This is a genomic window from Pseudarthrobacter sp. R1, assembly GCF_024494415.1.
In the GTDB taxonomy this organism is placed as follows: domain Bacteria; phylum Actinomycetota; class Actinomycetes; order Actinomycetales; family Micrococcaceae; genus Arthrobacter.
In genome coordinates, this window is record NZ_JAMKFI010000008.1 from 931,791 (window position 1) to 988,179 (window position 56,389).

The following is a 56,389-nucleotide window of genomic DNA, read 5'->3' on the forward strand; positions in this document are numbered from 1 at the left end:
GCCGATCTGAAGGACAGCGCACTGGCCCATCTGCCTTCAGGTGCTTTCGCGGCGAACTCAGCATGGCTGGTCGCCGCGGTCATGGCCTACAACCTCACCCGCACCGCCGGGATCCTCGCCGCCGGACCCCTCGGCAAGGCCAGGACCGGCACGATCCGCCGAAAACTCATCCACATCCCCGCCAGGATCGCTACCAGCGCCCGGCGCGTCCGTCTCCACCTACCCGTGTCCGGGCCCTGGCAAACACCATGGCAAAGCTTGTTCAACCACATCTATCCGCCGCCTCAAACCGCCTGAACACCCACTCCACCCAGCCCCACGGCTCAACCAGGACCAACAGTGGAACAACGAAAGGCAGCGAGGCCCGGCACCCCACCATGCCCTCAGCCCGAAAGACCCCCGAAACCGACTTCAGATCAGCCGCCCAAGCAGATCGGTGGATCAAGGCTAAGTCACACCGGGCCGATTTGTGCGGGCCGGAAGTCTCGGGTAAAGTAATTTCTCGTGCTGAGGCGCACGGAGCGGGGCAGAGGCCCTGAAAACCGGCCCGAAAGTATCATTGGGATATGGTGTAATTGGCAACACTACGGTTTCTGGTACCGTCATTCTAGGTTCGAGTCCTGGTATCCCAGCTCTGCTCAGAGGCCCGTTCCGGGCCAAGAGCAGAAGGTTTCAGCCGGTTCGCCGATTTGAAACCACAGCGAGGTGTGTGAAACAATCACTGAGCTGACCAGCGGAAACGCTGAAAGAAGTACGGTAAAGTACAGGGCCCCATCGTATAGCGGCCTAGTACGCCGCCCTCTCACGGCGGTAACGCGGGTTCGAATCCCGCTGGGGTCACCAACGAATTGGTCCCGGGCAAACGCCCGGGGCCATTTTTCGTTTCCGCAACAAGTCGTGCAACGCGCCACCACTTTCCGGAGCTGATCGTGGAACGCCCCATCACCTCCCGCAGCAAACCGGGGAACGCGCCATCACTTTCCGCGACAACTCGTGGAACGCCACATCACCTTCCGGAACAAATCCTGGACCGCGCCATCACCTTCCGGGGCAGATCGTGGAACGCGCCATGGCTTTCGGTCCCGGGAGGAACCCTCCGGAGCTCGGCCCGCGACGGCACCGCTGTCGAACCCCACCAGAAACTGATGGGGCGATCCGCCAAAAGGTGCGGGAGGTGGTGGGGCGTTTCGGGGAAGGGTGCGTAAGGTGGTGGGGCGTTCCGGGAGGGGTGCGGGAGGTGGTGGGGCGTTCCGGGAGGGGTGCGGGAGGTGATGGGGCGTTGGGCAGGAAACGGCACCCCATACCCGCCGCCAACTGGCATGATGTTGCTGTGACCTCCCGGAACGAGCAAGACGAACCGCACGATGAGCAGCGCCCGCCTTCCAGCAGTGCCGGTGCCCTTGCAGGCGTAGCGCTCTTGGAAGAGGTGCGCGGTGATCTTGCCGCTGCCGCACTGCCACTGGCGCTGCCGGACGTGGAGCATGCACGGCGTGACGCCGCCGGCGCCGTCGCCCAACTCGACGACTACATCCTCCCTCGGTACCGCAGCCTCGATGCCCCGCTCCTGGCCGTCGTCGGAGGTTCCACCGGCGCGGGCAAGTCCACACTCGTCAACGCCCTTGTTGGCCACCCCGTCACCCGTTCGGGCGCCATCCGTCCCACCACCCGCCAGCCCATCCTCCTGCACCACCCGTCGGAGGCGGCCTGGTTTGAAGGCCAGCGCGTCCTGCCAAGCCTGAGCAGAATCCGCGGATACGTCGCCAGCAGCCCGGTGCCGGCCAGCCGCGCAGGTGCCGTTCCGGACGCGGGCGCCATGTCTTCCCTGGTGCTTGTGGCCGTCCCCGCTGTCCCCGCGGGAATCGCAGTGCTGGATGCTCCCGACGTCGACTCCATCTCAGACGACAACCGCAAGCTGGCGGCGCAGCTCCTTGCTGCCGCCGATTTGTGGATCTTCGTCACAACGGCCAACCGCTACGCCGACGCCGTTCCATGGAAACTGCTCCTGGACGCAGCTTCGCGGGACATCATGGTGGCTGTGGTGCTGGACCGCGTACCGCCGGGGGCGGAAAGGGAAGTCAGCGAGGACCTCCGCAGCCTCCTGGACCGCGAGGGCCTGGACGCCGCGCAGCTGTTCATGATCCCGGAGACCCCTTTGGATCCGCTGGGCATGCTCCCGGCCGGCACCGTCCTCCCGTTAAGGACGTGGCTTGGGGAGCTGGCCGCCGATGCCGCCGGCCGTTCGGAGATTGCCCGCCGTACGCTCAACGGGACCGTCCGGGCACTGGCCGGCCGTGTTGCAGCGGTGGCACATGCGGCCCGGGAGCAGGAGGCCGCCGCGGGCAACCTCGAAGCTGCCGCGGTCTCGGCCTACCATGATGCTGCCGGCCGGATTCTCGACGCTACCAGGGACGGGGCACTGCTGCGGGGTGAAGTGCTCGCACGCTGGCAGGACTTCGTGGGCACCGGCGAGTTCTTCCGGGCCCTGGAACAGAACGTGGGCCGGTTCCGCGACCGGTTGGGGGCCTTCTTCCGGGGTGAGCCGCCGCCCGCGGTGCGCGTTGAGGCAGCCATCGAGACGGGGCTGCAGGCTGTGATCATCGACGAAGCCGCAAATGCGGCTGAGGACACCGATCAGCGGTGGCGCACCGACCCCGCAGGGCGCCAACTGCTGGGGACGGACGACCTTTCCGGGACCACGCCGGGCTTTGAGGACCGGGCCGCCGCCGAAATCAGGGCCTGGCAGGAAGCCCTGATGGAACTCATCAGCACCGAGGGCCAGGGAAAGCGGACCCAGGCCCGCTGGCTGTCCTTCGGGATCAACGGACTGGGGGCCGCCCTGATGATCGTGGTGTTCTCGATGACCGCCGGTCTGACAGGACTCGAGGTTGGTGTGGCAGGTGGAACGGCCGTCGTGGGCCAGCGGCTTCTCGAAGCGGTCTTTGGCGAGGACGCAGTGCGGCGCATGGCCGAAAAAGCGCGGGAGGACCTGCACGCCCGCTGCCAGCGGCTGTTGGAGGAAGAGCGGCAGAAGTTCCTTACCCGGATTCCGGAGCGTGATGAACGCGCCCCGCAGACTCTTGCCGCCCACGCGGACGCCTTGGTCCGCCTGGCGGATGCCGCATGAGCCGCCACAGCGACACCCGCGAGGAGTCCCGGCTTGACCGCCGGCTTGCGGCCCTCAACGACGCCCGCGAGCTTGGCGAAGGCGTCCTGCCCGATGCGTCGCTCCAGGAAGTATTCACCGTCCTGGAGCGGGCCAGTTCACGCCGGTCGCTTTCGGCCGACCACACAGTGGTGGGCTTCTTCGGTGCCACCGGAAGCGGCAAATCCTCCCTGTTCAATGCGGTCAGCGGAGCTGAAATCGCGACGGCGGCTGCGCGCCGGCCTACGACGTCGGAAGCTTTGGCGGGGGTGTGGGGAGTGGAGGGCAGCGAGCCGCTGCTTGACTGGCTTGAGGTTCGCAACCGGCACCACGCGGCGGCTGTGGAAGGCTTCGCTGACGAGGAAACCGGCCTGATCCTGCTGGACCTGCCCGACTTCGATTCCACCCGCGCGTCCAACCGCGAAGTGGTCCAGCGGATGGTGGGCCTCGTGGACGTCCTGGTGTGGGTTCTTGACCCCCAAAAGTATGCAGACGCGGCCGTACATAATGATTACCTGTCGCGCCTGGCGTCCCACGGCGCCGTGACGCTGGTGGTCCTTAACCAGGTGGACCGGCTCCCCGAGCACGATGTTCAGCCCGTCCTGGAATCGCTGCGGTCCATCCTGGCCCGCGACGGACTGGGCAAGGTCCAGGTGCTGGCGGCCTCCGCCCTGACGGGTACTGGTGTGGACAAGGTCCGGGCCGCTATCCGGAGCGTTGCCGTAAAGCGTAAAGCCCAGTCGCAGCGGCTCGCTGCCGACATTACCCGGGCCACCGCGGAACTGGGTGCAGTTTCCGGTGGGGGAGAGGCGGCCGGGGTCCGCGCGGCGGCAAAGACACGCCTGGCCGACGAACTGGCGGTGGCAGCCAACGTACCCACCGTGGTCCGGGCGGTTGGCCAGTCCTACCGGCTTGAGTCAGTCAAGCGCACCGGCTGGCCGGTCACCAGATGGCTGTCCAGGTTCCGGCCCGATCCGCTGCGCCGGCTTAATCTGCGCAGCGCTGCCCCGTCGGAGCTGAACCGGACCTCGCTGCCGCCGGCAGGGGCGCCGGAACGCGCGCGGACGGACGCAGCGGTCCGGGACTTCGCTGACGCCGCCAGTGCGGGTGCCCCCGGCCCGTGGCGGGCGGCGATCCGCGGCGCCGCACGGGAGGGCCGGGAGCAGTTGCCGGACGCCCTTGACCAGGCCATCGCCGGAACAGACCTGGCCGCCAACCGCAGGTCCTGGTGGTGGGGAGTATTCAACGTGGTGCAATGGCTGGCCCTGCTCACGGTGTTGGGAGGACTCGGCTGGCTCGGCGTCCTGGCCGCCCTCGGGTATTTCCAGATGCCCGTTCCCGAGGTGCCGAGGGTTGAAGGCTGGCCTGTGCCGACGCTGATGATCGCAGCCGGGGTGGTGTTGGGGCTCTTCCTGGCCATTACCGGACGTTTTATTGCCGCTGCCGCCGCGAATGCCAGGGCCGCCAGGGCGCGGAGGCGGCTTGATGCCGCAGTTTCTTCCGTGGCCCAGGAGTTGGTGGTGGAGCCGGTGGAGGTGGAAGTCAGCAGGCTCACCGCTTTTAATGCCGCGCTGAAGACGGCCGGGGCAGGATAGAGCTGATGAACCAGCGGCGGCAACCAGCACAGCAGTAAGCCTGCGCTGGGCTGCAGCAGCTAAATGCCGGCGGCCGCGAGTTCGGCAGCAGCGTCCCGGACCTTAATCAGGGTCCGCAGGTTGCGTGTTGTGGTGGTGGCCTTGAACCTGGGTTTGGCCGAAATTTTGCTGAAGGGGCTGTCCAGCGTTCCGCCAACCGGTGCCAGCCATGCCAAGGCCTCCGGCCCCAACCTTGTCTGCTCCGCGCCCTCCAGGGCCGCCCCCGCTGCATTGAGTTCGTCAAGCATTGCCGGGTCGGAGGAAAGCGTGATGTAGGTGTGGGTGCTTTTGTCATCGTCCGGGTAGGGGCAGGCTGCCACCAGTTCGGACACCCGGGCTGCGTCGAGCACCACCACCCAGGCGTCATAGCCAAAAGAATCGCGGAGGCATTTTTCGCACTCCTGCTTCACCGCTGACGCATCCAGCCGGCTGGCCAGCACAACATTTCCGCTGGCAAGCAGGGTCCGGGCCTCGGAAAAGCCCGCGGCCTTCAGCGCCTCCCGGAGGTGGGCCATTTTGATATTGATGCCGCCCACGTTGATGCCCCGGAGAAACACTGCATAGCTGCCCATGGCGAGAATCCTAGCGCCAGCAGTCGGCCCGGGCTGTCAGGTCTGTTCTTAAGTCAGTCGTTGTTCTTGCGCAGGGCCTCGGTGAGGATGCGGCCTGCGTTGCAGACCACTTCTGCATGCAACCGGCCGGGCTGGCGGGTGAGGCGCTCGATTGGGCCGGAAATTGACACGGCCGCTATGACCCGGCCGGAAGGTCCCCGCACCGGTGCGGAAACTGAAGCGACCCCCGGCTCGCGTTCGCCAAGGCTCTGGCCCCAGCCCCGCCGTCGTACGCCTGCCAGGACAGTAGGCGTGAAGCGGGCCGACTGCAGTCCTTCCAGCAGGCGGTCGTGGTCCTCCCAGGCGAGAAGCACCTGGGCCGCGGATCCTGCCTTCATGGACAGCTGCGTGCCTACCGGGATGGTGTCGCGCAAGCCGATGGGGCGCTCGGCGGAGGCCACGCACACGCGCCAGTCGCCCTGGCGGCGGAAAATTTGGGCACTTTCGCCCGTGGCGTCGCGCAGCTGCATCAGCACCGGGCCGGCAGAAGCGATCAGACGGTCCTCGCCGGCAGCCGAAGCCAGCTCAACCAGACGGCTTCCCAGCACAAAACGGCCCTGGATGTCGCGGCTCACCAGTCGGTGGTGCACCAGTGCAAGGGCGAGGCGATGGACAGTGGGCCGGGCCAGGCCGGTAGCCGCTACGAGCTGCGCCAGAGTGGTGGGGCCGGCCTCCAGTGCATCAAGCACCTGGGCCGCTTTATCAATGACACCGACTCCACTAGAATTGTCCATGTAATGATATTGCCGTCTCATTATCTGAGATGCAAATCTTTCGGCTGGCGCAGTGCAAGGCGTACTGGTTCAGTGGAATACATCAGCCAAACAGCAGTGAAGGGAGATGGCCATGGCAAAGACATTGGCCGAGAAAGTCTGGGACGCACACGTGGTGCGCAAAGGCGATGGCGACGGAGCCAATGCCCAGCCCGACCTTCTCTTCATCGACCTCCACCTTGTCCACGAGGTCACGTCCCCGCAAGCCTTCGAGGGCCTGCGGTTGGCCGGAAGGAAACTGCGCCGGCCGGACCTGACCATCGCCACGGAGGACCACAACACTCCCACGCTGGACATCGACAAGCCTATCGCCGACCTGACCAGCCGGACGCAGATCCAGACGCTGCGGAACAACTGTGCTGAATTTGGGGTCCGCCTGCATTCCCTCGGTGACGCTGAACAAGGCATCGTCCACGTGGTGGGACCGCAGCTGGGTCTCACGCAGCCCGGCATGACGGTGGTCTGCGGTGACTCGCACACCTCCACGCATGGCGCTTTCGGCGCGCTGGCCATGGGCATTGGAACTTCCGAGGTGGAGCATGTCATGGCCACCCAGACGCTGTCCCTGAAGCCGTTCAAAACGATGGCCATCAACGTCGAAGGGACACTGCGTCCCGGTGTCACGGCCAAGGACATCATCCTCGCCGTCATCGCCAAGATCGGCACCGGCGGCGGCCAGGGTTACGTCCTGGAATACCGCGGGTCCGCAATCCGTGCCCTGTCTATGGACGCCCGCATGACCATCTGCAACATGTCCATCGAAGCCGGTGCCCGTGCCGGCATGGTGGCGCCGGACGAGACCACCTACGAGTTCATGTTGGGCCGTCCCCACGCCCCCCAGGGCGCTGACTGGGACGCCGCCGTCGAGTACTGGAACACCCTGCGTACCGACGACGACGCGACCTTTGACGCCCAGGTGGACCTGGACGCCGACACGCTGGAGCCGTTCGTCACCTGGGGCACCAACCCCGGCCAGGGCGTCTCGCTGTCCGAGTCTGTACCGTCGCCCGAGGACTTCGGCGACGAAAACGCCAAGGCCGCAGCCGAACGTGCCCTGCAGTACATGGGACTGGAAGCCGGCACGCCCATGAAGGACATCCGGGTGGATACCGTGTTCCTCGGCTCCTGCACCAACTCCCGCATGGAGGACCTGCGGGCCGCTGCGGACATTATCCGCGGGCGCCAAAAGGACCCGAACATCCGGATGCTGGTGGTGCCCGGTTCGGCGCGGGTCCGCTTGGAAGCCGAGGCTGAGGGCCTGGACAAGGTCTTCAAGGACTTCGGCGCGGAATGGCGCTTCGCCGGCTGCTCCATGTGCCTGGGCATGAACCCGGACCAGCTGGACGTGGGGGAGCGCTGCGCCTCCACCTCCAACCGCAACTTCGAAGGGCGCCAGGGCAAGGGCGGCCGCACGCACCTGGTCTCGCCGGTGGTTGCCGCAGCCACTGCCATCCGCGGCACGCTCAGCTCGCCGTCGGACCTGGATCCCGATCCGGTGGTTGAGCCTGTCCAGAACCCCATCCGCACCGACGCAGCCTAGGACACGCCATGGAAAAGTTCACCACCCACACCGGAATCGGCGTCCCGCTGCGCCAGAGCAACGTGGACACGGACCAGATCATCCCCGCTGTCTACCTCAAGCGCATCACCCGCACGGGGTTCGAGGACGCGCTGTTCTCGGCGTGGCGCAAGGACCCGTCCTTCATCCTGAACCAGGCGCCTTTCAACGCCGGATCGGTCTTGGTGGCCGGCCCGGACTTCGGCACCGGCTCCTCCCGTGAGCATGCGGTGTGGGCATTGAAGGACTACGGTTTCAAGACTGTGCTCTCCTCCCGGTTTGCTGACATCTTCCGGGGCAACTCGGGCAAGCAGGGTCTGCTCGCGGCCGAGGTGGCCCAGGACGACATCGAACTGATCTGGAAGGAACTGGAGAACGCTCCCGGGACCGAGGTCACCGTGGACCTCGTCTCCAAAACGGTGGTGTGCGGCAACATCGTGGCACCCTTCGACATCGACGATTACACCCGGTGGCGCCTGCTCGAAGGACTGGACGATATCGGGCTGACCCTGCAGCATGAGGCGGACATCACTGCCTACGAAGCCACCCGGCCCGCCTTCAAGCCCAAAACCCTGCCGGCGCGCCTTTCCTGAGCCGGCTGAAGCAGAGTTGCCTGTTCTAGAAAATGGCCGACGGCGGCGCGCCACGCCCTGCCGCCGTCGCCTGCGTATTTCGGTTCGGTAACGCGACCTCCTATGCTTGGTTGGAGCCTTTGCAAGGATTTGGGGGCTAGTCATCGTTAGGAAACCGGTATATGAGTAGTGTTCTGACCATCCGCGGCGGAGTCCCGCTGACAGGCCGCGTCACCGTCCGGGGAGCGAAGAACCTCGTTCCCAAGGCCATGGTGGCTGCCTTGCTGGGCAACGAACCGTCGGTGTTGCGGAACGTGCCGGAGATCAAGGACGTGGAGGTAGTCACCTCCCTCCTGCAGCTGCACGGAGTGACTGTAGTGAAGGACCCCGTCAACGGGGACCTGACGCTGGACCCCAAGGCGGCCAAGACTGCGCCGAGCACCGCCATCGACGCGCATGCCGGCGACTCCAGGATTCCCATCCTGCTGTGCGGCCCCCTGATCCACGCCATCGGCGAGGCGTTCATCCCGGACCTTGGCGGCTGCAAGATCGGTGACCGTCCCATCGACTACCACCTGGACGTGCTGCGCCAGTTCGGTGCCGTGGTGGAAAAGCGTCCCGGCGGCATCCACATCTCCGCTCCCAAGGGACTGCATGGCGCAAAGATCTCCCTTCCCTACCCGTCTGTCGGTGCCACCGAGCAGGTGCTGCTGAGCGCCACCCGCGCCGAGGGCATCACGGAACTTTCCGGGGCAGCAACGGAGCCGGAGATCATCGACCTCATTGCTGTGCTGCAGAAAATGGGCGCGATCATCAGCGTCCAGACCGACCGCACCATCCGAATCGAAGGCGTCCGCGACCTCGGCGGCTACAACCACCGGGCGCTCTCGGACCGCAACGAGTCGGCGTCGTGGGCTTCTGCTGCACTGGTGACCAAGGGTGACATCTTTGTCGAAGGCGCCTCCCAGCGCGACATGATGACGTTCCTGAACACCTACCGCAAGGTGGGCGGCGGCATGGACATCGGCGAGGACGGCATCCGCTTCTACCACAAGGGCGGAAAGCTCAACCCCCTGGTCCTGGAAACAGACGTGCACCCCGGCTTCATGACCGACTGGCAGCAGCCGCTGGTGGTGGCGCTGACGCAGGCCGAAGGCGTCTCGATCGTCCACGAAACGGTCTACGAGAACCGCTTCGGCTTCACTGATGCCCTCATCCGGATGGGCGCCAGCATCCAGGTGCATCGTGAATGCCTCGGCAGCGTGCCCTGCAGGTTCGGCCAGCGCAACTTCCTGCATTCGGCCGTTATTTCAGGGCCGACCCAGCTCAAGGGAACCGACATCGACGTGCCGGACCTCCGCGGCGGCTTCAGCCACCTGATCGCGGCCCTGGCCGCCACCGGAACCTCACGCGTGACCGGAATCGACATCATCAACCGGGGTTACGAGCGCTTCACCGAAAAGCTCGCGGGACTTGGTGCCGACTTCGACATCACCACGACGAAGTAGCGGTACCGACGTGAAGGAATCGGCCAAGAGCCGCGCGACCCTTGCGGTGGTCGCAGGAATAGTACGTCCCCTGTTCAACCTCATGATGGATAAGAAGTGGGAGGGCACCGAAAAGCTGCCTGCCGGCGGTTTTATCGCGGCCCCCAACCACTGCACCGAGATCGACCCCCTGATCATCGGCCACCTCCTCTATAACCACAAGCGCGCGCCGCACTTCCTGGCGAAATCCGGACTTTTCAAGGTTCCGGTCCTGGGCTGGGTCCTGCACGCAACCAAGCAGATTCCCGTGGAGCGTTCGACGGCGGGCGCCAACCGGTCCCTCCAGCTCGCGCAGGAGATCGTGGCCGAGGGCGGAGCCATCATCATCTACCCCGAAGGCACCCTAACCAGGGATCCGGACCTGTGGCCCATGAAGGGCCACACCGGTGCTGCGCGGCTTGCGCTTGAGGGCGGCATTCCGGTGGTACCGATTGCCCACTGGGGAGCCCACGAAGTTTTCCCGCGCTACGGCAAACGGTTCCACGTGTTCCCGCGCAAGAAGTCGAGGGTGGTTGTGGGCGAGCCGGTCGATTTGAGCGCCTTCACCGGCCGTCCCCTGGACAAGGCCACGCTGACCGGGGCCACCGACGCCATTATGGATGCGATCACGCAACTCCTGGCAGAGATCCGGGGCGAACAGCCTCCGGCGGAGCGCTGGGATCCGGCGAAGCAGCAGCAGGCGAAACACGGCCGCTTCATGGAGCGCGGGCAGCAGCGGACCGGGGAACGGATGCCCGGTGACCTCTGAGGGCAACCAGCTCGGTTCGGCCCGTTCGGTAGCGGTGCTTGGGGCGGGTTCGTGGGGGACGACGTTCGCCAAGATCCTGGCCGATGCCGCCACGGCGTCAGGCGAGCCGCGTGCCATCCGCCTCTGGGGCCGGCGGAGCGAAGTGGTGGAAGAAATCAACACCTACCACCGTAACTCGCAGTACCTGAAGGACATTGCCCTTCCGGACAGCATCACGGCCTCCACGGATGTACGCGAAGTATTCGAGGGCGCCGATCTGGTGGTCCTGGCCGTGCCGGCCCAATCCTTGCGCCCGCAGTTGCGCGGCTGGAAGGACATGATCGCCCCCGACGCCACGGTGGTTTCCCTGATGAAGGGCCTTGAACTGGGTACCGACGCCCGAATGAGCGAAGTCATCAGTGAGGAACTTGGCCTGCCCACCGAGCGCATTGCCATCGTTTCAGGCCCAAACCTTGCCATGGAGATTGCCCGCGAAGAGCCGACGGCCTCCGTGGTTGCCTGTACCGACCCGGCTACTGCAGGCTGGATCGCACGCAGCTGCACCGCACCCTATTTCCGGCCTTACACCACCTCGGACATCGTCGGGGTGGAAATCGGCGGCATCGTCAAGAATGTCATCGCACTTGCAGTCGGCATCTGCGAGGGCAGGCAAATGGGCGACAACACCAAAGCTTCCGTGATTACCCGTGGCCTCGCCGAGACGTCCCGCCTTGCCCTCGCATTGGGTGGGGATGCGAAAACCATGGCCGGGCTGGCCGGCCTGGGTGATCTGGTGGCAACCTGCTCCTCACCGCTGTCGAGGAACCATACTGCAGGGCGCCTGCTGGGCCAGGGCCTCACGCTGGAGGAAGTGGGCCAGAAAATGACCCAGACCGCCGAAGGCATCAAGTCCGGCCAGGCCGTCCACGAACTGGCGGCAAAGCTGGGCGTCGACATGCCCATCACGGCAGCCGTCGTCGCCGTGCTGGCAGGCAAGCTGTCCGTTGACCAACTGGGGCCCGTCCTGCTGGCCCGGGAACTGAAACCTGAAGGCGATTACTGACCATGTCCCAAGACAAACTGACCGCATCAGAGCCGGCCGGCGGGGCAAAACCCCGGGTTGCGGTACTTTTCGGCGGCCGTTCCAGCGAGCATGCCGTCAGCTGCGTGACCGCCGCCGGCGTTCTCGGTGCCATCAACAAGGAAAAGTACGAGGTCATCCCCATCGGGATCGCCAAGTCGGGACAATGGGTGCTGGCCCCCGGCGATACGGCGCAGTGGTCCCTGGCAGCCTCCTCGCTGCCGGAAGTGGTTCCGTCGACGCAGACCGTGACATTGGCCCAGATTGGCGGCGAACACCAGCTGATCGTGGCCGCACCGAACGAGGTCCCGCAGGAACTCGGCGCCGTGGACGTGGTGTTTCCGCTGCTTCACGGCCCCTTCGGCGAGGACGGCACCATCCAGGGGCTGCTGGAACTCTCCGACACCCGGTATGTCGGAGCCGGCGTCCTGGCCTCGGCAGTGGGCATGGACAAACACTTCATGAAAGTGGTTTTTGAAGCCGCAGGCCTGCAGGTTGGCCCCTACATCGCCGTGACTGACAGGCAATGGCGCAAGGATGCGGAATCCGTCCGGAAGCAGGTGGACCTGCTTGGCTTCCCCGTTTTCGTCAAGCCTGCGCGGGCTGGTTCATCGATGGGGATCTCCAAAGTCGATTCACTCGAGGAGCTGGATGCCGCCATCGAGGAAGCGCGCCGGCACGACCTCAAACTGGTGATTGAGGCCGGAATCACCGGCCGGGAAATCGAGTGCGCCGTGCTGGAAGGCAGGGGCACTGACGCTCCCCGCACATCCATGCCGGGCGAGATCTCCGTGGCCGGCGGTACCCACGAGTTCTACGACTTCAACGCGAAGTATGTCGAGGACGATGCCGCATCACTGAGCTGTCCGGCGGACCTGCCGGAGGAGGCAATCGCCAGGGTGCGGGAACTCTCCGCGGCCGCCTTCGACGCGGTAGGCGCAGAGGGCCTGAGCCGGGTGGACTTCTTCTACACACCCGACGGCCAGCTGATCATCAACGAGATCAACACCATGCCCGGATTCACCCCGAAAAGCATGTACCCGCAGATGTGGGCCGCGTCAGGACTGGACTACGCCGAGCTGATTGACGAACTCATCTACCTGGCCTTGAACCGGAAGACGGGCCTGCGCTAGGAGTCGCTCGCTTGGTGGTTGAGCTAGTCGAACCCTACTGGCTTTTCGGCAGGTTCTGCAGCTCTTCCTGGCCCACACAGTTCCTGAGAGGCGGGATCTCACCGGCGGCAGGGGCAAGATCGGCCAGGACAGTCGCAGAGCTGATCTTGTCCGGATCCATCAGTATTTCAGTGGCGGGCTCGCGGCCGTAGGTGGTCAGCGTCCAGACGGGGTCGCCTTCCTTGATCACCCAGTCGATCCCGTTGACGGTCACGCAGCGGTCCGTGGTGGGTCCGGGCACGTTCACGCCGCAGCGAAGGACCACCAGGGAGGGATCACCCCAGACCGCAGTGGCCTGGCTGTTGGTCTTGCGGAGCGCCGAGTCGCCGATGGCTTCGGGCAAGGCCACCATCATGGGAGCACAGGCGGGGTTGGCGGCGTCCCGGGCTGCGGGCACGTCCACGGCGGGGGAGCATGCGGCCAAGGCGAGGGAAGCAACTATCCCGGTCAACGCCATCCTGGCAGCGCGGGCGGGCAGGGAAAGCTGTGGACGGTGCATACTTCAAGACTATCGTCGCGGCCCCGCTGGTCCGGACACGGTACTGGCGGCAAGGGCGGCGGGGCCGCAATGTCGGAGGCCCGCTGTAGCGTAGTGGCGTGCCTGAAAAGCGTTTGACCGTCCAAGAGCAGCCGCCCGCCGTCGCCGCCCTCTCCGAAGCTGAGCTGCTGGCGCGGATATTTCCACGCCTTTCCATGGGTGGGGACCATGCCGCAGCCACCCTGCTCGGTCCCGGTGATGACGCCGCCGTTGTGGCGGCGCCTGACGGGAAGACCGTCATCAGCATTGACACGCAGGTCCAGGACCAGGATTTCCGGCTGGAATGGCCCAACGGCTACCGGACCACCGGTTTCGATGTCGGCTGGAAAGCCGCGGCGCAGAACCTCAGCGACATCAACGCGATGGGTGGCACAGCAACGTCCCTCGTGGTGAGCCTCACGCTTCCCCCGGAGACACCAGTCAGCTGGGTGGAGGACCTGGCGGACGGCTTGACAGCGGGAATCACGGAACTGGGGGCTGCCAGGTGTTCGGTGGCCGGAGGAGATCTGGGCCGCGGCCGGGAGATTTCCGTGACAGTGGCCGTCCTGGGGACCCAAGACGGCCACCACGCCGTCCTCCGGTCGGGCGCCCGGAGGGGGGATGTCCTGGCGCTTGCAGGAACCGCCGGGCACGCCGCCGCCGGCCTGGCAATCCTCGAATCCGCCGTCAACGTTGATGCCCTTCGCCCTGAACAGCGCGTCTTCCTGGACCTCCAGTGCCGGCCACGGCCCCCTCTGGCCGCCGGGCCCGCCGCCCGGGCCGCCGGCGCCACTGCCATGCTGGACATTTCCGATGGCCTGCTCCGGGACGGCTTGCGGCTCGCTGCTGCCAGCAGTGTGGGCATTGATTTGGATCCGACGCCGTTACGGGCACTGGCGGAGGTGCTGCGGCCCGCCTCGGAGCTGCTGGGAACGGATCCCATGGCGTGGGTGCTGGGCGGCGGGGAGGACCACGGGCTGCTGGCCACATTCCCTTCGGATGTTCAGCTGCCTCCCGGATTCACTGCGATAGGCTCAATACAAGCATTGGGAAGCAACGAAAGCCCGAGCGTCAAAATAGCGGGCCGGTCCGCAGACACCGGGGGATGGGATCACTTTGCACACTAAGGTTGCCGCCAACGCGCAAGCGATGAAGAGGTGGTTGGGCAAGGCTGAGACCGTCCTTGGCAACCACAGCGACCGCCTCAACGCCATCAATATCTTCCCGGTGGCGGACGGCGACACAGGCACTAACCTGTACCTGACTGTCCGGGCAGCCGCCCAGTCTGCATCGGCAGCCGGGGACCAGCCTGCGCAGCTGGACGTTGGCGCTGTGCTGGCCAGCGCCGGCCAGGCGGCGATGGAGGAAGCGAGGGGAAATTCCGGGACCCTGTTCTCCGTATTCCTTTGCGCGGCGGCTGAACCACTGGCAGGGCACACGCGCCTGACCTCCACACTGCTGGCTGCGGCCCTGAACCGCGCCCAAATCCGCGCGTGGTCGGCCCTGAGTGATCCCGTCCCGGGAACGATGCTTTCCGTGATGGAGGCTGCTGCACGGGCCGCAGCAGCCGTTGATGCCGGCCAAAACCATGACGACAGCAACCACGCCCTGGGGCTGGCCCTGGATGCCGCCGTCGAAGCCGCCCTGGCCGCCGTCATCCGCACCGAGGACCAGCTGGACGCCCTGACGTCCGCACGCGTGGTGGATGCAGGCGGAGTGGGGATGCTCCTGATCCTGGACTGCCTCCGGTCCGCCGTCCTGGGGGAGGAACTCCAAAGCGAGCTCCTCGACGGGCTGCACGGCTATGACGTGTCCGATCCCCACATCCACACCGCCATGCCGGATGACGACGGCGTCGAAGTCATGTGCACCATCAACCTCTCACCGCTGAATGCCGCCACCCTTAGGCAGCAGCTCGACGAGATTGGCGAGTCCGTCATCATGAGCCAGGTGGGGGGCAACCCTGACAATGACGGAAACTACCGCTGGCGGGTCCACGTCCACGTTCCGGCCCCCGAGGCGGCTGTTGCCCTCATCCGTTCCCTCGGCGAACCCGCCCAGATCAGTATCAGCGAACTCGCCCTGCCGCGGGAACCGCACCCGGACGCAGTGAACTCCAGTGGGCATGAACGCTGAGATGGACCTTGCGCTGGAACGCAGGATAGGAAAACGTTCCGCGGCGGTCATCGAAAAACACCTCGGCATCACCACAGTGGAAGGCCTGCTGCATTACTTTCCGCGCCGCTACATGTCCAGGGGCGAGCTGACGCCCATCAGCGAGCTTCCCCTCGATGAGGAAGTCACCCTCATTGCCAGGGTGCTGTCCAGCAGCACACGGAACATGCAGGCACGGCGCGGGACCATCACCGACGTCATAGTTTCCGACGACGACGGGCAGCAGGGGCTTCGGCTGGTAGGCGGGCGGGACTACCGGGGCAAAGTGCCCGGAAGCCTCAAAATCAGCTTCTTCAACGGCTACAAAGCGAAAGCCGAACTCCTGCAGGGACGGCGGGCACTGTTCTCCGGAAAAGTTACCAGCTTCAAGGGAGCACTCGGCCTTACCAACCCCGACTTCCAGCTCCTGGACGAAGACCCGTTCAGCGAGGGCAGCCAGGACCCCGAAAAACTCGCAGCCATGCCCATCCCGGTGTACCCGGCAACGGCCAAACTCCCCAGCTGGAAAATCCAGAAGACCATCGGGACCCTGTTGGAAACCCTGGACCTGGACGCCTTGCCGGATCCCGTCCCGCCGGCCATCGCCGCCCGTGAAGGATTCCTGCCGCTTGCCCACGCGTACCGGCTCATCCACGCTCCTGACTCCGCTGACGACTGGCGCCGGGCGCGGGACCGGTTCCGGTACCACGAGGCCCTGGTGCTGCAGTCCGCGCTGGCCAGACGCCGGGCGCAGCTGGCCTCCGAGGAAGCCACGGCACGCCGGCCCGTCGCCGAAGGTCTCCTTACCGCGTTCGACGCGAACCTCCCGTTCACCCTCACAGCCGGGCAGGCCGCCGTCGGGAAGACCTTCGCAGCGGAACTGGCCCGTGACACTCCCATGAACCGCCTGCTGCAGGGCGAAGTAGGGTCCGGCAAGACCATCGTGGCGCTGCGTGCCATGCTGCAGGTGGTGGACGCCGGGGGACAGGCGGCATTGCTGGCACCCACCGAAGTCCTCGCGGCGCAGCACTTCGAGTCGATCCGCCGCGCACTGGGGCCGCTCTCCAGGGACGGTCTGCTGGGTGGGCTCGGCGACGCCTCCGTCCAGGTCACGCTGCTGACCGGCTCCATGCCTGCCGCGGCACGAAAACAGGCCCTGCTCGACGCCGCCTCCGGAACAGCCGGGATCATCATTGGCACCCATGCCCTCCTCAGCGGAAACGTCACGTTCTACGATCTTGGCCTGATCGTGGTGGATGAGCAGCACCGCTTCGGCGTGGAGCAACGTGATGCGCTCCGGGCCAAAGCAAGGAAGCCGCCCCACCTGCTGGTCATGACCGCCACCCCCATCCCGCGGACCGTTGCCATGACCGTGTTCGGCGACCTCGAGACGTCGATCCTCGACGAGCTCCCCGAGGGCCGGGCCCCCATCACCACCCACCTGGTGGGACTTGCGGAGAATCCTGCCTGGGCCGGCCGGATCTGGGCCCGCTCCCGCGAGGAGATCGATGCCGGACACCAGGTCTACGTCGTCTGCCCGAAGATCGGGACCGATGACGACGGCGATTTCAGCCCCGGGGAAGCCGACCTGGCCGACGGCACCGACGGGGAAGGCGGACGGGAACTGGCATCAGTGAACGCCGTCGTCGAACAGCTTCTGGATGAGCCCGCCCTGTCCGGGGTTCCGTTGGCACCGCTGCACGGACGCCAGCCGCCCGAAGCGAAGACCGCCGCCATGACCGGCTTTACGGCAAACAGCGTTAAACTGCTGGTCTCCACCACCGTGATTGAAGTGGGCGTGGACGTTCCCAACGCCACCCTTATGGTCATTCTCGACGCCGACCGGTTCGGCATCTCCCAGCTGCACCAGCTGCGTGGCAGGGTGGGCCGGGGCGGCCTGCCCGGGACTTGCCTGCTGGTCACCGCCCTGGAACCTGAACACCCCAGCCGGCGCAGGCTGGACGCCGTTGCCGCCACCACGGATGGTTTCGAACTTTCCCAGGAGGACCTCAAGCTGCGCCGCGAGGGTGACATCCTGGGCGCTTCCCAGTCCGGCGGACGCTCCACCTTGAAACTTCTGCGGGTGCTTGAGCATGAAGCCATCATCAGCCGCGCCCGCGATGATGCCCAGCAGATTGTGGCGCAGGACCCGTCGCTGGGGGCACACCCGGATCTGGCCGAGGCAATCGAGAAGTACTTGAACCCCGAAAAGGAGGCGTTCCTTGAACGCGGTTAACACGGTTGTATCTGATATCCACGGGGGCCGAAGCGGGGGCGCCCAATGAGCCGCATCATCGCCGGGGCCGCCGGCGGTACGCCCCTGCAGACTGTTCCGGGTTCCCTGACAAGGCCCACCACGGACCGTGTCAAGGAGGCGTTGTTCTCGCGGCTGGACGCCTTTGACGTCATCAGCGGCGCCCGGGTGCTGGACCTGTACGCCGGCTCAGGTTCGCTGGGGGTCGAGAGCTGCAGCAGGGGCGCGCAGACGGTGGACCTGGTGGAATCCGATGCCAAGGCCAGTGCCGTCTGCCAGCGCAACGCAGACCTCATCAACGGGGTTCTGGGCCGAAAAGCCGTGACGGTCCACCGCTCCAAGGTGGAGCCTTTCCTGGAACGCGCCGCCGCCACGGCAACCTGGGACCTCGTGTTCCTGGACCCTCCCTATCCGCTGGAGGAGGTGGCGCTGTCCGCGGCGCTCGAAAAGCTCGCTCCCCACCTTTCGCCGGCGGCCGTGGTGGTGGTGGAACGGTCATCCCGCTCCCCGGAGCCGGGCTGGCCCGGCGGCCTGGCACGGTTCGCGGAGAAAAAATACGGCGAAACCCGGCTGTGGTACGCAGAGCCTTTTGTGCCGGACGCCATTGACCCGGACGTGGTTGACCAGGACCTGGCTGGTCAGGATGTGGTTGACCAGGACTAGGTTTATCCGGACTGGGTTTAATCAGGACTGGGGCGCGAGCCTGTCCAGGTCCACGCCGGCCAGGACTTTGGCGGGATGTGGGCCGCGGGATACTAATGCTTCGGACCAACCTTCCGGCCAGGGCGTCTGCGTGCCGGCCAGGACGATGTTACCCGGGTAGCGGCCCTCGAACATGCCTGCTTCGGCAAACGCCGCTACATCACCCATCGCCCGCCGCATTGCCGCGACCTGGCTGCGGACCAGAGTGAGCCCCGGTTCGTCGCCCACGTTGACGATCAGCAGCCCGCGCGGGGTGAGCCGTTCCCGCACCTCACTGTAAAACTCGGTGCAGGCAAGGTGTTCCGGGGCTTCGGGGCCGGAGAAGATGTCGAGGATCACGACGTCGAACAGGAGTCCGGGTTCGAGTTCCGCGAGTGCCCCGCGGGCGTCCCCGATGATGGTGTGCAGGTCAGTCCCCTCCGGGAGGGGCAACTGGCGCAGGACGAAGTCCAGCAGTTCCCGTTCCAGTTCCACCGCATACTGCATCGACCCCGGCCTGGTCGCCTGGATGTAGCGGGCCAGTGTCAGTGCCCCGGCCCCCAGATGCAGTGCTGTCACAGGCTTTCGGGGTGGTGCGGCCAGATCCACCAAGTGGCCGATCCGCCGCAGGTACTCGTAAAAAATCTCGTCCGGCTGTGCCAGGTTCACGTGGGATTGCTCCGCCCCGCCGATGCTGAGCACGTAGCTGCCGTCGGTGAAGGCGTCCGGTTCGATGGTTGCGTGCTGTCCGGTGGTCCGGAGAAACCGTTCCGCCCGCCTGCCGTTCCCGGCCGGCATCACAGCCGACCGCTGAGGGTGGCCAGCCGGGCAGCCGCTTCCTCCAGGACTTCGGTCTTTTTGCAGAACGCAAACCGAAGGAGGCTGCGCGTCCTCTCGGCACCTTCAGGGTGGCAGAAAACGGGGACCGGGATCGCGGCTACGCCCACCAGGCTGGGGAGCCTGCGGGCCAGGTCCACCGAGTCATGGATGCCCAGCGGCGCGGTGTCCACGTTGACGAAGTATGTTCCCTGCGGTGTGAAAACATCGAAACCGGCTGCCTGAAGGCCTTCGCTGAGGATGTCGCGCTTGTGCTTCAGCGTGGCCGCGATGTTGGTGTAGAAGGCGTCCGGCAGGCCGAGCCCGCTGGCAATGGCTGACTGGAACGGCGTGCCCGAACTATAGGTGAGGAACTGCTTAACCGTGCGTACAGCGGACACGAGCTCCTCGGGGCCTGTGAGCCAGCCAATCTTCCAGCCGGTCAGGGAGAACGTCTTGCCGGCCGAGGAAAGGGTGATGGTCCGGTCAGCGGCTCCCGGCAGGGATGCAACCGGGACGTGGCGGTCGCCGAACGTGAGATGTTCGTACACCTCGTCAGTGATGATCAGGCAGTCGTGCTTCCGGGCCAGGTCCACGATGCGCTGCAGCACCGGGCGCGGAAAGACGGCGCCGGTGGGGTTGTGCGGGTTGTTCAGCAGGACGATCCGCGTCCGCTCGCTGAAGGCGGCCTCCAGCGCAGCCAGGTCCGGCATGAAGTCCGGTGCCAGCAGGGGGGCCGTTACATGCGTTGCGCCGGACAGGCCGATGACGGCGCCGTAGGAATCGTAGAAGGGCTCAAAGGTCAGTACCTCATCACCCGGTCCTGCAAAAGCCAGCAGGGAGGCGGCAATTCCCTCGGTGGCGCCGGTTGTAACGATCACCTCGGTCTGCGGATCGGGGGAAAGGCCGTAGAACCTTTCCTGGTGGGCGGCCACTGCTTCCCGGAGTTCCGGGACGCCCCTCCCCGGCGCGTACTGGTTATGCCCGGAGGCGATGGCTGCGCGGGCCGCTTCACGTATCTCCAGCGGCCCGTCCTCATCCGGGAAGCCCTGGCCCAGGTTGATCGCGCCGGTCTGCACCGCCAGGGTTGTCATTTCCTCGAAGATCGTGACTCCCAGCCCGCCGTCACGCCCCAGGAGGTTGGCTCCGAGCGCGGTCCGCTGCCAGGGGGCGGGCGCCAAAGGGGTGGAAACTTCCCGTTGTGGATGCATCCAGTCATGGTATCCCGGCCTTTTCATGGGGTAGGTTCGGAGCATGAGACGAGCTGTCTGCCCCGGATCCTTTGACCCCATCCACAACGGCCATCTCGAGGTTATTGCCCGGGCTGCGGGCCTCTTTGACGAGGTCATCGTTGCGGTCTCCACCAACCCGGCCAAGAAGTACATGTTCACGTTGGGAGAGCGCCTGGACATGGCGCGGGAAACCCTTGCGTTACTGAAGGGCATTGTGGTGGAACCCGTTGGGGAAGGCCTCCTCGCCGAATATTGCAGGCAACGCGGCGTCTCAGCGATCGTCAAGGGCCTTCGGTCCTCCTCGGATTTCGACTACGAGCTCCCCATGGCCACGATGAACCGCCAGCTCAGCGGAGTGGAAACGGTGTTCCTGCCCGCCGAGGCCCACTACATACACCTGTCCTCCACCCTGATCAAAGAGGTGGCCAGCCTGGGCGGCAGCGTTTCGGACTACGTTCCCAGGTCAGTGCACCGGAGGATGCTTGCGGGCGAGTCGGCGCCTGAACAGCAGCCGAGAGGGTAGGCTAGTCCGGTACTTCGGCGCCGCCGGCTACCTGGTTTGAGTCCCTGCGGCTCTTCAGGCTAAGATGGTACGTCGGTCATATGTTCAACAGGAGTTCTCATTAAACGAGATGCTGGTTCGCCCCTGGCGTTCGACGTCAAGGACCTCGGACGCAGTCCGGGAAGCATGCGGACACTGACGGAACATGTACCCGCACCAAGTGATCTTGGTGTGGCGCTTATTGGTGTTCAGGAAGGCTCGGATATCGAGCTGGATCTGAGGCTTGAGGCCGTACACGAAGGAATTCTGGTATCAGGAACCGCGATTGCCGAAGTAACCGGTGAATGCGGGCGATGCCTGGATCCCCTTGCGTATGACCTTGAGGTCAATGTGCAAGAACTTTTCTTCTATGAAGGCGTGGAGCTTTCGGACGAAGAAGAAGATGAAGAGCAACGTCGAGTCGAGCACGATGTAATCGATCTTGAACCGGTGTTGCGGGACGCGGTTGTCACCAATCTGCCGTTCCAGCCGGTGTGCCGGGAAGACTGCCAGGGCCTTTGCTCCGAATGCGGAGTTCGCCTGGAAGACGAGCCGGGGCACCACCACGAGGTCTTGGATCCTCGCTGGGCTGCCCTAGCTGATATGGCTAAGCCTGACCGGCAAAATTGATTTGTACGTGTTTGTCTAGAGAGAAATGAGTTAGCCGTGGCTGTTCCCAAGCGGAAAATGTCTCGCTCGAATACCCGCGCCCGCCGCTCGCAGTGGAAGGCGACCGCCCCCCACCTGGTGAAGACCGTGGAGAACGGCCAGGTTACTTACAGCCTGCCGCACCAGGCAAAGGTTGTCACCGACTCGGCCGGCACCGCGCTGTTCCTTGAGTACAAGGGCCGCAAGGTCGCGGACGTCTAATCGGCCCCTCCGGCTGACATGATGTCTTCAACTGAAGAGCTTTTGAAGCGTCTCGGTGTCTCTATTGACGCCGGGACGCTTCGTCTTGCGCTCACACACCGTTCCTACGCCTACGAAAACGGCGGCATCCCCACCAATGAGCGGCTCGAATTCCTGGGGGACTCCATCCTTGGATTCTCCGTGACGGACGCCCTGTATCGGGACAACCCGGACCTGCCCGAAGGCGACCTGGCGAAACGACGCTCAGCAGTGGTCAGCACCCGTGCCCTCGCAGGCATCGGACGCAGCCTCGGCATTGGCGACTACATCTACCTCGGGCAGGGCGAAAAGCTCACCGAAGGCAAAAACAAGGCCTCAATCCTGGCGGACACCATGGAGGCGCTGATCGGTGCCACCTACGTGTCCAACGACATCGAGACCGCCCGCCAGCTCGTGATGCGGCTGATCGGGCCCCTGCTCATGGATGCCGGCGCTCTGGGTGCGGGAACCGACTGGAAGACCAGCATCCAGGAACTCGCGGCCAGCCGCCAGCTCGGAAGCATCCATTATGCGGTGGAAGGGTCCGGCCCGGACCACGCGCGGATTTTCGCGGCTACCCTGCACATCGGCGGCACGGCCTACGGCAAGGGCACCGGCCACTCCAAAAAGGAAGCGGAGCAGGAAGCTGCCGCCGACGCCTGGCGTGCCCTCACCGGCAACGCCGGCTCCGCGCCGGCGGGCAAGTCCACCGGTTCCGTAGCCGCCAAGTAGCGTCGTGCCCGAACTTCCCGAAGTTGAGGTGGTCCGCCGCGGCCTGGTGAGCTGGGTCCGCGGCAGGACCATCGAGCGCGTTGACGTCCTGGACCAGCGCTCGATCCGGCGCCACGCACTGGGGACCGAAGACTTCATCGGCAACCTCGAAGGCGCAACCGTCGCGGACGTCGTGCGGCGGGGCAAGTTCCTCTGGATGCCGCTGCTCGATACGTCCGCCGGTCCTAACGGGCCACTTCCGGACGGGCCTGCCAGCACCCAAAAGGTGGCGCTGATGGCGCATCTGGGCATGAGCGGGCAGCTGCTGATGCAGGATGGCAGCGTGGCGGATGAGAAACACCTCAAAGTACGGATCCGGCTGGGTCCGCGCGACGGCATGCCCGAACAGTTGCGGTTCGTGGACCAGCGGATCTTCGGTGGCCTGTTCGTTACCGCTTTGGTTCCAACGGACGACGGCGGCCCGGGCGGCCTCGCTGAATCGCCCCTTCCGCTGATCGCAGAAGAAGCGGCGCACATCGCACGGGACCCCCTGGACCCGGCTTTTTCCTTTGACCTTTTCTATCGCCGCCTCCGCAAACGCAAAACCGGCTTGAAACGTGCCCTGCTCGATCAGGGTTTGGTGTCCGGCATCGGAAACATCTACGCCGACGAGGCGCTGTGGCGCGCCCGCCTCCACTTCGCCCGGCCCACCGACACCCTGCGCCGCACTGAAGCGGAAAGGCTAGTGGGCAGCGCGCGCGAAGTCATGCTGGATGCGCTGGCCGCGGGCGGAACCAGCTTCGACTCCCTGTACGTGAACGTCAACGGCGCCTCGGGATACTTCGACCGGTCCCTCAACGCCTACGGGCGGGAGGGGCAGCCGTGCAAGCGGTGTGCCGCTGCGGGAATCCACGCAACCATCCGCCGGGAGCAGTTCATGAACCGCTCCTCACACACCTGTCCCGTGTGCCAGCCCCGTCCCCGCAACGGCCGCTGGTAGTACAAACGCCGGCTGATCCCGGTGCCCCCGCGGCAGGGGTACGGGCCCGTCAATCCGGAGCATTTCGCCGGTAAGCAGTAGATTTGGTGCAGGGAAGCATCCGTCCCAGCCATCCAGGAGACCCAAAAGCCTTGCACCTCAAAAGCCTGACCGTCCGGGGATTCAAGTCGTTTGCGTCGGCCACCACCTTCAATTTCGAACCCGGCGTCACCGCCGTCGTAGGCCCCAACGGCTCCGGCAAGTCCAATGTGGTGGACGCCTTGGCCTGGGTGATGGGGGAGCAGGGGGCCAAAACCCTGCGCGGCGGCAAGATGGAAGACGTCATCTTCGCCGGAACGTCCGGCCGGCCCCCGCTGGGGCGTGCACACGTGTCGCTGACGATTGACAACACTGACGGTGCCCTGCCCATCGAGTACAGCGAAGTGACCATTTCCCGGACGCTCTTCCGGGCCGGCGGTTCCGAGTATGCCATCAACGGCGCGGGCTGCCGGCTGCTCGACATCCAGGAACTGCTGTCCGACTCAGGCCTGGGCCGTGAGATGCACGTCATTGTGGGCCAGGGCCAGCTGGACCGGGTCCTCCACGCCACCCCCGAGGACCGCCGGGGCTTCATTGAGGAAGCCGCAGGAATCCTCAAGCACCGGCGCCGCAAGGAGCGGACGGTCCGCAAGCTCGAGGCCATGCAGGCAAACCTGCAGCGGCTCACCGACCTGACCGGCGAAATCAGGCGCCAGCTGACCCCGCTGGGCAAACAGGCCGAGGTGGCCCGGCGTGCCCAGCGCGTCCAGTTCGACGTCCGCGATGCCCGGGCGCGGCTCCTTGCTGACGACCTCGTCCAGCTGCAGGAAGCACTGGAGCAGGACGTCGCGGACGAAGCTGCGCTCAAATCCCGGCGGGCCGCCGTCGGGCAGGAGCTGGAAGCCGGGCGCCGGCAGCAGGCTGCCCTGGAGCAGTTGGCTGCGGAAGCAACGCCAAAGCTGAACGCGGCAAGGGACACCTGGTACCGGCTGACTGCCTCGCGTGAGCGGCTCCGTTCCCTCGGAACGTTGGCGCAGGAACGCACCCGCCTGCTCGGGTCCACGGAGCCCCCGGCAGCTGGCCGCGATCCTGAACAGCTTGAGCGGCAGGCCGCGCGCGTGCGCGGGGAACTTGCCGAGCTCGAACGCCACATCCTGGATAGGCGCAGTGGACTTGAGGCCGCCAGCGCAGCCAAAGCGGAGGCAGAGGCCGCCGCCCTGGCCGAGGACAAGCGGCTCACGGCGGTGCTGCGGGCAGCCGCGGACCGGCGTGAAGGACTGGCCAGGCTCGCCGGCCAGGTTGCTGCGGCGAGGTCACGGGTGGAATCCGCACAGGCCGAGCTGGGCAGGCTCCGGGAATCCCAGGCGGCCGGGGCGGAACGGCGTGCCCGCGCCCAGTCCGAGTTCACCGCGCTGGAAAACCAGGTGGCAGGCGTGGAAGAAGGAGAGGAATCCCTTGACGCCGATTATGAGGCCGCCAGCGAAGCACTCGATGCAGTTCTTCAGGACATCTCCGGCTTCAAGGCGGCTGTCAGTGAGGGAATCCGCAAGCGTGATGCGCTGGTGGCGCGCCGGGACGCCCTTGAACTGGGGCTCAACAGGAAAGACGGGGCAGGGCACGTCCTTGACGCCGGCCTGGCAGGGGTCCTCGGAACCCTCGCTGGGGAACTGGCGGTGGAACCGGGTTACGAAACGGCGATAGCCGCTGCCCTGGGGGAAGCCTCGGATGCGGTCCTCGTACGGGACCACGAGGCTGCAGCCGGTATGGTTCAACTGCTCAAGGACGACGACGCCGGGCGGGCGTCGTTCCTGCTCCACGCTGCGGGTGCCGCCGAGGTGGCGGTGGCGGGTGAAGCCGCACCCCTGCCGGAAGGGGCCCGCTGGGCAGGGGAACTTGTGCAGGACGCCGGACCCGCAGCCCCGGCAGTGAGGCACCTGCTGGCCGGAACCGCCGTCGTCCCCGACGTCCAGGCGGCCGCCGCGCTGGTGTCCGCGCGTCCCGGTATCACGGCGGTGACCATGGGCGGGGACGTCTTTACCGCGGTTTCAGCCACGGGCGGCTCGGCGAAGGCGCCGTCCCTCCTTGAAGTCCAGGCCGCCGTGGACGACGCCGAAAGCCGGCTTTCGTCCGTCACTGCCGGGCTGGAGCGGAACAGGTTCGCCCTGGCCGCGGCAGAGGCGCGGCGGGCTGAGGCGCAGGAACGTGCCGACGCTGCCCTCGAGCGGCTGCACGAATCAGATGCCAGGCTGGCGGCCGTTGCGGAACGCCTCGGCCACCTCAACTCCGTACTTCGCAGCGCAGTGGGCGAAAGCGACCGGCTGGCGGCGTCCCTGGCTCAAGCCGAAGCGAACGTCGTGGCCGGGCAGGAAGCGCTCGCCGCCGTGACGGCGCGGCTTGCCGCTGCCCAGGAGGCGCCCCTGGAACAGGAGCCCTCCACCGAACACCGGGATGCCCTTGCCCAGGCTGCCTCCACAGCCCGGGCCGCCGAGGTGGAGGCCCGGCTTTCACTGCGCAGCGCCGAGGAGCAGTTAACCGCAACCCGGAACCGGGTGGATTCGCTGGAACGTGCCGCTGCCACTGAGCGCCGCGCCCGGGAGGAAGCAGCCGAACGCGCCCGCCGCCGCCGGGCCCAGGCGAAGCGGGCTGCCGCCGTAGCCGCCGCTGTTGAACTGGCCCTGCGGTACATGGATGTGTCCGTGGACCTGGCAAGGCACGAACGCGACCTTGCTGAAGAGAACCGGGAACAGCGGGACAAGGAACTGCTGCACATCCGGACAGCGAATGACCTTTTCGCGCGGGAACTTGCCGAGCTCACGGATAACGTCCACCGCGATGAACTCGCCCGCACCCAGCAACGGGCCCGCATCGAAGCCCTGGAAAGCCGCTCGATCGATGAGCTCGGCATCACCCCCGATGCCTTGGTGTCGGACTACGGGCCTGAGGTGCCCGTCCCGGTCCCTGCCGAAGAAAGCGGCGACAAATGGGCGGCGCTGCGCGCTCCGGTGGATGCCGCCGGAGCCGAAATCATCGAGGGCAAGCCCTATATCCGCGAGGAGCAGGAGAAGCGGCTCCGGAAAGCAGAACGCGACCTCGCCAGCCTGGGCAGGGTCAACCCCCTGGCGCTGGAGGAATTCGCCGCGCTTGAGGAGCGCCACCAGTTCCTCAGCACGCAGCTGGAGGACCTGAAGGCCAGCCGGAAGGACCTGCTGGACATCATCAAGGAGGTCGATGACCGCGTCCAGCGGGTTTTCACGGAAGCCTTCGAGGACACCCAGGCACAGTTCGTCAGAGTCTTCGCCCGGTTGTTTCCAGGTGGGGAAGGACGGCTGGTACTCACCGACCCGGGGGATATGCTCACCACCGGCATCGAAGTGGAAGCCCGCCCTGCGGGGAAGAAAATCAAGCGGCTTTCGCTCCTGTCCGGCGGTGAACGCTCCCTGACGGCAGTGGCCCTGCTGGTTGCGATCTTCAAGGCGCGTCCGTCGCCGTTCTACGTGATGGACGAGGTGGAAGCTGCCCTGGACGACACAAACCTGGGCCGCCTCATCACCATCTTCGAGGAACTCCGGGAGTCCAGCCAGCTCATCGTCATCACCCACCAGAAGCGGACCATGGAAGTAGCCGATGCTCTCTACGGCGTCACCATGAGGGGCGACGGCGTCTCCACAGTCATCAGCCAGCGCCTGGGCGCCGAGGTGTAGGCGGGCTGTGGCGGTCCGTGGGCAGCCCCGCGCGGGCCCGTGACGACCGCTCCGTTGTGAGAAGCTAGGGGAGTGAATGACATCCTCCCCATAATTTTGTCCATTGTTGCTGCCTTGGCGGTTATTGGCGGGCTGATTCCGGTCCTGCTCAAGACGCGGAAGAACATCACCCAGTACCCGGGCACCCGGGACGCCAACGACCCCGTCCTGCCACGGAGCGGGAGCACGGCCGTCGAGGACAGTCCGGCCGCGGCGACGGACCGCAAGGCCCCCGACGGCGTGGACCTGGAGGGGCTGGACACCACCACCGTCCCGGACGATGCAGCGGGCCTGGAAGCCATCCAGGTCGAGACCCCGCTGCCCGTGGCCGGCCGCCTCATGCGCCTTCGCGAACGGCTGGTCCGCTCCAACAACATCATGGGCAAGGGCCTGCTGGCACTGCTGTCCAGCGACAAGATCGATGAGAACGTTTGGGACGAAGTCGAGGAAACCCTCCTTCTGGCCGACCTTGGCACCGAACCCACCATGCAGCTTGTGGACGCCCTGCGTGAGCGCGTCAAGGTGTTGGGCACCCGGACCCCCGAGCAGGTCAAGGTGCTGCTCCGGGAGGAGCTCATCAAGATTGTGGACCCCACCATGGACCGCACCCTGAACGTGCAGCGCCACGCTGACAAGCCGGCCGTCATGATGGTGGTGGGCGTGAACGGCGTGGGCAAGACCACTACCGTGGGCAAGCTTGCCCGCGTGCTGGTGGCCGAGGACAAGGACGTCCTCCTCGGCGCCGCGGACACGTTCCGTGCTGCGGCCGCGGAGCAACTGGCCACGTGGGGCCAGCGCGTAGGCGTCCCCACCGTGAAGTCGGACATCGAGGGCGCCGATCCGGCCTCCGTTGCCTACGAAGCAGTGAAGGCCGGCATTGACCAGGAAGTCGACGTGGTGATGATTGACACGGCCGGCCGCCTTCAGAACAAGGTGGGCCTGATGGACGAGCTGGGGAAGGTCAAGCGCGTGGTGGAGAAGCTTGCGGAGGTGGACGAGGTCCTCCTGGTGCTGGATGCAACCACGGGCCAGAACGGCCTGAACCAGGCGCGCGTGTTCTCCGAAGTCGTCAACATCACGGGCATCGTCCTGACGAAGCTGGACGGCACGGCCAAGGGCGGCATCGTCGTCGCCATCCAAAAGACCCTTGGCGTACCGGTCAAGCTCATTGGACTGGGCGAAGGTGCTGACGACCTCGCCCCGTTCGAGGCTGAAGCGTTTGTGGACGCGCTGCTGAACTAGCGGCCGTCCGCACTGCCCGCGCTTTTGGCGGCCCGAAGGGTTTCACGGGTGGCAATCCAGCTGCAGGCGGCAACCAGCATGATGCCGCCCGTGACGCCGAAAGCCCAGCCATAGCCCAGGCGGTCCGCCAGCACGCCGGCCAGCACGGGCCCGGCGATCGCGCCGACGTCGGACGTCATCTGGTACACCGCCAGGACCTTGCCGCCGGACCGACCGTTGCCGATCACATCGGCGACGGCGGCCTGCTGGGCGGGTCCGAACAGCCCGGAGCCGACGCCGGCCAGCGCCGAGGCCGCCAGGAACCACACCAGGTCACCGGCGACGCCGATCCCGGCCGTTGCAGCGCCAGCCACCAGGAGGCCCGCGATCATCATGGGCTTGCGCCCCATGCTGTCCGCCAGGCGGCCGGAGAAGGTCAGCGCCACGGCGTTGCCGGCGGCGAACACCGCCAGAGCCAGCCCTGCCGCCTCTGGCCCGGCGCCGAAGGCGGCAGCGGCAAACAGGGGAACGGTAGCCATGCGTACGCCGAAGGTGGCCCACCCGTTGGCGAAGCTGGAGATCAGGGCAGCCCTGTACGGTCCTGTCGCCAGGGCCTCGCCGAGCTTCATCTCCGGCGACCGCTGTTGTGCCTCCGCAGAACCGCGGCGCTCGTGGCTCAGCTGTGTCTGGACCACCAGGGCGGCGGCTACCAGGGCTGCGGCATAGGCCAGGAACGGTATCCGGAGGCCGAAGCCGGCCAGCAGCCCGCCCACAATCGGGCCGCAAACATTGCCGATAAGGAACGCCGTCGCGTACGCGCCGGACACCCTGCCCCGGCTCTCCGGAGGCGCGAGCCGGATCACCAGGGCCATGGACGCCACGGTGAACATCACGGAACCCGCGCCGCCGAGACCGCGGAAGAGCAGCAACTGCCAGTAGTCCTGGGCGAACGCGCAGGCCGCGGTGGAGACGGCCACAATCAGCAGCCCCGCCACATAAACGGGCCGTTCACCCAAGCGGCCGATCAGGCTGCCGCCCGCAGGGGCAAACACGAGCCGCATAAAAGCGAAGATGGCAACAATCACGGACGCCTCGGTGTTTCCCACCCCGAACGTGGTCGCAAATTGCGGCAATACCGGCGCAACAAGCCCGAATCCCAACGCAATTAGGAACGCTGCCGCCAGCATCACCTTAATGTCGCGGGGAAGCCGGTCCCGTTGCGGCCGCAGGCGGGCCAGGATCCTTGAAGTGGCGCCGCTTCCGCGGGGTGCTGCCGTCATGGTGCACAAATCCTTGCAGTCTGGAGGGCCGGGTGCCGGCGGAAACGGTGAAACACAACCGTAACAAGCGCGATATGCACCATTTACTTCCTAGAGATTGTTGTAACAGGCCGGCAATCTAAATCCTCCGTGGGCGAAACACGGCGCGGACAAACTCGTTACAGGACGCAAAAGGCGTTGGCAGGCGGAAGACTCCGCAATACTCGACCAGAGAGGACGTGCACCATGGAACTTACCGCAGGTCACGTATGGATCATGGTGTCGGCAGCCCTCGTGCTGCTGATGACGCCGGGTCTGGCATTTTTCTACGGCGGCATGACGCGTGCCAAGGCCGCACTGAACATGATGATGATGAGCTTCATCTCCATCGGCATGGTGGGCGTGGTCTGGGTCCTCTGGGGCGCCTCCATGAGCTCCGGTGAAGGGTTCCTGCAGATCGTCGGCAACCCGTTCGCCAGCTTCGGCCTCGAGGGCATCGACACTCCTGACGGGCTGATCAAGGTGGGCTACGCTGCCACCTTCGCCATCATCACCGTCGCGCTGATCAGCGGCGCCATCGCGGACCGGGCGAAGTTCGGCGCCTGGAGCGTCTTTGTCCCCGTCTGGGTCACACTGGTGTACTGCCCCCTGGCCTACATGGTCTGGGGCGGCGGCCTCTTCGGCCCCGAAGGTGCTGTGGGCCAGGCGCTCGGCCCGGCCATCGACTTCGCCGGCGGCACGGTGGTCCACATCAACGCAGGCGTGGCCGCACTGGTACTCGTCCTCATCATCGGCAACCGCAAGGGCTTCGGCAAGGATCCCAACCACCGCCCGCACAACATCCCGTTCGTGATGCTTGGCGCAGCCATCCTGTGGTTCGGCTGGTTCGGCTTCAACGGCGGCGCCGCCACCACTGCTGAGCAGGGCGGCCTCATCTGGGTCAACACGCTCGCCGCTCCTGCTGCCGCCATGCTCGGCTGGCTTGTCACCGAACGCATCCGCGACGGCCACCCCACCTCCCTCGGGGCAGCGTCCGGCGTGGTTGCCGGCCTGGTAGCCATCACCCCCGCCTGCGCCAACGTCAGCCCCGTCGGTGCCCTCGGCCTCGGCGTTGTGGCCGGTGTGGCCTCAGCCCTCGCTGTTGGACTGAAGTTCCGCTGGGGCTTCGATGACTCACTCGACGTCGTGGGCGTCCACCTCGTCTCCGGCATCATCGGCACCGTGGCCCTGGGCTTCATCGCACTTCCCGCCGACGGCGTGGGCGGCGGCCTTTTCTACGGCGGCGGCATGACCCAGATGTGGGCCCAGCTCGCAGCTGCCGGCATCGCCATCGCCTACTCGGCGATCCTGACGGCCATCATTGCCCTGGCCATCCACAAGACCATGGGCTTCCGGGTTTCGCAGGAACAGGAAACGGTGGGTGTGGACCTCAGCCTGCACGCCGAAACCGCCTACGAGTTCGGTGTTGGCGGACACGGCGGAAGCTTCCAGCCGCTGCACGACATGATTACGGGCAAGACCCAGCCGGAGGCCTCCGGGGCCACGGCGGATGCCCGGAAGACCGATTCAGCAACAGGCAAGGAAAGCGTGGGGGCATGAAACTGATTACCGCAATCGTCAGGCCGGAAAAGCTCGAAGCCATCCGGGAAGGACTGGAAGCCTACGGCGTACAGGGCCTGACGGTCAGCGCGGCAAGCGGCTACGGCCGGCAGCGCGGCTACACGGAGGTGTACCGCGGAGCCGAGTACAACGTGGACCTCCTGCCCAAGATCCGGGTGGAAGTCCTGGCAACCGATGAGCAGGCCGACGACATCCTGGACGTCATCATCGCCAGCTCCAATACCGGCCGGGCCGGGGACGGCAAAGTCTGGACCATGGATGTCTTCGAGGCAGTTCGGGTCCGGACCGGGGAACGGGGAGTCGCCGCCATCTAGGCGGTCGGCAACCAGGAAAACAGTCCAAAAGAGCGGGCAGGAAACCGGAAGGTTTCCTGCCCGCTCTTCTGTTGCGCCCGTTTTATATTTCCTGCACCTTGCCCGCGTCCGCTGGGACGCCTCGCGGTTTACTCAGCCCGCACGCTCCTGGACAGTTCCGCCGGCCCCGAGGATCCGGCGTCGTACTCCTCCAGCGGGACCGTGTCCTGTTGCCAGGCCTTCAGGACCGGCTCCACAATCCGCCAGCAGTCTTCGGCCGTATCGCCCCGGACGGAGAGCAGCGGATCGCCGGTGAGAACGCCCTCCAGCACTTCACCGTAAGGCAGGAGTTCGGATGCGCTCAGTTCAGCTTCAAGGGTGACCCGGCTGAGGCTGAGGATCTCGCCGGGCCCGTTCACATCGACGTCGAATTCGAGGGTGTCGGGCCCGAAACCGATCCTGAGCTGGTTCGGCGAGTCCACCCCTGTGAATCCCTTGGGAAGGTGGGGGACCGGCCTGAACGTCACCACGGCCTCCTTGCGCTTCACACCCATGGCTTTCCCGGAGCGCAGGATGAACGGGACACCCTTCCAGCGCCAGTTATCAATCCCCACCTGGATCTGCGCCAGCGTTTCAGTTCCCCGGGAAGCGTCCACGCCGTCCTCCTTCGCGTAGTCGGGCACGTCCTTTCCGGCCACTGTCCCGGACGTGTACCGCGCCCTGCGGGTGGAAGCTGCATAGGGAGCGGGGACGCTGCTTGCCCGCAGGACCGTGGAAACGGCGTCGCGCAGGTCCCGTTCGCTGATGCTCGACGGCGGCTCCATCGCCATCAAGGCCATGATCTGGAGCAGGTGGCTTTGGATCATGTCCCGGAGCGCACCGGCGCCGTCGTAGTAGCGGGCCCGGCCCTCGAGCGCGAGGTCCTCGTCGAAGATGATCTCCACCTTCTCCACGTGCTCGCGGTTCCACACGGGCTCCAGGAAGTTGTTGGCGAAGCGCAGGCCCAGGATATTCAGCACCGTGGCCTTGCCCAGGAAGTGGTCCACTCGATGGATATGGTCCTCCGGCACCAGGCGCACCAGAGTGTGGTTGAGCGAGCGGGCGGATTCCTCGCTGGAACCGAAGGGCTTTTCCATGACGAGCCTCGTGCCGGGCGGTACCTCGTCTGGCCGGAGGGCTTCACAGGCGAGCTGGCTGATCCGGGGCGGCAGGGCAAAGTAGACGGCGGTGGGCCCCTCAAGGGTGGTCAGCAGCGACGCAAGCGCACCGCCGGCCGTGACATCAAGCTGGTGGTAGACGGTCTCCTTTTCCAGGTCCTCCAGTGCCCGCAGGCCGTCCGGGGAAGCCGACTTCGCGGACGCCGCGAAGGACGTACGGACCCTGTCCCGCCATTGTTCCGGGGTCCAGGGATCGGAGCCTGCGCCCACCAGGCGGAGGCCTGCCGCGCGGCCGGTGGCAACAAGCCGCGCCAGGCCGGGCAGGAGCAGCCGCCCGGTGAGGTCGCCGGAAGCGCCGAGGATGAGCAGGGTTTTCACTGTTGTCTGGCTCGTCATTTTGCCAGCATGCCACCTTGCGGGCCCGACTTGGTACCCTAGATAGTCGAGTCCCGATCATCCACTGAAAGAAGTGCACGGCGCGTGTTCAATTCACTCTCTGACCGGTTGACAGCAACCTTCAAGAATCTCCGCGGCAAAGGCCGCCTTACGGAGGCGGACGTTGACGCCACAGTCCGGGAGATCCGCCGTGCCCTCCTGGACGCGGACGTTGCCGTTCCCGTTGTCCGTGAATTCACCGGCCGGGTGCGCGAACGCGCCCTGGGCGCCGAGGTCTCCGGGGCCCTGAATCCAAGCCAGCAGATCGTCAAGATCGTTAATGAGGAGCTGGTGGAGATCCTCGGCGGCGAAACCCGCCGCATCCGCCTGGCCAAGAACGGGCCCACCATCATCATGCTGGCCGGCCTGCAGGGTGCCGGGAAGACCACCCTCGCCGGCAAGCTGTCCAAATGGCTGAAGGCCCAAGGCCACAGCCCCCTGCTGGTGGCCTGTGACCTGCAGCGTCCCAACGCCGTCACCCAGCTGCAGGTGGTTGGCCAGCGCGCCAAGGTGCCGGTGTTCGCGCCGCACCCCGGCGCCACCTCCACCGAGCTTGAGCACCCGGCCGGGGACCCCGTAGAGGTTGCCCGCGCCGGTGTTGAGGAAGCCCGCCAAAAACTCCACGACGTTGTCATCGTGGACACCGCCGGCCGCCTCGGCGTTGATGCCGGCATGATGGAGCAGGCACGGCAGATCCGCCGTGCCATCGTGCCGAACGAAGTGCTGTTCGTCCTTGACGCCATGATCGGCCAGGATGCCGTCAACACGGCGCATGCCTTCGACGAGGGCGTCAACTTCACCGGCATCGTCCTGTCGAAGCTCGACGGCGACGCCCGCGGCGGTGCCGCACTTTCCGTTGCGTCCGTCACCGGCAAGCCTGTGATGTTCGCCTCCACCGGTGAAGGCCTGGACGACTTCGAGCTCTTCCACCCGGACCGGATGGCGTCCCGCATCCTGGACATGGGCGATGTCCTCACGCTCATCGAGCAGGCCGAGAAGTCCTGGGACAAGGACGAAGCTGCCCGGATGGCGAAGAAGTTCGCCGACCAGGAAGACTTCACCCTGGATGACTTCCTGGCGCAGATGCAGCAGATCCGCAACATGGGCTCCATGAAGAAGATGCTCATGATGATGCCGGGCGCGCAGAACATCCGCCAGCAGCTTGAGCAGTTTGACGAGCGCGAGATCGACCGCGTTGAAGCAATCGTCCGCTCCATGACACCGCATGAGCGCCTGGCTCCCAAGATCATCAACGGCTCCCGCCGCGCCCGTATCGCCCGCGGTTCCGGCGTGCACGTCTCCGAGGTCAACGGCCTCCTGGAACGTTTCGCGCAGGCCCAGAAGATGATGAAGAAGATGGCCCAGGGCGGCATGCCCGGAATGCCTGGTATGCCCGGCATGCCCGGTGCGGGCGGCGGTGCGCGGAAGAACGCCAAGAACGCCCCCAAGAAAAAGGCCAAGTCCGGTAACCCCGCCAAGGCAGCCCAGGAGCGCAAGGATGCCGAGGCGCGCCGCGCGAATGCCGCCAAGGCACTGCCCACCGGGGCCGCCTTCGGCCAGCAGCAGGGCGACTTTGATCCCTCGCAGCTGAACCTGCCCAAGGGTTTCGACAAGTTCCTCGGCCAGTAACCACATCTGCAACCAGGTAGCGCCACGTGTCGTTTTGAACGGTCACAACGACACCTGGCGCTACTCACTTGGGATGTCCGTGCCGTCGAATAGGGTTGGGTCATGTTCAAGCAGAGGGTAGTGTTCGTGCACGGCGCCGGCAGCTTCGGCTCCGCTGCATGGCCGCGCCAGCACGGTATGGCGCTGTCCTATGACGCACTGTTCCTGCGCCGGCACGGGTACCATCCTGTGGCTGAACCCGTTGAATCTTCCTTCGACGAAGACGCCGCCATTGTGTTGCGGTCCCTTGCCGACGACGGCAGGGGCGCCGCGGGCGGACACGTTGTGGCGCACTCCCAGGGAGCCATCGCAGCGATGATGGCCGCCGTCGAGCGTCCCGACCTTGTCTTTTCGTTGACGCTGGTGGAGCCGGCCTGCCTCTCTCTTACCGCGGAGCTGCCGGCTACGGCGGCGCATATCGGGCTGATGCAGCCCTTGTTCGACGTCCGGCACCAGTTGAGCGACGAGGATTTCCAGCGCGAGTTCGTCCGGCGGATCTACGCCACGGACCTGCAGCAGCCGGCCACAGCGGAGGAGAAGCGGTCCGCCAGGAGGCTGCGGCTGCAGGCTCCCTCCTGGGAGGCGCCGCTGCACATTGTTCCCGGCGTTCCCACCCTTGTCCTCACCGGGGGATGGGAACCGCTCTACGAGGAGATTGCCCGCTACCTGCGTGAGACCGGCGCCCTGCACCGCACGGCGTCGGGAGGGCACCGGCCCCATGACTCCCCGGAAGGTGACCGCATCATCCGCTCGTTCATCAGCGAGGTCAGCAGGAGCCAGCCTGCCAGGGCTTCCTGAATCCTGCCGGGGGCAGCCTCCCCGTCCGGCAGGCCCCCAATAGCCTGCCGGACGGAAAATGTGGAGCAGTTACGGGCGGCCGTCTACCGGAACGGCCAGTTCCGGGAGATAGACCTTGCCGCCCGCTGCAAGGAATTCCTCGCTTTTCGCCCGCATTCCGGCTGCCATGTCCGCCACCGCCGCCTGCGACTCCGCTGACCCGTATTCGTCCCGGATGTCCTGGCTGATCCGCATGGAACAGAACTTGGGACCGCACATGGAACAGAAATGTGCTGTCTTGGCAGGTTCCGCGGGGAGGGTTTCGTCGTGGAATGCCTCGGCGGTCACCGGGTCCAGGGACAACGCGAACTGGTCCCGCCAGCGGAACTCGAAGCGTGCCTTGGACAGCGCGTCATCACGTTCCTGCGCTCCCGGGTGGCCCTTGGCGAGGTCTGCGGCGTGCGCTGCGATCTTGTACGTGATCACCCCTGTTTTGACGTCGTCCTTGTTGGGCAGGCCCAGGTGTTCCTTCGGGGTGACGTAGCACAGCATTGCGGTGCCGTAGCGGGCGATTTCCGTGGCGCCAATGGCCGAGGTGATGTGGTCGTACCCGGGTGCCACGTCGGTAACAAGCGGGCCCAGAGTGTAGAAGGGCGCACCCTTGCACAGCTCCTGCTGGCGTTCGACGTTCTCCCGGACCAGGTGGAACGGAATGTGGCCGGGGCCCTCCACCATCACCTGCACGTCGTATTCCCAGGCACGCCGCGTCAGTTCAGCGAGTGTGTCCAGTTCGGCGAATTGCGCTGCATCGTTGGCATCGGCCGTCGCCCCCGGCCGCAGGCCGTCGCCCAATGAAAACGCGACGTCGTACCGTGCGAAGATTTCGCAGAGCTCGTCGAAGTGCGTGTAGAGGAAGTTTTCCCGGTGATGGGCAAGGCACCAGCCGGCCATGATTGATCCGCCGCGGGACACGATACCGGTCACCCGTTTGGCGGTCAGGGGAACGTACCGGAGCAGGACGCCGGCGTGGATGGTCATGTAGTCCACGCCCTGTTCGCACTGTTCAATGACGGTGTCGCGGAAGATCTCCCAGGTCAGCGCGTTCGCTTCGCCGTTGACCTTCTCCAGGGCCTGGTAGATGGGGACGGTGCCGATCGGAACCGGCGAGTTGCGGATGATCCATTCCCTGGTGGTGTGGATGTCGTCGCCGGTGGAAAGGTCCATCACGGTGTCTGCGCCCCACTGTGTGGCCCACTGCTGCTTGTCCACTTCTTCGGCGATGGAACTGGTGACCGCCGAGTTGCCGATGTTGGCGTTGATCTTTACCAGGAAAGCCTTGCCGATGATCATGGGTTCCGACTCGGGATGATTGATGTTGTTCGGAATGATCGCCCGGCCGGCTGCCACTTCGCTGCGCACCAGTTCCACGTCGCAGTTCTCCCGCAGTGCCACGAAGCGCATTTCGGGGGTGATGACGCCCTGCCGCGCGTAGTGCATTTGCGTCACCGTCCGGCCTCCGACGGCGCGGCGGGGCACCGGGCGGGGGCCCTTCCACTCCGCGCTGGCGGCACCGCGGCGGACAGCCGAGCGGCCGTCGTCGAGCAGGTTCCGTCCACGGCCGCCATAGGTTTCCGTGTCGCCGCGCGCTTCTATCCATGCGGAGCGGAAAGGGTTGAGGCCGCAGACGGGGTCGCTCCCGGGGCCGGCAGTGCGGTAGATGCGAAACGGGCCGTTGGAATCGCCGTTGGGTGAAGGTGCCAGGGCTATCTCCGTAACGGGCACCTGTATCCCGGCTGCTTCATCGCGGACAAAGGCCAGGGATTGGGACTTCAGCGACTGCGTGACAGAAGCCTGGTCCTGGCCGCCTTCCGCCCCGCTTGACGGAATGTGGGCAGGATTCAACGGTGTAAATGGTGTACTCAAGGATTACTCACTTCCTTCGCCGGCATTACCCGGACAGGTTCAACGGTCGCAGGCTGCGTCAGCCCGATCTCAGCCCCTGCAGGGGCACCCGTGTGGTCAGGAAGAAAGCTACCACAGCCTTTCGGGAGGGGCTTGTCACATGGCCGGTGCTAGCCTGACTGGCGGGAAAAGGAGTCCAATGCCGGAGATCATCGAATTCAGCGGCCCGGTGCTTGCCGGGCCGGACAGCGAGCGTCGTGGCCTATGGTCCGTTGACGGGCTGTTGACCTTTACGCGCCCGCAGCAGGTGCCGGACCGGGTGCTGGAAGGCTGGGTCCTGCCGGGGTTCGTGGATGCCCACTGCCACATCGGGCTCGGGCCCGGTGGCGCAGTGGAGGCAGCAGTTGCGGAAGAACAGGCCAGCACCGACCTGAACGCTGGAACACTGCTGGCGCGGGACGCAGGTTCCCCTGCAGATACGCGGTTCCTTCAGGGCAGCCGGAACGCCCCCGTACTCATCCGCGCCGGCAGGCATGTTGCCCGGACCCGGCGGTATCTGCGGGGCTTCGCCGAGGAAGTTGAACCGGACGGCCTGGTGGAAGCTGTCCGGAAGCAGGCCCGCGACGGTGACGGCTGGGTCAAGCTCGTCGGGGACTGGATCGACCGCGGCGCCGGTGACCTGGCACCGTCGTTTCCCGCCGCCGCCGTCGGGGACGCCGTGCAGGCGGTGCACGACGAAGGCGCCCGGATCACCGCCCACTGCTTTGGCGAAGAGACCCTCGACCAGATGCTGGACGCGGGGATCGACTGCATCGAACATGCCACCGGGCTCCTGCCACGGCACTTCCCCAGGTTCGTCGAGCAGGGCGTTCCCATCGTGCCCACCCTCATCAACATCGCCACGTTTCCGGACATCGCCGCCCAGGCAGAGCCGAAGTTCCCCCGGTACGCGGCCCACATGCGGGCACTGTGGGAGCGCCGCGCGGAACGGGTGCTGGAGGCGTACGAAGCAGGGGTGCAGATCTATGCCGGCACCGATGCCGGGAGCGTCATCCGGCACGGCAGGATCGCCGATGAGATCCTTGCCCTTCACCACGCAGGCCTGCCAATGGCCGCTGCCCTCGACGCTGCCTGTTGGGCCGCGAGGAGGTGGCTGGGTGCCGAGGGACTCCAGGAGGGTGCCCGCGCCGACGTCGTGCTGTGCCGGGAGGACCCGCGGCAGGCTCCGGCAACTGTCGGCGAACTGGCACACGTTGTGCTGGGAGGGCGCGTCATCCGTTGAACCGCGGTGACCTGATTTTGAAGACACTTGGAATAAATTGAAGCTTCAAGTAATTTTAATAGTCATAGGCCCGTAACCCGAAGGGCCCAAGCACCGGGAGCTACTAATGACTGCAGAAGCCGCCAGCCAGGATCTTCTTCCTGCCGACCTCGCCATGGGCACCGTGATGCTCAAGGTGGGCGACATGAAGGTGATGACGGATTACTACCAGCGTGCCCTCGGTCTTGAGGTTGTCGCCGAGCAGGACGGCGGGCTCTACCTCGGCCGGCTGCAAAAACCGCTCGTGCACCTCGCGCCCGCTCCGGGCCTGAACCTCCCGGGCAGGGGAGAAGCCGGCCTCTTCCACACCGCGCTGCTGTTCGAGAACCAGGCGGACCTCGCCGCCACCGTCGCCACCGCGGCCCGGTTTGAACCCCGCTCCTTCACGGGCAGCGCGGACCACCTCGTCAGCGAGGCCTTCTACTTCACTGATCCTGAAGGCAACGGCATCGAGCTCTATTGGGACCGGCCCCGCAGCAACTGGTCCTGGAACGGCACCGACGTGGTGATGGACAGCCTGGCCCTGCCACCGCAGCGGTACCTCGAGCAGCACCTCACCGAAGAGTCCCTTCAGCGCCAGCGCGGGAGTGTGGCGGGAGTGGGCCACGTCCACCTCCAGGTGGGGGACGTCCAGTCGGCCCGCGACTTCTATGTGGGAATCCTTGGGTTTGAAAAGACTGCAGGCTGGCACGGGCAGGCCCTGTTCGTCTCGGCCGGCGGCTACCACCACCACATGGCCATGAATGTCTGGAACAGCCGCGGCGCCGGTCCCCGCAAGGACACGCTCGGCCTCGGCGAGGTGCTCATCGAGGTGCCGTCCGGAGACGACGTCGGGGCGCTCGCGGACCGGCTGAGGGTCGCCGGCCTGCCGGCGCACCACACCGGGGCGGAACTGCGGTTTGAGGATCCGTGGCGCAACCGGATCCGCGTAGCGGTCCGCTGACCCGGGCGTTCCCGTACTAGGCTGAACCCGAACGGCCGGGCGGCAGGCATTGCTCCCGGCCGGCACCACCGTCAAACGGAAGAAGGGTACTTCCCATGGGCTTCACCGAGATCTTTGTTGCCACCCACGACGCCGCACTCAAGCGCGCCGGCGTCCTGGACGAAGGCGGCAGTGCACCCGCCGGCCAGGCTGTCCGGATCGCGGGGATCAGTGATTTCGAAGTTGAACAGCTCGGAGACCTCGCCGGAACTGCCGTGCACGCCGGCGGTGCCGACTATGAACTGACCATGGTGGACGTATCCAGCGATTCGCTGCTGGCCGTCCCGCCGGCCATGGTCCGTGCCCTGGCGGACCTGCTCTCGTACGAAACCGAAGGCGAAGGCAACATCCTGGACGACGTTGCCGGGCAGTGGGCAGCCCAGGACGACATGCCCTTCGATGCCGACCGCGCGCGGACCTACGTGCAGCAGTTGGCTGAACTGGCCAACAGCGTGGACGATTCGGAACGGACGGGGCTCTACGTCTGGTCCGCCTGAGCGGCCCGCCCCCGGGCCATCTTCCGGCCGCCGCTGTGTCAAGTCGAAATCCCGGCGCTGATCTGGCACAATAAACAGGTACTCGATCTGCGTGGCCCCTCTCTCCGCGTCCGGATCCTGTCCTTCGAACCCGCAAGTACGGCCCGCCCCACGGGTGCAGAACGCCGGGTTCACCCCTTTTCTGAAACAGGAGTGACCACAAAAGTGGCCGTAAAGATTCGCCTTAAGCGCTTTGGCAAAATGCGCGCACCGTACTACCGCATCGTCGTTGCAGACTCACGCACCAAGCGTGACGGCCGCGCCATCGAGGAGATCGGCAAGTACCACCCCACCGAAGAGCCCTCATACATCGAGGTCAACTCCGAGCGTGCCCAGTACTGGCTGTCCGTCGGCGCCCAGCCGTCCGAGCAGGTTGCCGCGATCCTGAAGATCACCGGTGACTGGCAGAAGTTCAAGGGCCTCCCGGGCCAGGAAGGCACCCTGAGGACCAAGGCCCAGAAGGAAGCCTTCGTTGCCCCGGAAAAGGGTTCCGTGATCATCCCGGAAGCCATCACCAAGAAGGCATCCAAGTCTGACGCAGCCGAGGCACCGGCCGAAGCAGAGACCACCGAGGCTGAGTAAATTGCTGGCAGAAGCGCTGGAACACCTGGTCCGGGGAATCGTCGATTCCCCGGATGACGTCAAGGTCAGCTCGAAGAGCAACCGCCGCGGGGACACCCTCGAGGTGCGGGTCCACCAGGACGACCTTGGACGGGTGATTGGCCGCCAGGGCCGCACGGCACGCGCGCTGCGCACCGTTGTGGCAGCCCTGGCCGGCGGCGAACCGGTAAGGGTCGACGTCGTCGACACCGACCGCCGCCGCTGAGCGCTCAGCAACATCAGTTTTTTGCTCCGGCCCCTCCACCAATGGTGGAGGGGCCGGAGTGCTTTCAGCAGAACACCGCCAACCACATCCAAGACAGAGGAACACATGCAGCTCCAGGTGGCACGAATCGGCAAACCCCACGGCATCCGCGGGGAAGTTACGGTCCAGGTCCTGACCGACGCCCCTGAGGACCGGTTTGTGCCGGGCACCGAATTTGTGGTTGAACCGGCATCTTCCGGCCCGCTGACTGTCAACAGCGCCCGCTGGAACAAGGACATCCTCCTGCTGGGCTTCGACGGGATTGAAACCCGCAATGACGCGGAAACCCTCCGCGGCGCCAAGCTCTTTATTGAAACCGAAGAGCTGGACGAGGACGACGACGAAGGCTGGTACGAGCACGAGCTGGTTGGCCTGGAAGCACGGGTCGGTTCCCGCGTAGTCGGGAAGGTCGCCGCGCTCAACACCATGCCCGTGCAGGACCTGCTGCTGGTCAAAACCCCGGAGGGGGAAGAGATCCTCATTCCCTTCGTCGAGCAGATCGTGCCCGAGGTCAACGTTGAGGAAGGCTTCATCCTCCTCACCCCGCCGGACGGCCTGTTCGAGCTCAACTCGGACCAGGACGGCGCCCCGGAAACTGAAGGCAAAGCGTAAATGCGGATCGACGTCGTCAGCATCTTCCCGGAGTACCTGGCGCCGCTGGAACTGTCGCTGATCGGCAAGGCCCGCCAGGACGGGATCCTGGACCTGCGCGTCCACGACCTCCGCACCTTCACCACCGACAAGCACCGCACAGTGGATGACACGCCCTACGGCGGCGGCGCCGGAATGGTGATGAAGCCTGAGCCGTGGGCGCAGGCGCTCTCATCCATCGCTGACGACCGTTCGGAAGATGCAGGCAGGCCGGTCCTGATCGTTCCATCGCCGGCGGGGGAGCGCTTCACCCAGGCCCTCGCCTACGAGTTGGCGGAACAGGAGCACCTCGCGTTCGCCTGCGGACGTTACGAGGGCATCGATGAGCGGGTCATCGAGTGGGCCCGCGAGCACTTCATCGTCCGCCCCGTGAGCCTGGGCGACTACGTCCTGAACGGTGGGGAAGTCGCCGTCCTGGCCATGGTCGAGGCCATCGGCCGGCTCCTGCCCGGCGTCGTGGGCAACCCCGAGTCGCTGGTGGAGGAGTCCCATTCCGACGGGCTGCTGGAGTACCCCGTCTACACCAAGCCTTCCGTCTGGCGGGAGCGTGAGGTGCCGGCGGTGCTGCTCAGCGGCAACCATGGAAAAATTGCGCAGTGGCGCCGCAGCGAACAATTCCGCCGGACGGCGGAGCGCCGCCCGGACCTGCTCGCAACGTTCGACGCCGGGAAGCTGCCCCGTGCCGAGCGCGCCGGCCTGCAGGAGCTGGGCTACGACGTCGTCGACGGCCGGCTGCTGCGCCGCCCGGACGCGCCGGGGGAACAGCCGCACTGACCGGCCGCTTGGGCCGTGGCAATCGTGGCTAATTGGCTGTACGTGCCCGTCTGTGGCAAAATTAGTCCTTGTGTCTGCTAGGTCCGCACCTGCCACAGGGGGAGCGCAACCAACAGCTAAGACAACCGGCCTCTTCAATCAGTGAAAGAGGACGGACACTTACCTTTCGGCAGAAATTTCCGGTAGCGCGGCAAGCGTCCGGGCTTGGCTGCCGTGACCCAAAGTGAATGACCTGTGGCGTTCACCAGGAGTGCAATCATGCATATTCTCGATTCCGTAGATGCAGCTTCGCTGCGCACCGATGTTCCCGAGTTCCGCGCGGGTGACACCCTCAAGGTTCACGTGAACATCATCGAAGGCAAGAACACCCGTGTCCAGGTTTTCCAGGGTTTCGTCCTGGGCCGCCAGGGCGACGGCATCCGCGAGACCTTCACGGTCCGCAAGGTCTCCTTCGGCGTCGGCGTGGAGCGTACCTTCCCGGTGCACTCCCCGATCATCGAAAAGATCGAGCTCGTCACCAAGGGTGACGTGCGCCGCGCCAAGCTTTACTACATGCGTGCACTGCGCGGTAAGGCTGCCAAGATCAAGGAAAAGCGCGACTTCAGCACCGCCAAGTAAGTCCTTTACAGACCTACAAAGGCAGGGCCGCAGCCGTATCCGGCCAGCGCCGGAGCCATGCACCAGCGCCCAGGATACGGACTTATGGACCAGACAAAACGCCAGCCCGGAAAAACGGGCTGGCGTTTTGTGTTCCTTGCCTTTGTCCTCGCCATTGCAGTGAGCGGGTTGGTCCGGTCGCTGTGGCTGGATGTCTACTTCATTCCGTCCGAGTCCATGGAACCGGTCCTCGAGGGCGGGGACCGCATCCTGGTGTCCCGGACGGATTTCCGGACCGAACCCATCCGGCGGGGCGACATCGTGGTCTTCGACGGCCGGGGAACCTTCGCGCCGCTGAACAGCGGCAAGGGCCCCGTGGTGGACGCAGCGTCCGCCCTAACCCAATGGCTTGGCCTCACCGGCAGTGACACCACGTATGTAAAACGGGTCATAGGCTTACCGGGGGACACTGTGGCCTGCTGCGGTGCCGACGGCAGGATCACCGTGAACGGGCAGCCACTGGACGAGCCATACGTTTTTCCCGGTGACGCCCCCAGTACCCAGAAGTTCACCGCAAAGGTGCCGGAGGGGCGGTTATGGCTGCTGGGTGACCACCGGTCCTTGTCTGCCGATTCCCGCAGCCTGCTGGGTGCGCCCGGCGGGGGAATGGTGCCGGTGGACCGTGTTGTCGGCAGGCCGGTCCACATCATCTGGCCGCTTGATAGATTTGCTGAAGTACCTCGGCCGCCAGCGGCAGGACCCTTAACAGAGAACGGACAGTAAATGCCCGAGAACCACGCGCGGACACCCGAACCGCGTCCCGACGGCGCTTCGGACTCCCGGGCCGACGCCGCGGGTTCGGCAGCACCTGCTCCCGCATCCGCGGGCAGCCGTGCCGCTGCAAAGGCCAGCCAGAGCTCCGGCGGGAGCCAAGTGCTTTCCTGGCTGAAGGAGATCGCCACGGTGGTGGTGATCGCCGTCGTGCTTTCCTTCCTCATCAAGACCTTCCTGTTCCGCGCGTTCTTTATTCCCTCCGAGTCCATGGTCAGCACCCTGGACATCGATGACAGGATCTTTGTTAATCTCCTGGTGCCCGAACCCTTCTCGCTGAGCCGCGGCGACGTGGTGGTCTTCCGCGACACCAAGGGTTGGCTGCCGCCTGCCGAGGAAAAACCCGAAGGACCATTCAGCTGGGTCCAGGACGGCCTGACCTTTGTTGGCCTTCTGCCGGACAACTCGCAGCAGCACCTGGTCAAGAGGGTCATCGGTCTGCCGGGGGACCGTGTGGTCTGCTGTGATGATGGCGGTAAACTGACCATCAACGGGAAGGCCATCAACGAAAGCTACGTCAACCCGGCTGAGACCCCGCAGATACGCAACTTCGATGTGACTGTCCCCGAAGGCAAGGTCTGGGTGATGGGCGATAACCGGAACTATTCCGCTGACTCCAGGGCGCACATGGATTCCGACGGCGGGTTCATCGACATCGCCGACCTCGAGGGCAAAGCCGCGGTCATCGCCTGGCCGCTGAGCCGCATCACCACCCTTGGCAACTATCCGGACGTGTTCCGGAGCGTACCGGCGGCTCCCTGACCATGTCATCCGCAGTTCATGCCAGCCCGGCAAAGGCCGGCACTGTGAAGGCGAGCCCGGCGCAGACCGGCTCCGGAAAAGCCGGCCCGGCGAAGGCCGGCGCCGCAAAGGGACGCGCCGGTTCCACAAAGGTGCCAGCCCGCCCGGCGAAGGCGCCCACCTTGAGGCACGAACGGACCTTCAAGGCCCAGGGCGCACGCCTCGTGGCCGGTGTCGACGAGGTGGGACGTGGCGCCCTTGCCGGTCCTGTAAGCGTCGGCATCGCCGTTGTGGACCTGGAGCGCCAGAAGCCCCTTGCCGGGGTGAAGGACAGTAAGCTGCTGAGCCCTGCGGAACGGGAACGGCTTGATCCACTGGTCCGTAGGTGGAGCGTTGCGTCCGCGGTGGGCCACGCGTCGGCGCAGGAAATTGATTCGCTCGGCATCATCGCTGCACTGCGCCTTGCCGGAACCCGGGCCTGGCAGGACATTCTCGCCGCGGGAGTCACTCCCGACCTCGTGCTCCTGGACGGCAGCCACAACTGGCTTTCGCCCGCAGGCCAGCTGTCGCTTTTCGACGAGCCGGTGCTCGAAGCGGGTTGCGACGCCCCGGTGCACACCAAGATCAAGGCAGACATGCAGTGCCTGAGCGTTGCTGCCGCCAGCGTCATCGCGAAGGTGGAGCGGGACAAGATGATGCGGCAGCTGCATGGTGAGTACCCGGACTTCGGATGGGACATCAACAAGGGCTACGCCACCGCGCTGCACCGTGATGTGCTCCGCGCGGCAGGGCCTACGCCCTACCACCGCGTCAGCTGGCGTCTCCTCGGCGGGGAACTGCTGGACGTCGGGCTGTCCGGCGGGGACGAATCCGCCGAGGACGAAGCCGGCATCGAAGACTGACTCCGGCCGGGCGCGGGCGCCAGCGGCGCCGGACATGGTGCAAGATGGAATCATGAGTGCTGAGGATCTTGAAAACTATGAGACCGACATGGAGCTGCAGCTCTATCGTGAATACCGCGACGTCGTCGGACTGTTCAGCTACGTTGTCGAGACCGAACGGCGCTTCTACCTGGCCAACCACGTAGACCTGCAGGCCCGCAGCGCGGACGGCGAGGTCTACTTCGACCTGACGCTGCAGGACGCCTGGGTCTGGGACGTCTACCGATCGGCCCGGTTCGTCAAAAGCGTCCGTGTCCTGACGTTTAAGGACGTCAACGTGGAAGAACTGCCGCGCAACGAGGAACTGGCCATGCCCAAGGACGTTGACCTGGGCCAGTAGCTCCCGGCAGGCCGCCGGATTCTCCGGCGGACTCTTCCTGCACAACCGACTTCTCCTTCACAGGGGCCATTGGTCCACATACGCGATGAGCTCCCTTACCTCCGCAACCACGCTGCCACAGGCTGGTTGCGGAGGTAAAAAATGAGATCAAAAGACCTGTTGGGCCGGCACGGAGAGGACCTCGCCGTCGGCTTCCTTGAGTCCCTGGGCATGCTCGTTGTCGAGCGCAACTGGCGCTGCGCCGAAGGCGAAATCGACATTGTGGCCCTCGACGGCGACACCCTGGTTATTGCCGAAGTAAAGACCCGCCGTTCCCTTGATTACGGCCACCCCTTCGAAGCGGTGGGCCCGGAGAAACTCGCCCGCCTGCACCGGCTCGGCTCCGCGTGGTGCCGCGACCGGGAGTTGCGGATGCCGCTGCGGCGGGTGGACGTGATCGCCGTCGTGGACGACGGCGGCGGCGAACCCCTGGTGGAGCACCTCAAGGGGGTGGGATGAGTGGCCCTTGGAAGAACCTACTCCATCGCCTTGGTGGGCCTGAACGGCTACATCGTGGAGGTTGAGGCCGACATCGGCCAGACCCTGCCCGCATTTGTGCTCCTCGGACTGCCGGACGCCTCCTTGAATGAAGCCAAGGAACGCATCCGGTCTGCCGCGAAGAATTCCGGAATCCCGCTCAGCCGCCGGAAGATCACCGCAAACCTTATTCCTGCCTCTCTGCCCAAGCGCGGTTCAGGCTTCGACCTGGCAGTCACCATGGCCGTCCTCCGCGCCGCAAACGACATCAAACCCACCGGCAATACGGTCTTCATCGCCGAACTGGGGCTGGACGGCAGGCTGCGCCCGGTCCGGGGCATCCTCCCGGCCGTTATGGCGTCTGTACAGGCCGGCTATCCGGACATCGTCGTGGCGCAGGCGAACCTGGCAGAAGCGACGCTGGTGCCCGGCGCGAACGTCAAGGGATACCGCACCCTTGCCCGGCTCGCTTTGGACTCGGGGGCGGACCCGCAGGAACTGGCGCTGGACTTCGAACCGGAGGACCCTGAACACCCGTGCGATGGCCCGGAGGACACAGGGGTCTACCCGGACATGGCGGATGTCTCCGGTCAGGGCGATGCCCGACGGGCCCTCGAAGTGGCAGCCGCCGGAGCCCACCACCTGCTCCTTACCGGCCCACCGGGTCTATGTCCTTAACCATGTATGCTGAAGCATTGGAGCAGTGGCCGGCTTACAGCCAAACCTGGGCGGTTATTCATCGCACGGATGCAGCGCCTGCCCGAGCCTGGCTCCGAGCTGCTGCCCGGGTTCGCCGTGGGCGACGTGCGAGGAGTGAACGCGGACCTCGAGCTGCAGTGAAGGCCAGAAGACCTAAGCCATCTCACCGCAGTCTCCAGTCTTCAGATGGTCCTGAACTCCATCAGCACTGGGCCTCGGCCCGACCTTCCGCACGTCTGCATCGACCCCCAGGGTCTTCGCCCCCACGTGTCAGGTTGAGTTCCGACCCACTCGTGACCTTGTCAGGAAAGAATGAAATGGACTCTGTTGTGACAGGACCCGGGTGGAGCGCCGACGTCAGGTTGGGGTGTGGCCTACTCAGACGAATTTCCGGACCTTCGCCCTCGGGGGAATCTAAACGCCCCCCCGAGACGCCGTGGTCGATGTGAAGGTATCGCCGCAGCCTCCGCGGCTGTTACAGTTCCGCTTTGGTGCCGGTCGGGGCAACTGGTGTCGGGTCGAAACTCATATGTAGGCAACAAATCATCCTTGCTGCTCCGATGTGTCATCACTAACGGTTGGTATGGCGATTCAACAAGCAGGTTTGAGACTTAGTTAGTAGAACCGCCGCCTGCGGAGTAGGTCGCTTCATGTCAGTTTCCGAAGTCGTCTGCACTAAATATCCGAAGTCCTCTGCACGGCTTTCAGTTTTCGATGTTTGGGACTCGTCTCCACTTTGCTGACCAGAAGGTCATTGGTGGCCCCGATTTTGGTAGCCGGTTGCTTCGAGACGTCGAACAGGCCGTCGTGTGTTGCCAGGAGAATCTGGTCTGCTTCATCTGTGACGGTAAGGCCGTGGATGTGGGCACTGGGCAGGCCTGAGGCAGCCGTGGATGGTGCGGTGGCGTCCGGGGCGCCGGTCGTTGAGGTGCAGGCGGAGAGGGCCAGGAGGAGAGCGGTGGTGGCGGCGACGCCGGCCGGGAGAAGGGCAAGGAGTGCAGTGGCACGGGGAACTCCAAAGGTTGGACCATGAGATGTGGGGAAGGCACCGGCCCCGGCGCCCTGCGTGAACTCGGGTTCTGCCCGTGTTGTCCTCGCCCCTCATCCAGGACTTGCTGTTTGCTGAAGCATAGCCGTGGCCAGTCGGGTGGCAGGGCCCAGCTGCTAAGCCAGCCGGTCGTCTTCTCGATGGGGCCTCTGGCCCGCGGTTAGTCGACGTCTGGTTGTCCCGAATGCCCAAGGCAGCGAATCTCGGATACCAGGTGCGGCTTCTGCCTGGAGTGCAGTGAAGCGAAGGTGGCGACCGGCTGCCGGGATGCCACACATTTTCACAAGAATAGCTCGAAGGTGTTAGACAGACGATGTCCCTGTTGGGGCGGTATCGCTCATCATCTTCTCGCACATTTTCGCCAGGCCCGGGTTGCGCTGCATCATATCTTCCATGCTGGTCCCATCGGACATCCCCTTCATCATCTGCTCGTGCATCCGACCCATATCAGGCATACCATCCGGGCCGCTTGTCGCGGTTCGCTCCTCCGCCCGGGCCGAACTTGCTGCCAGAGCCGATCCTTCGGCGGTGTAGGCGGGAGCTGCCGCGCTGGCGGCAAGAAAGCCGGCCGTTGCGAGGGTGACCATCCAAGTACGTGAGCGCATGAGCGCCTCCTTCTTTCGTCTATGAGTAGCATTTGCCTACTATGTTACATAGTAGTGTGAAGTTCCACAGGTTGCCAAGTTATGGACCTCCAGCGAAAGCCCGACGTGCCACCGTTGCCAAACCTGACGGGATGCAGCGAATATGCCCAGCTGCCGTGCCCTGGGGGACCGGTCGGACTGCGTCGTCCTTAAAGTACTGCGGCGCACGGCGGGGTTCGCCGGATGCTGCGGAACAATCCCCGGCAGGGCGGCTGCGGCCAGCATCAGCAGCAAGGGAGGAGGGTCACCCTCAGGGGCAGCATCTAAGGGCATCGTTATCCCCTGCACCCCGGGAAGCGTTCAAGTGACAGCGGCCTGTTCGTGGCGCAAATGCTTTGTGGGCCAGGTGCAGAGCATTACAGAAGGCGGCCCGCCGCTATGGCAGAGTCTGCCGGCCGCATCCGCTCAGCTACTGCCCCCTCCTGTCCCTGTTCTTGGGCAGCTCCAGCAAAAATTTTACTCGGGTTCAGCAATGGCGTCGGTGAGAAGGGCTCTGAGGGTGCTCTTTTCGGCCACGCCCAGAATCCTGGCGGCCACGCGCCCCTGCTTGTCAATGACCAGCGTGGTCGGAACTGCCTGCGGCGGAACGTACTGGCTCATGGCCAGCAGCACCGTGCCGGATTTGTCCAGCACGCTTGGATAGGTGATGCCGAAGGACCGCTCGAACGCCTCCCCGGTGGCAGCGTCATCGCGTAGGTTGACGCCCTTAAAAACCACTCCCTTGGGAGCGAATTCCTGATCAAGGGCTTCAAGCGTCGGCGCCTCGAGCCGGCAGGGCGCGCAAGCGGCATACCAGAAATTGAGTACCGCCACTTTTCCCTGCAGGTCTGCCGAGGTCAGTTGTGTGCCGTCCATCATCGGCACGTCCAGTTCAATCGGCGCTCCCCGGAGGGCGGTCGAATATTCAGTAACGGAACCGTCGCCGGCGACGTAGTTCTTGTTATCGCCCGCCGCCGCCTGCTGTGCAAGCGAGTCATTGGCCGAGGAGCAGGAGCTCAGAGCCACCCCCAACACAACCGACGCGGCAACTGTGCACACCGCCTGGTGAAGCCGGGGTCGCCCGTTCATGGAGCGCCGACGATTTGTCACGGTGACGGTCGTTCTTCCTGAGGAAGGTTTCATCATTCTTGCTGCACCCTCACATGTCGCATCTCGGCCCTGGACACCTCACTGCACAGCAGGCCAGCCATCTGCCGGGTCCATTCGGCCGGGCAGACCATCATTTCTACTAGGCGTTATAGTAGTACATGATCGGCATCCGCCCCTCCCGCTGAAGGCCGGCGCCAGATTGTCGTGGTGACACTCCAGCACAGGCAGACGCGTCTCCCGTTGGTGTCTGCTGCAGGACACCCGGAAGCGACGGCTCCGGAAATAATCCCGGGGGTCCTCTATCGCCTGCCCGGGCGGGTGGTTCCGCCGCCGCTGCAGTTCGCCGCGCGAAGTCCGGCCCCAAGAACGGCAAGGAGCAGGCGCGCCTCCCGCGGGAATTTTGCCGCCAGCCTGCCGAGCGCATCCTGCCGTGGGACGCTCGGCCTGATGGTTTGGGCCTCCCGAGGGCCCAAGGCGTCAAGCATCTGCGGCAATCCGGAAAATTCTGCCACCGTGGCCGAGCACTTGGCGCAGACGGCCAGATGCGTCTCGTATTCGCCTCGCTCCCCGGGATCGAGGGCGCCAAGGACATAGACGGCAGCCCAATGCCGGTATCTGTCGGTCTCATTCGTATTCATGCCTTGAAACCTTTCGCATAGCATGCATGCCTTCCGTTGGCATTACACCTCCGGCTGCTAAGACGCACGCGGCGCTGCCTTCGGTTCAGCTTCGCGTTTTCGGCCGCTACGAACACCGGACTTCTCCCAAAGGTGCTGAGGACCAATGCCCACGTTGGCTTTGGGGCCGGCGATGCCCAGGGATGGCGGCCGATGTAGCGGCAGGGCTGCGCTTTCCTCCTCACGGCAGGGGACGGACAGTCTTGTCTGCGCGCTTCAGGCACGCATCGGATTGGCACCGACAGGTAAGAAGGCCGGGGGAGGCTTGCGCACCGTCAGGTTGCTCTCGGCGGCCCTCCGAGGACCGTGCTCCTCAGTTGCGGTGGACGGCTGCCGAAGCCACGGGCAGCCTGGGGCCGCTACCAGCTGGCCGTTGCAGCTGCGGGATCAGCGGCGCGTACGCGGCTTGCCCGCCGGATCGGCCGGGCGGCCGCTGGATTCCGCCGTTGAGGGCGGCAGGGAATTTGACCGAAGCGCCGAAGGCTGCAGAACAGCGGCTCCGAGCGCGAGCAGCGGGACAAGGGCCGAGCCCCACAGCACCTGGCCTGCCGTGCTGTGCTGGGCCGTAGTGGAGTAGTTCCAGAATGACTGGATGTAGCTATACCAGTCATCGCCCTGCATGCCGCCGGCGATTACGGCCAGGCCCGCGGCAACGTGCACGGACACGGCCCCTGCCAGGACCCACAGAGCCCTGCTGCCTGCCTTGCGGTCACGGCACTTGAGCAGGGCCGCAGCCAGGTTCAGTCCCACGCCCAGGGCGGCGGTCATGGCTGCGAGTCTGAAAGGGTTGTTGCTCAGGGAAAGCTGCAGCACGGGAGTGAAGTAGTATCCGGCAACGAACACGGCGTATAGGGCCAGGGCCGGTACGGGCTTGGCGATCCCGAGCACGACACGGGATGTCAGGAACACTGCGGCCCATTCCCGCAGGCCGCGGCTTCCGTCTGCGCGCCGGGGGAGTGTAGCGGCGGCCAGAATTTCGGGACGGCCCAGGAGCAGCAAAACGGGGACGGCCAGCCCTATGATCATTTCAGCGAGCACGTGCATACCCGGCAGCAGCCGGCCGTAGACCGCCGGTGCGCCGCTGGTTGCCCAGGCAAGGAGTACACAGCCCAGCAGCCAAAAGAACGTCCGCGTCGGCGGCCACGGCACGGTGCCGAGGTTCCAGCGCCTGAGGGCGGCCAGGTATCCGGCGGCGAGCAGCACTGTCACCGGCGCCCAGACAACGTCGGCGTGCCACTGGCTCACCCACTCGGCTGCGCCCAGCCAGGGCGGCAGTTCGGAGCCAAGCAGCGATTCGGCAGTGCTTTTCACCGGGCTGGTGGCAAAAGGTGACGTTCGCCCCAGTGCGACCGCCAGACCTACCGTGAGGGCCATCAGCGCCAGCTCGGCTACGGCAAGGCGGACGAAGCCTGCCGTGCTCCGCGGGTTGCTTTCCAACGCCCGGATGGTGCGTGCCCGGTGCAGCCAGCCTGCGAGCCCGAGCAGGACCAGGGCGGCGGCTTTGAGGACCAGGAGGACACCGTACGCGCTGCCCAGAAGGTCCGCGCCATTCAGCCGCAGCACCGCACTCCAGAGGCCGGAGAGCAGCACCAGCACGAAGCACCATCCAGCCAGCCGGGAGTAGCGGCGGACCGTGACCACGAGGCCGCCCGTCTGATGGCGCAGGACGTACATCGCTGCCAGGCCGCCGACCCAGATCGTCGCGCCAATCAGGTGAAGGGCCAGCAGGTTGACGGCGTCCTCATGGTTGGAGGCCCCATGGGCGGTCACCGTCAGCGGGAACAGCGCGCCCAGGGCCAGCAGGGCGCATACTCCCGCCGTCGTGGTGCGTGTCGCCAGCCAGGCCCCCGAGGTAGCCGCCGCGGCCAGTACGACATTGATGGCCAGGGACCGGCCAAGTGCCAGATCGAAAATGAACGACGTGACTGCATCAAGAGAGGCACCCGGACCGAACGGGTCGGTACCGGCCATATCGGCAAAGGAAAAGGTCAGCGCCACCGTGCCGGTGACAGTCCACACACTGCCGGCGACCGCGGCAAAGAACATGGCCCGCGAAGCAGCCCGGCCAAGACTGCCGGGCCGGTCCGGGTCCTGCGGCAGCACCGTGGCCGCGAGGACAAGAAATCCGATCGTCACGGTCGCCGCCACATCATGAACGGCACGGGATGCAGGCAGTGCCCACCGGGTCAGATCCCCGGGGTCCGGAAGGCCGGGGGAGGGTGCCTCCATGGCCCCAACCAGATTCAGGACAAAGAGGGTCGTGAGGGGAACAATCAGGACCAGTGCGCCGGCAAGGGCGGCGCGGGCAAGACGGGTCACAGGCGTCCGGATCGTTGTGCCCGGTGGGCCAGCAGCCAGAACACGCCTGCCACGGCCAGCGTCACCGCGGAGAGCAGACCCACAGCCGGCCAGGGGAACGGTTCCGGGGCGTCCGGCACGCCCTGCTGCGTGGTGCCAGCCTCGGCCGCGGACGGGTTCACGGGTTCGGTGGGTTGTGTAACCGGCTGCGGCGCCGCCGATGCTGACGCCGCGGATGCGGTGACCGAGAACGTCAGCGTCCCCTCCACGGGGTGACCGTCGGCGGCCACCGTCCGGTAGGTGATTGTCCACGGCTCAGTACTGCCCTGCGGCTGACGGCCTGCGACGCCGGCGGGAACCGGGACAACGACGTTCTGCTCGGTGATCTCCGTTGCCAAGGTGGCCGGCGCGGCTGAACCGACAGCCAGGGTCACCTTCGTGAACTGGGCCTGAATGCCCTCATCGAAGACCAGGCTTACCCGCTCAGGGGCGGCGGACAGCTGCGCATCCTGGGCCGGTTCGCTGCCATCCAGATAGGTGTGCGCCGACGCCGGCCCGGCCGGAATCACCGTAGACGCCAGTCCCAGCAGGAAGGCAAGGAGAACTGTCCCCCTGCGGGCGCGCATGCGCCCTGCATCATGTGGCATAGGCAAATTTTCCCTGTCTGTCGTTCGGGTCTGGACCCTGCCCGGAGGCATATAAAACACACGTTCTACTATACCGGCTAGTAAATGCTCTACTATGTTCAATAGTATTGAACGGTTTTGCTTGTCTATCCCGATTGGAGTTGGTCCATGGAGCAGGTTCTGCTCTCCACAACGATCCTGGCCTCGTTTCTCGGCGGCATTGTGGCGTTGATGGCGCCGTGCTGCGTTTCGGTGATGCTGCCGGCGTTCTTCGCCTCCAGCTTCCGGCGCCGAAGCAGGATCCTGGGCATGACACTTGTTTTTGCCGCCGGAGTAGGCACAATAATCCTACCCATCGCCCTTGGGGCGGCCGTGATCAGCCGGGTATTGTTCGGCTACCACATTTGGATCTTCAGCGCGGTCGGGCTGGTGATGATCGCCGTCGGAGCCGCCACCCTGGCAGGCTGGAAGATGATGCTCCCGATGCCTTCCGGGCGCGGCGGCGGAACCGGCATAGGATCCGTGTTCGGGCTGGGCGTGTTCTCCGGGGCAGCGAGTGCATGCTGCGCGCCCGTCCTGGCCGGGGTGGCCGCGCTGTCCGGCGCAGCGTCTTCCTTCCCCGCCGCCCTCGCTGTCGGCATTGCTTATGTGTTCGGGATGGTGGCCCCGCTGTGCGCCCTGGCACTGGTGTGGGACAAAAAGAACTGGGGTGCCAGCCGGTTGCTTTCGGCCCGAACGGTCCCGCTCTGGCCGGGCGGGGCAAGGCGTGTGCCGCTGGTGACACTGCTCTCTGGCGTCCTGATGATCGGCATGGGCTTGATCACCATCGTCATCGCCATCCAGGGACCGGGAATGGCCCCGGACGGGTGGCAGGTGGAAGTCACCGCCGCCCTCAACCACGCAGCCTCCAACATCGAGGACTACCTTGCATTCGTGCCCGGCTGGCTCTCCGCCGCCGCAGTCTTCGCCGTCCTTGGGGTGCTGGTCTGGAAAGCCATCCGGCGCCGGCAACCGGCAACCGGCCCGGCTGCCGGCGCCGCAGTCCCGGCCGGATCCTGCAGCGCGTGCCCGCCCGATTCAGAACAGAACCAACCGGCCCAGCCGGCAGCACAAACATCATCCTGTGATGGGAAACACCCCGAACATCTCAAGGAGACCCTCTAATGGCCCCCACAAAAACCAGCCCACGCACCACCAGCAACAGGAAAGGTCCGAAGCGTCGGGGCCTGCTCTGGGGCGGCATTGCCGCCGGCACCGTGGCAGTCCTGGCCGCCGTCGTCCTTCTCATCACCAGCAACCAGCCCCCGGCGGCAACGGGCGGATCGACGCAGTCCTCCGCTGCCGGCTACGCGGTCGGCAACCCCGGACCAGGCGCCAAGGCCCCGGACTTCGCACTGCCCTCAACCACCGGCAGCACCGTGAAACTCAGCGACTACCGCGGCAAGTCAGTCCTGCTCTACTTCCACGAAGGCTTGGGCTGCCAGCCGTGCTGGGACCAGATCCGGGACCTGGATGCAGCCCGGCCGCAGCTGAAAGCGGCCGGAATCGACCAGTTGCTGACCATCACCAGCGGACCGGCCAACCTCATCGCCCAGAAAATGGACGACGACAACCTCTCCGCCATCGCCCTGGCCGACACGAAGCTGGACATCTCCCGCAACTACGAGGCCAACAAGTACGGCATGATGGGCGACTCCCGCAACGGACACAGCTTCATCCTGGTCGGCCCGGACGGAACCATCCAGTGGCGGGCAGACTACGGCGGAGCCCCGGACTACACGATGTACGTCCCGGTCAACAAACTCCTCTCCGACCTTCAGGCAGGAAAGACAACCAAGTGACGGACCGGCAGCATATGACAACAGACATCACCATCCTCACCCAGAGCTCGTGCGCCTCCTGTGAGCAAGCCAAGATAATCCTCGCCGGCCTGAGCGAAGACCACTCCCTGGACATCCGGGAAGTCAGCCTCGAGACCGAAGCGGGGCGTGAACTCGCAGGCCGGGCCGGGGTCGTGTTCGCACCAGGCATTCTGATCAACGGGGAGCTGTTCAGCTACGGGCGGCTGTCGGAGAAAAAGCTCCGCCGCCACCTCGCACACACGTCACCCCCCCGTTAGTAAAACAGGCTCTCAACCGCCAAGCGGAACCTCTCCGAGCTGAACCTGCATCGGGCCCGCGAAGCCGGGGCAACCGGCAGTGGACCCCGGGGCGGCCATTGGCAACGGTCTCAGGCCACAAAATCTCCGCCGGGGGGCATCCCGCGTCCCTGTCATCCGGCCGAGCAAGCAGATCGACCATGTGGCCCTCGGATGCCTTCCGCCCCCCCGACGGGGAGGAGGCCCACCGCCGCCCAGAACCGCATCCTTGCACCTCAAGGATGTTGTGCCGCGCGGCTGGGATACTATGGAGGGTAGTTCATGCGGCCGCCCCGGCCGAACTAGGAAAGGCTCGTGCCGTGGTGCGTCAGCTCGGAGAACTGGAAAAGTTGGTCATGGACCGGGTGTGGGCCT

The 56,389-nt window shown here is 65.6% G+C and carries 54 protein-coding genes, 2 tRNA genes, 1 pseudogene and 1 riboswitch (1 of these 58 running past the window's edge); of the genes and pseudogenes, 44 read left to right on the forward strand and 13 right to left on the reverse strand.

The annotated features are described in order from the left end of the window. From M8J71_RS15120 to M8J71_RS15140, 5 genes are all read left to right on the forward strand, one after another. A partial coding sequence (locus M8J71_RS15120) for a transposase (RefSeq protein WP_256248647.1) occupies positions 1-297 on the forward strand: 297 nt, incomplete at its 5' end. 263 nt (positions 298-560) lie between these two features. Beyond that, positions 561-632, forward strand: a tRNA-Gln gene (locus M8J71_RS15125). Positions 633-767: 135 nt separating this feature from the next. Beyond that, positions 768-843 (forward strand) — tRNA-Glu (locus M8J71_RS15130). Between the two features lie 487 nt (positions 844-1,330). Beyond that, on the forward strand, positions 1,331-3,124 hold the full coding sequence (locus tag M8J71_RS15135; RefSeq protein WP_374114852.1) for a dynamin family protein: 1,794 nt from the start codon (positions 1,331-1,333) through the stop codon (positions 3,122-3,124). Beyond that, positions 3,121-4,737, forward strand: coding sequence for a GTPase (locus M8J71_RS15140; protein ID WP_256248648.1), 1,617 nt, complete (start codon positions 3,121-3,123; stop codon positions 4,735-4,737). Before M8J71_RS15135 ends, M8J71_RS15140 begins: the two co-directional genes overlap by 4 nt. A gap of 59 nt (positions 4,738-4,796) precedes the next feature. Here M8J71_RS15140 and M8J71_RS15145 read toward each other — a convergent pair whose 3' ends face one another. Beyond that, positions 4,797-5,348 (reverse strand): DUF1697 domain-containing protein, encoded by a 552-nt coding sequence (locus tag M8J71_RS15145; RefSeq protein ID WP_256248649.1) that lies wholly within the window; start codon positions 5,346-5,348, stop codon positions 4,797-4,799. Between the two features lie 53 nt (positions 5,349-5,401). Next, positions 5,402-6,121, reverse strand: coding sequence for an IclR family transcriptional regulator (locus M8J71_RS15150; RefSeq protein WP_009356552.1), 720 nt, complete (start codon positions 6,119-6,121; stop codon positions 5,402-5,404). Between the two features lie 112 nt (positions 6,122-6,233). Between M8J71_RS15150 and leuC the strand changes: the two genes are divergently transcribed. From leuC to M8J71_RS15180, 6 genes are all read left to right on the forward strand, one after another. Continuing rightward, entirely contained in the window at positions 6,234-7,700 is a 1,467-nt protein-coding gene (leuC, locus tag M8J71_RS15155; RefSeq protein ID WP_256248650.1) for a 3-isopropylmalate dehydratase large subunit, read from the forward strand. An 8-nt stretch (positions 7,701-7,708) separates the two neighbouring features. Further along, positions 7,709-8,311 carry a 3-isopropylmalate dehydratase small subunit gene (leuD, locus tag M8J71_RS15160; protein WP_256248651.1) on the forward strand — a complete coding sequence of 201 codons (603 nt, stop codon included), beginning with the start codon at positions 7,709-7,711 and terminating at the stop codon, positions 8,309-8,311. A 161-nt stretch (positions 8,312-8,472) separates the two neighbouring features. Then, positions 8,473-9,798, forward strand: coding sequence for a UDP-N-acetylglucosamine 1-carboxyvinyltransferase (gene murA / locus M8J71_RS15165; RefSeq protein WP_163162637.1), 1,326 nt, complete (start codon positions 8,473-8,475; stop codon positions 9,796-9,798). 10 nt (positions 9,799-9,808) lie between these two features. Then, positions 9,809-10,585, forward strand: coding sequence for a lysophospholipid acyltransferase family protein (locus M8J71_RS15170; protein ID WP_256248652.1), 777 nt, complete (start codon positions 9,809-9,811; stop codon positions 10,583-10,585). Further along, positions 10,575-11,627 (forward strand): NAD(P)H-dependent glycerol-3-phosphate dehydrogenase, encoded by a 1,053-nt coding sequence (locus tag M8J71_RS15175; protein ID WP_256248653.1) that lies wholly within the window; start codon positions 10,575-10,577, stop codon positions 11,625-11,627. The genes M8J71_RS15170 and M8J71_RS15175 overlap by 11 nt, the downstream gene beginning before the upstream one ends. A 2-nt stretch (positions 11,628-11,629) precedes the next feature. Beyond that, positions 11,630-12,778, forward strand: a complete 1,149-nt coding sequence (locus tag M8J71_RS15180; protein ID WP_256248654.1) for a D-alanine--D-alanine ligase family protein — start codon at positions 11,630-11,632, stop codon at positions 12,776-12,778. Between the two features lie 34 nt (positions 12,779-12,812). On the opposite strand, the gene M8J71_RS15185 is transcribed toward M8J71_RS15180, so the two are convergent. Further along, a complete protein-coding gene (locus M8J71_RS15185; RefSeq protein WP_256248655.1) occupies positions 12,813-13,316 on the reverse strand; it encodes a DUF3515 domain-containing protein in 504 nt (167 codons plus the stop codon). Between the two features lie 98 nt (positions 13,317-13,414). Here M8J71_RS15185 and thiL point away from each other — a divergent pair, with 98 nt between their 5' ends. From thiL to rsmD, 4 genes are read left to right on the forward strand one after another with little or no spacing between them, the layout of a single operon-like run. Next, positions 13,415-14,461 (forward strand): thiamine-phosphate kinase, encoded by a 1,047-nt coding sequence (gene thiL / locus M8J71_RS15190; protein ID WP_374114853.1) that lies wholly within the window; start codon positions 13,415-13,417, stop codon positions 14,459-14,461. A 22-nt stretch (positions 14,462-14,483) separates the two neighbouring features. Further along, entirely contained in the window at positions 14,484-15,470 is a 987-nt protein-coding gene (locus tag M8J71_RS15195; protein WP_256248656.1) for a DAK2 domain-containing protein, read from the forward strand. Then, entirely contained in the window at positions 15,460-17,724 is a 2,265-nt protein-coding gene (locus M8J71_RS15200) for an ATP-dependent DNA helicase RecG (protein ID WP_256248657.1), read from the forward strand. Before M8J71_RS15195 ends, M8J71_RS15200 begins: the two co-directional genes overlap by 11 nt. A gap of 45 nt (positions 17,725-17,769) precedes the next feature. Continuing rightward, positions 17,770-18,405 (forward strand): 16S rRNA (guanine(966)-N(2))-methyltransferase RsmD, encoded by a 636-nt coding sequence (gene rsmD / locus M8J71_RS15205; RefSeq protein ID WP_256248658.1) that lies wholly within the window; start codon positions 17,770-17,772, stop codon positions 18,403-18,405. Positions 18,406-18,426: 21 nt separating this feature from the next. On the opposite strand, the gene M8J71_RS15210 is transcribed toward rsmD, so the two are convergent. Together M8J71_RS15210 and M8J71_RS15215 are read right to left on the reverse strand one after the other, a co-directional pair. Then, entirely contained in the window at positions 18,427-19,221 is a 795-nt protein-coding gene (locus M8J71_RS15210; protein WP_256249009.1) for a spermidine synthase, read from the reverse strand. Beyond that, positions 19,221-20,450 (reverse strand): aminotransferase class I/II-fold pyridoxal phosphate-dependent enzyme, encoded by a 1,230-nt coding sequence (locus M8J71_RS15215; RefSeq protein ID WP_256248659.1) that lies wholly within the window; start codon positions 20,448-20,450, stop codon positions 19,221-19,223. The genes M8J71_RS15210 and M8J71_RS15215 overlap by 1 nt, the downstream gene beginning before the upstream one ends. 43 nt (positions 20,451-20,493) lie before the next feature. On the opposite strand from M8J71_RS15215, the gene coaD reads away from it, so the two are divergent. The 7 genes from coaD to ftsY all read left to right on the forward strand — a co-directional run bounded on the left by coaD (position 20,494) and on the right by ftsY (position 28,611). Continuing rightward, complete coding sequence (gene coaD / locus M8J71_RS15220; protein ID WP_163162655.1) at positions 20,494-20,994, forward strand: pantetheine-phosphate adenylyltransferase; 501 nt, start codon at positions 20,494-20,496, stop codon at positions 20,992-20,994. Positions 20,995-21,117: 123 nt separating this feature from the next. Continuing rightward, entirely contained in the window at positions 21,118-21,642 is a 525-nt protein-coding gene (locus M8J71_RS15225) for a YceD family protein (RefSeq protein WP_256249010.1), read from the forward strand. A 36-nt stretch (positions 21,643-21,678) separates the two neighbouring features. Next, positions 21,679-21,882 (forward strand): 50S ribosomal protein L32, encoded by a 204-nt coding sequence (gene rpmF / locus M8J71_RS15230; RefSeq protein WP_009356569.1) that lies wholly within the window; start codon positions 21,679-21,681, stop codon positions 21,880-21,882. A gap of 21 nt (positions 21,883-21,903) precedes the next feature. After that, the gene (gene rnc, locus M8J71_RS15235) at positions 21,904-22,632 is read left to right on the forward strand and encodes a ribonuclease III (RefSeq protein WP_256249011.1); all 729 of its coding nucleotides are present in this window, start codon (positions 21,904-21,906) and stop codon (positions 22,630-22,632) included. A gap of 4 nt (positions 22,633-22,636) precedes the next feature. Beyond that, a complete protein-coding gene (gene mutM / locus M8J71_RS15240) occupies positions 22,637-23,611 on the forward strand; it encodes a bifunctional DNA-formamidopyrimidine glycosylase/DNA-(apurinic or apyrimidinic site) lyase (protein ID WP_256248660.1) in 975 nt (324 codons plus the stop codon). Between the two features lie 131 nt (positions 23,612-23,742). After that, positions 23,743-27,330 carry a chromosome segregation protein SMC gene (gene smc / locus M8J71_RS15245; RefSeq protein ID WP_256248662.1) on the forward strand — a complete coding sequence of 1,196 codons (3,588 nt, stop codon included), beginning with the start codon at positions 23,743-23,745 and terminating at the stop codon, positions 27,328-27,330. 72 nt (positions 27,331-27,402) lie between these two features. Then, a complete protein-coding gene (gene ftsY / locus M8J71_RS15250) occupies positions 27,403-28,611 on the forward strand; it encodes a signal recognition particle-docking protein FtsY (RefSeq protein ID WP_256248663.1) in 1,209 nt (402 codons plus the stop codon). Here ftsY and M8J71_RS15255 read toward each other — a convergent pair. Further along, positions 28,608-29,870 (reverse strand): MFS transporter, encoded by a 1,263-nt coding sequence (locus M8J71_RS15255; protein ID WP_256248664.1) that lies wholly within the window; start codon positions 29,868-29,870, stop codon positions 28,608-28,610. The genes ftsY and M8J71_RS15255 overlap by 4 nt on opposite strands. A gap of 225 nt (positions 29,871-30,095) precedes the next feature. Here M8J71_RS15255 and M8J71_RS15260 point away from each other — a divergent pair, with 225 nt between their 5' ends. Continuing rightward, complete coding sequence (locus M8J71_RS15260; RefSeq protein WP_256248665.1) at positions 30,096-31,448, forward strand: ammonium transporter; 1,353 nt, start codon at positions 30,096-30,098, stop codon at positions 31,446-31,448. Beyond that, entirely contained in the window at positions 31,445-31,783 is a 339-nt protein-coding gene (locus tag M8J71_RS15265) for a P-II family nitrogen regulator (RefSeq protein WP_015937412.1), read from the forward strand. The genes M8J71_RS15260 and M8J71_RS15265 overlap by 4 nt, the downstream gene beginning before the upstream one ends. A gap of 128 nt (positions 31,784-31,911) precedes the next feature. On the opposite strand, the gene M8J71_RS15270 is transcribed toward M8J71_RS15265, so the two are convergent. Beyond that, positions 31,912-33,315: a glucose-6-phosphate dehydrogenase gene (locus M8J71_RS15270; protein WP_256248666.1), complete on the reverse strand. Its 1,404-nt coding sequence runs from the start codon at positions 33,313-33,315 to the stop codon at positions 31,912-31,914. An 84-nt stretch (positions 33,316-33,399) separates the two neighbouring features. Between M8J71_RS15270 and ffh the strand changes: the two genes are divergently transcribed. Continuing rightward, positions 33,400-34,983, forward strand: a complete 1,584-nt coding sequence (gene ffh / locus M8J71_RS15275) for a signal recognition particle protein (protein WP_256248667.1) — start codon at positions 33,400-33,402, stop codon at positions 34,981-34,983. Positions 34,984-35,085: 102 nt separating this feature from the next. Then, on the forward strand, positions 35,086-35,820 hold the full coding sequence (locus tag M8J71_RS15280) for an alpha/beta hydrolase (RefSeq protein WP_256248668.1): 735 nt from the start codon (positions 35,086-35,088) through the stop codon (positions 35,818-35,820). Between the two features lie 69 nt (positions 35,821-35,889). Here the strand turns inward: M8J71_RS15280 and thiC are convergent, their stop codons facing one another. After that, complete coding sequence (thiC, locus tag M8J71_RS15285; RefSeq protein ID WP_374114854.1) at positions 35,890-37,722, reverse strand: phosphomethylpyrimidine synthase ThiC; 1,833 nt, start codon at positions 37,720-37,722, stop codon at positions 35,890-35,892. After that, positions 37,717-37,824, reverse strand: a riboswitch (TPP riboswitch). Its footprint overlaps the gene before it by 6 nt. Positions 37,825-37,900: 76 nt before the next feature. Here thiC and M8J71_RS15290 point away from each other — a divergent pair. The 14 genes and pseudogenes from M8J71_RS15290 to M8J71_RS15355 form a co-directional block, all read left to right on the forward strand. Further along, entirely contained in the window at positions 37,901-38,983 is a 1,083-nt protein-coding gene (locus M8J71_RS15290; RefSeq protein ID WP_256248669.1) for an amidohydrolase family protein, read from the forward strand. A 106-nt stretch (positions 38,984-39,089) separates the two neighbouring features. Beyond that, on the forward strand, positions 39,090-39,965 hold the full coding sequence (locus M8J71_RS15295) for a VOC family protein (protein WP_256248670.1): 876 nt from the start codon (positions 39,090-39,092) through the stop codon (positions 39,963-39,965). 95 nt (positions 39,966-40,060) lie between these two features. Further along, the gene (locus M8J71_RS15300; protein WP_256248671.1) at positions 40,061-40,501 is read left to right on the forward strand and encodes a hypothetical protein; all 441 of its coding nucleotides are present in this window, start codon (positions 40,061-40,063) and stop codon (positions 40,499-40,501) included. Between the two features lie 204 nt (positions 40,502-40,705). Further along, on the forward strand, positions 40,706-41,122 hold the full coding sequence (gene rpsP, locus M8J71_RS15305; protein WP_256248672.1) for a 30S ribosomal protein S16: 417 nt from the start codon (positions 40,706-40,708) through the stop codon (positions 41,120-41,122). A 1-nt stretch (position 41,123) separates the two neighbouring features. Continuing rightward, positions 41,124-41,366: an RNA-binding protein gene (locus tag M8J71_RS15310; protein ID WP_013601399.1), complete on the forward strand. Its 243-nt coding sequence runs from the start codon at positions 41,124-41,126 to the stop codon at positions 41,364-41,366. A gap of 105 nt (positions 41,367-41,471) precedes the next feature. Then, a complete protein-coding gene (rimM, locus tag M8J71_RS15315; RefSeq protein WP_256248673.1) occupies positions 41,472-42,017 on the forward strand; it encodes a ribosome maturation factor RimM in 546 nt (181 codons plus the stop codon). Continuing rightward, positions 42,018-42,830 carry a tRNA (guanosine(37)-N1)-methyltransferase TrmD gene (trmD, locus tag M8J71_RS15320; RefSeq protein WP_256248674.1) on the forward strand — a complete coding sequence of 271 codons (813 nt, stop codon included), beginning with the start codon at positions 42,018-42,020 and terminating at the stop codon, positions 42,828-42,830. Positions 42,831-43,088: 258 nt separating this feature from the next. Continuing rightward, positions 43,089-43,448, forward strand: a complete 360-nt coding sequence (gene rplS, locus M8J71_RS15325) for a 50S ribosomal protein L19 (RefSeq protein ID WP_163162685.1) — start codon at positions 43,089-43,091, stop codon at positions 43,446-43,448. An 84-nt stretch (positions 43,449-43,532) separates the two neighbouring features. Continuing rightward, positions 43,533-44,210 (forward strand): signal peptidase I, encoded by a 678-nt coding sequence (gene lepB / locus M8J71_RS15330; RefSeq protein ID WP_256248675.1) that lies wholly within the window; start codon positions 43,533-43,535, stop codon positions 44,208-44,210. Next, entirely contained in the window at positions 44,211-45,020 is an 810-nt protein-coding gene (gene lepB / locus M8J71_RS15335; protein ID WP_256248676.1) for a signal peptidase I, read from the forward strand. A gap of 161 nt (positions 45,021-45,181) precedes the next feature. Continuing rightward, positions 45,182-45,901 (forward strand): ribonuclease HII, encoded by a 720-nt coding sequence (locus M8J71_RS15340; RefSeq protein ID WP_374114862.1) that lies wholly within the window; start codon positions 45,182-45,184, stop codon positions 45,899-45,901. A gap of 52 nt (positions 45,902-45,953) precedes the next feature. Next, the gene (locus tag M8J71_RS15345) at positions 45,954-46,280 is read left to right on the forward strand and encodes a DUF2469 domain-containing protein (protein ID WP_256248678.1); all 327 of its coding nucleotides are present in this window, start codon (positions 45,954-45,956) and stop codon (positions 46,278-46,280) included. 141 nt (positions 46,281-46,421) lie between these two features. Beyond that, positions 46,422-46,778: a YraN family protein gene (locus tag M8J71_RS15350; protein WP_256248679.1), complete on the forward strand. Its 357-nt coding sequence runs from the start codon at positions 46,422-46,424 to the stop codon at positions 46,776-46,778. Then, positions 46,779-47,462, forward strand: a pseudogene (locus M8J71_RS15355) (magnesium chelatase domain-containing protein); the annotation flags it as partial. A 1,383-nt stretch (positions 47,463-48,845) separates the two neighbouring features. Here the strand turns inward: M8J71_RS15355 and M8J71_RS15360 are convergent. From M8J71_RS15360 to M8J71_RS15380, 5 genes are all read right to left on the reverse strand, one after another. Beyond that, entirely contained in the window at positions 48,846-49,130 is a 285-nt protein-coding gene (locus M8J71_RS15360) for a hypothetical protein (protein WP_256248680.1), read from the reverse strand. Positions 49,131-49,643: 513 nt separating this feature from the next. Next, positions 49,644-50,312 (reverse strand): TlpA family protein disulfide reductase, encoded by a 669-nt coding sequence (locus M8J71_RS15365; protein ID WP_256248681.1) that lies wholly within the window; start codon positions 50,310-50,312, stop codon positions 49,644-49,646. 263 nt (positions 50,313-50,575) lie between these two features. After that, a complete protein-coding gene (locus M8J71_RS15370) occupies positions 50,576-50,914 on the reverse strand; it encodes a zf-HC2 domain-containing protein (protein WP_256248682.1) in 339 nt (112 codons plus the stop codon). Between the two features lie 426 nt (positions 50,915-51,340). Beyond that, positions 51,341-53,272, reverse strand: coding sequence for a cytochrome c oxidase assembly protein (locus M8J71_RS15375; protein WP_256248683.1), 1,932 nt, complete (start codon positions 53,270-53,272; stop codon positions 51,341-51,343). Next, on the reverse strand, positions 53,269-53,898 hold the full coding sequence (locus M8J71_RS15380; RefSeq protein ID WP_256248684.1) for a copper resistance CopC family protein: 630 nt from the start codon (positions 53,896-53,898) through the stop codon (positions 53,269-53,271). The genes M8J71_RS15375 and M8J71_RS15380 overlap by 4 nt, the downstream gene beginning before the upstream one ends. A 147-nt stretch (positions 53,899-54,045) precedes the next feature. Between M8J71_RS15380 and M8J71_RS15385 the strand changes: the two genes are divergently transcribed. The 4 genes from M8J71_RS15385 to M8J71_RS15400 form a co-directional block, all read left to right on the forward strand. Continuing rightward, positions 54,046-55,041 carry a cytochrome c biogenesis CcdA family protein gene (locus tag M8J71_RS15385; protein ID WP_256248685.1) on the forward strand — a complete coding sequence of 332 codons (996 nt, stop codon included), beginning with the start codon at positions 54,046-54,048 and terminating at the stop codon, positions 55,039-55,041. Then, the gene (locus M8J71_RS15390) at positions 55,041-55,718 is read left to right on the forward strand and encodes a peroxiredoxin family protein (RefSeq protein WP_256248686.1); all 678 of its coding nucleotides are present in this window, start codon (positions 55,041-55,043) and stop codon (positions 55,716-55,718) included. Before M8J71_RS15385 ends, M8J71_RS15390 begins: the two co-directional genes overlap by 1 nt. A gap of 14 nt (positions 55,719-55,732) precedes the next feature. Next, on the forward strand, positions 55,733-55,996 hold the full coding sequence (locus M8J71_RS15395) for a glutaredoxin family protein (protein WP_256248687.1): 264 nt from the start codon (positions 55,733-55,735) through the stop codon (positions 55,994-55,996). A 341-nt stretch (positions 55,997-56,337) separates the two neighbouring features. Beyond that, a protein-coding gene (locus M8J71_RS15400) for a BlaI/MecI/CopY family transcriptional regulator (RefSeq protein ID WP_256248688.1) crosses the window boundary here: on the forward strand, positions 56,338-56,389 show its 5' end (the start). It continues 320 nt past the right edge of the window; 52 of the gene's 372 nt are visible here — the first part of the coding sequence; its start codon is at positions 56,338-56,340; its stop codon lies off the right edge, out of view.

What these genes read in the sequence shown, in the direction of transcription:
- M8J71_RS15350 (WP_256248679.1), top strand. Translation starts at nt 46,422, where the DNA reads ATGAGATCAAAAGACCTGTTGGGCCGGCACGGAGAGGACCTCGCCGTC.
- rnc (WP_256249011.1), top strand. Translation starts at nt 21,904, where the DNA reads ATGTCTTCAACTGAAGAGCTTTTGAAGCGTCTCGGTGTCTCTATTGAC.
- M8J71_RS15270 (WP_256248666.1), bottom strand. Translation starts at nt 33,315, where the DNA reads ATGACGAGCCAGACAACAGTGAAAACCCTGCTCATCCTCGGCGCTTCC.
- leuD (WP_256248651.1), top strand. Translation starts at nt 7,709, where the DNA reads ATGGAAAAGTTCACCACCCACACCGGAATCGGCGTCCCGCTGCGCCAG.
- M8J71_RS15145 (WP_256248649.1), bottom strand. Translation starts at nt 5,348, where the DNA reads ATGGGCAGCTATGCAGTGTTTCTCCGGGGCATCAACGTGGGCGGCATC.
- M8J71_RS15195 (WP_256248656.1), top strand. Translation starts at nt 14,484, where the DNA reads ATGAAGAGGTGGTTGGGCAAGGCTGAGACCGTCCTTGGCAACCACAGC.
- M8J71_RS15265 (WP_015937412.1), top strand. Translation starts at nt 31,445, where the DNA reads ATGAAACTGATTACCGCAATCGTCAGGCCGGAAAAGCTCGAAGCCATC.
- M8J71_RS15280 (WP_256248668.1), top strand. Translation starts at nt 35,086, where the DNA reads ATGTTCAAGCAGAGGGTAGTGTTCGTGCACGGCGCCGGCAGCTTCGGC.
- M8J71_RS15360 (WP_256248680.1), bottom strand. Translation starts at nt 49,130, where the DNA reads ATGGTCACCCTCGCAACGGCCGGCTTTCTTGCCGCCAGCGCGGCAGCT.
- murA (WP_163162637.1), top strand. Translation starts at nt 8,473, where the DNA reads ATGAGTAGTGTTCTGACCATCCGCGGCGGAGTCCCGCTGACAGGCCGC.
- M8J71_RS15365 (WP_256248681.1), bottom strand. Translation starts at nt 50,312, where the DNA reads ATGATGAAACCTTCCTCAGGAAGAACGACCGTCACCGTGACAAATCGT.
- M8J71_RS15295 (WP_256248670.1), top strand. Translation starts at nt 39,090, where the DNA reads ATGACTGCAGAAGCCGCCAGCCAGGATCTTCTTCCTGCCGACCTCGCC.
- M8J71_RS15345 (WP_256248678.1), top strand. Translation starts at nt 45,954, where the DNA reads ATGAGTGCTGAGGATCTTGAAAACTATGAGACCGACATGGAGCTGCAG.
- trmD (WP_256248674.1), top strand. Translation starts at nt 42,018, where the DNA reads ATGCGGATCGACGTCGTCAGCATCTTCCCGGAGTACCTGGCGCCGCTG.
- M8J71_RS15290 (WP_256248669.1), top strand. Translation starts at nt 37,901, where the DNA reads ATGCCGGAGATCATCGAATTCAGCGGCCCGGTGCTTGCCGGGCCGGAC.
- M8J71_RS15390 (WP_256248686.1), top strand. Translation starts at nt 55,041, where the DNA reads ATGGCCCCCACAAAAACCAGCCCACGCACCACCAGCAACAGGAAAGGT.
- M8J71_RS15370 (WP_256248682.1), bottom strand. Translation starts at nt 50,914, where the DNA reads ATGAATACGAATGAGACCGACAGATACCGGCATTGGGCTGCCGTCTAT.
- M8J71_RS15215 (WP_256248659.1), bottom strand. Translation starts at nt 20,450, where the DNA reads ATGCATCCACAACGGGAAGTTTCCACCCCTTTGGCGCCCGCCCCCTGG.
- lepB (WP_256248675.1), top strand. Translation starts at nt 43,533, where the DNA reads ATGGACCAGACAAAACGCCAGCCCGGAAAAACGGGCTGGCGTTTTGTG.
- M8J71_RS15140 (WP_256248648.1), top strand. Translation starts at nt 3,121, where the DNA reads ATGAGCCGCCACAGCGACACCCGCGAGGAGTCCCGGCTTGACCGCCGG.
- coaD (WP_163162655.1), top strand. Translation starts at nt 20,494, where the DNA reads ATGAGACGAGCTGTCTGCCCCGGATCCTTTGACCCCATCCACAACGGC.
- M8J71_RS15300 (WP_256248671.1), top strand. Translation starts at nt 40,061, where the DNA reads ATGGGCTTCACCGAGATCTTTGTTGCCACCCACGACGCCGCACTCAAG.
- M8J71_RS15150 (WP_009356552.1), bottom strand. Translation starts at nt 6,121, where the DNA reads ATGGACAATTCTAGTGGAGTCGGTGTCATTGATAAAGCGGCCCAGGTG.
- M8J71_RS15255 (WP_256248664.1), bottom strand. Translation starts at nt 29,870, where the DNA reads ATGACGGCAGCACCCCGCGGAAGCGGCGCCACTTCAAGGATCCTGGCC.
- M8J71_RS15180 (WP_256248654.1), top strand. Translation starts at nt 11,630, where the DNA reads ATGTCCCAAGACAAACTGACCGCATCAGAGCCGGCCGGCGGGGCAAAA.
- rimM (WP_256248673.1), top strand. Translation starts at nt 41,472, where the DNA reads ATGCAGCTCCAGGTGGCACGAATCGGCAAACCCCACGGCATCCGCGGG.
- M8J71_RS15395 (WP_256248687.1), top strand. Translation starts at nt 55,733, where the DNA reads ATGACAACAGACATCACCATCCTCACCCAGAGCTCGTGCGCCTCCTGT.
- leuC (WP_256248650.1), top strand. Translation starts at nt 6,234, where the DNA reads ATGGCAAAGACATTGGCCGAGAAAGTCTGGGACGCACACGTGGTGCGC.
- M8J71_RS15185 (WP_256248655.1), bottom strand. Translation starts at nt 13,316, where the DNA reads ATGCACCGTCCACAGCTTTCCCTGCCCGCCCGCGCTGCCAGGATGGCG.
- M8J71_RS15210 (WP_256249009.1), bottom strand. Translation starts at nt 19,221, where the DNA reads ATGCCGGCCGGGAACGGCAGGCGGGCGGAACGGTTTCTCCGGACCACC.
- lepB (WP_256248676.1), top strand. Translation starts at nt 44,211, where the DNA reads ATGCCCGAGAACCACGCGCGGACACCCGAACCGCGTCCCGACGGCGCT.
- M8J71_RS15385 (WP_256248685.1), top strand. Translation starts at nt 54,046, where the DNA reads ATGGAGCAGGTTCTGCTCTCCACAACGATCCTGGCCTCGTTTCTCGGC.
- rplS (WP_163162685.1), top strand. Translation starts at nt 43,089, where the DNA reads ATGCATATTCTCGATTCCGTAGATGCAGCTTCGCTGCGCACCGATGTT.
- rsmD (WP_256248658.1), top strand. Translation starts at nt 17,770, where the DNA reads ATGAGCCGCATCATCGCCGGGGCCGCCGGCGGTACGCCCCTGCAGACT.
- M8J71_RS15200 (WP_256248657.1), top strand. Translation starts at nt 15,460, where the DNA reads ATGAACGCTGAGATGGACCTTGCGCTGGAACGCAGGATAGGAAAACGT.
- M8J71_RS15260 (WP_256248665.1), top strand. Translation starts at nt 30,096, where the DNA reads ATGGAACTTACCGCAGGTCACGTATGGATCATGGTGTCGGCAGCCCTC.
- M8J71_RS15380 (WP_256248684.1), bottom strand. Translation starts at nt 53,898, where the DNA reads ATGCCACATGATGCAGGGCGCATGCGCGCCCGCAGGGGGACAGTTCTC.